The 48,282-nt window shown below is 70.4% G+C and carries 43 protein-coding genes and 4 pseudogenes; 12 read left to right on the top strand and 35 right to left on the bottom strand.

The features are described 5' to 3' along the window. Nucleotides 1-136: 136 nt before the first annotated feature. The 3 genes and pseudogenes from AB0N66_RS10010 to AB0N66_RS10000 form a co-directional block, all read right to left on the bottom strand. Nucleotides 137-1,060 carry a hypothetical protein gene (locus AB0N66_RS10010; protein WP_365430901.1) on the bottom strand — a complete coding sequence of 308 codons (924 nt, stop codon included), beginning with the start codon at nt 1,058-1,060 and terminating at the stop codon, nt 137-139. Between the two features lie 95 nt (nt 1,061-1,155). Next, nucleotides 1,156-2,169 (bottom strand): BadF/BadG/BcrA/BcrD ATPase family protein, encoded by a 1,014-nt coding sequence (locus AB0N66_RS10005; protein ID WP_365430900.1) that lies wholly within the window; start codon nt 2,167-2,169, stop codon nt 1,156-1,158. Continuing rightward, nucleotides 2,166-2,630: pseudogene (locus AB0N66_RS10000) on the bottom strand (uracil-DNA glycosylase); the annotation flags it as partial. The pseudogene AB0N66_RS10000 and the gene AB0N66_RS10005, both read right to left, overlap by 4 nt. A gap of 233 nt (nt 2,631-2,863) precedes the next feature. Here AB0N66_RS10000 and AB0N66_RS09995 point away from each other — a divergent pair. Then, entirely contained in the window at nt 2,864-3,541 is a 678-nt protein-coding gene (locus tag AB0N66_RS09995) for a uracil-DNA glycosylase (protein WP_365430897.1), read from the top strand. Between the two features lie 266 nt (nt 3,542-3,807). Here the strand turns inward: AB0N66_RS09995 and AB0N66_RS09990 are convergent, their stop codons facing one another. The 20 genes and pseudogenes from AB0N66_RS09990 to AB0N66_RS09895 all read right to left on the bottom strand — a co-directional run bounded on the left by AB0N66_RS09990 (nt 3,808) and on the right by AB0N66_RS09895 (nt 26,404). Continuing rightward, nucleotides 3,808-5,517 carry a glycoside hydrolase family 9 protein gene (locus tag AB0N66_RS09990; RefSeq protein WP_365430895.1) on the bottom strand — a complete coding sequence of 570 codons (1,710 nt, stop codon included), beginning with the start codon at nt 5,515-5,517 and terminating at the stop codon, nt 3,808-3,810. Nucleotides 5,518-5,687: 170 nt separating this feature from the next. Continuing rightward, a complete protein-coding gene (locus tag AB0N66_RS09985) occupies nt 5,688-6,215 on the bottom strand; it encodes a hypothetical protein (RefSeq protein ID WP_365430893.1) in 528 nt (175 codons plus the stop codon). A 21-nt stretch (nt 6,216-6,236) separates the two neighbouring features. Then, nucleotides 6,237-7,700: an aldehyde dehydrogenase family protein gene (locus AB0N66_RS09980; protein ID WP_365430891.1), complete on the bottom strand. Its 1,464-nt coding sequence runs from the start codon at nt 7,698-7,700 to the stop codon at nt 6,237-6,239. A 539-nt stretch (nt 7,701-8,239) separates the two neighbouring features. After that, nucleotides 8,240-9,145, bottom strand: a complete 906-nt coding sequence (locus tag AB0N66_RS09975) for a BadF/BadG/BcrA/BcrD ATPase family protein (protein ID WP_365430889.1) — start codon at nt 9,143-9,145, stop codon at nt 8,240-8,242. Further along, the gene (locus AB0N66_RS09970; protein WP_365430887.1) at nt 9,142-10,161 is read right to left on the bottom strand and encodes an SIS domain-containing protein; all 1,020 of its coding nucleotides are present in this window, start codon (nt 10,159-10,161) and stop codon (nt 9,142-9,144) included. The genes AB0N66_RS09975 and AB0N66_RS09970 overlap by 4 nt, the downstream gene beginning before the upstream one ends. After that, nucleotides 10,158-11,276 (bottom strand): Gfo/Idh/MocA family oxidoreductase, encoded by a 1,119-nt coding sequence (locus AB0N66_RS09965; RefSeq protein WP_365430885.1) that lies wholly within the window; start codon nt 11,274-11,276, stop codon nt 10,158-10,160. The genes AB0N66_RS09970 and AB0N66_RS09965 overlap by 4 nt, the downstream gene beginning before the upstream one ends. Further along, the gene (locus AB0N66_RS09960; RefSeq protein ID WP_365430883.1) at nt 11,273-12,025 is read right to left on the bottom strand and encodes a TIM barrel protein; all 753 of its coding nucleotides are present in this window, start codon (nt 12,023-12,025) and stop codon (nt 11,273-11,275) included. The genes AB0N66_RS09965 and AB0N66_RS09960 overlap by 4 nt, the downstream gene beginning before the upstream one ends. Beyond that, complete coding sequence (locus AB0N66_RS09955) at nt 12,022-14,031, bottom strand: primary-amine oxidase (RefSeq protein WP_365430881.1); 2,010 nt, start codon at nt 14,029-14,031, stop codon at nt 12,022-12,024. Before AB0N66_RS09955 ends, AB0N66_RS09960 begins: the two co-directional genes overlap by 4 nt. A 41-nt stretch (nt 14,032-14,072) precedes the next feature. Next, entirely contained in the window at nt 14,073-14,849 is a 777-nt protein-coding gene (locus AB0N66_RS09950; protein ID WP_365430879.1) for a GntR family transcriptional regulator, read from the bottom strand. 11 nt (nt 14,850-14,860) lie between these two features. Next, entirely contained in the window at nt 14,861-15,901 is a 1,041-nt protein-coding gene (locus tag AB0N66_RS09945; protein WP_365430877.1) for a Gfo/Idh/MocA family oxidoreductase, read from the bottom strand. 103 nt (nt 15,902-16,004) lie between these two features. Then, nucleotides 16,005-16,976, bottom strand: a complete 972-nt coding sequence (locus AB0N66_RS09940) for an NAD-dependent epimerase/dehydratase family protein (protein ID WP_365430875.1) — start codon at nt 16,974-16,976, stop codon at nt 16,005-16,007. Then, nucleotides 16,973-17,764 (bottom strand): sugar phosphate isomerase/epimerase, encoded by a 792-nt coding sequence (locus AB0N66_RS09935; protein WP_365430873.1) that lies wholly within the window; start codon nt 17,762-17,764, stop codon nt 16,973-16,975. Before AB0N66_RS09935 ends, AB0N66_RS09940 begins: the two co-directional genes overlap by 4 nt. Nucleotides 17,765-17,807: 43 nt before the next feature. Continuing rightward, on the bottom strand, nt 17,808-18,482 hold the full coding sequence (locus AB0N66_RS09930; protein ID WP_365430871.1) for a ThuA domain-containing protein: 675 nt from the start codon (nt 18,480-18,482) through the stop codon (nt 17,808-17,810). Nucleotides 18,483-18,540: 58 nt separating this feature from the next. Beyond that, nucleotides 18,541-20,217, bottom strand: coding sequence for an ABC transporter substrate-binding protein (locus AB0N66_RS09925; protein WP_365430869.1), 1,677 nt, complete (start codon nt 20,215-20,217; stop codon nt 18,541-18,543). A 71-nt stretch (nt 20,218-20,288) separates the two neighbouring features. Next, nucleotides 20,289-21,470 (bottom strand): ABC transporter ATP-binding protein, encoded by a 1,182-nt coding sequence (locus AB0N66_RS09920; RefSeq protein WP_365430867.1) that lies wholly within the window; start codon nt 21,468-21,470, stop codon nt 20,289-20,291. Further along, a pseudogene (locus AB0N66_RS09915) lies at nt 21,467-22,429 on the bottom strand (ABC transporter ATP-binding protein); the annotation flags it as partial. The gene AB0N66_RS09920 and the pseudogene AB0N66_RS09915, both read right to left, overlap by 4 nt. A 255-nt stretch (nt 22,430-22,684) precedes the next feature. Continuing rightward, nucleotides 22,685-23,500: pseudogene (locus AB0N66_RS09910) on the bottom strand (ABC transporter permease); the annotation flags it as partial. 77 nt (nt 23,501-23,577) lie between these two features. Beyond that, nucleotides 23,578-24,552 (bottom strand): ABC transporter permease, encoded by a 975-nt coding sequence (locus AB0N66_RS09905; protein WP_365430865.1) that lies wholly within the window; start codon nt 24,550-24,552, stop codon nt 23,578-23,580. A 3-nt stretch (nt 24,553-24,555) separates the two neighbouring features. Further along, a complete protein-coding gene (locus AB0N66_RS09900) occupies nt 24,556-25,284 on the bottom strand; it encodes a ThuA domain-containing protein (protein WP_365430863.1) in 729 nt (242 codons plus the stop codon). A 13-nt stretch (nt 25,285-25,297) separates the two neighbouring features. Then, a complete protein-coding gene (locus AB0N66_RS09895) occupies nt 25,298-26,404 on the bottom strand; it encodes a Gfo/Idh/MocA family oxidoreductase (protein ID WP_365430861.1) in 1,107 nt (368 codons plus the stop codon). Between the two features lie 254 nt (nt 26,405-26,658). On the opposite strand from AB0N66_RS09895, the gene AB0N66_RS09890 reads away from it, so the two are divergent. Next, nucleotides 26,659-27,603, top strand: a complete 945-nt coding sequence (locus AB0N66_RS09890; RefSeq protein WP_365430859.1) for an alcohol dehydrogenase catalytic domain-containing protein — start codon at nt 26,659-26,661, stop codon at nt 27,601-27,603. A 52-nt stretch (nt 27,604-27,655) separates the two neighbouring features. Here AB0N66_RS09890 and AB0N66_RS09885 read toward each other — a convergent pair whose 3' ends face one another. After that, nucleotides 27,656-28,411, bottom strand: coding sequence for a GntR family transcriptional regulator (locus AB0N66_RS09885; protein ID WP_365430857.1), 756 nt, complete (start codon nt 28,409-28,411; stop codon nt 27,656-27,658). A 441-nt stretch (nt 28,412-28,852) separates the two neighbouring features. Further along, nucleotides 28,853-29,938, bottom strand: a complete 1,086-nt coding sequence (locus AB0N66_RS09880) for an exo-alpha-sialidase (protein WP_365430855.1) — start codon at nt 29,936-29,938, stop codon at nt 28,853-28,855. 269 nt (nt 29,939-30,207) lie between these two features. On the opposite strand from AB0N66_RS09880, the gene AB0N66_RS09875 reads away from it, so the two are divergent. The 4 genes and pseudogenes from AB0N66_RS09875 to AB0N66_RS09860 form a co-directional block, all read left to right on the top strand. Further along, nucleotides 30,208-30,786, top strand: coding sequence for a DUF3592 domain-containing protein (locus tag AB0N66_RS09875; protein ID WP_365430853.1), 579 nt, complete (start codon nt 30,208-30,210; stop codon nt 30,784-30,786). 199 nt (nt 30,787-30,985) lie between these two features. Beyond that, complete coding sequence (locus tag AB0N66_RS09870) at nt 30,986-31,702, top strand: hypothetical protein (RefSeq protein WP_365430851.1); 717 nt, start codon at nt 30,986-30,988, stop codon at nt 31,700-31,702. 121 nt (nt 31,703-31,823) lie between these two features. Next, nucleotides 31,824-32,510: a sigma-70 family RNA polymerase sigma factor gene (locus AB0N66_RS09865; RefSeq protein ID WP_365430849.1), complete on the top strand. Its 687-nt coding sequence runs from the start codon at nt 31,824-31,826 to the stop codon at nt 32,508-32,510. A gap of 201 nt (nt 32,511-32,711) precedes the next feature. Further along, nucleotides 32,712-32,937 (top strand): annotated as a pseudogene (locus tag AB0N66_RS09860) (ABC transporter permease); the annotation flags it as partial. Between the two features lie 46 nt (nt 32,938-32,983). On the opposite strand, the gene AB0N66_RS09855 reads toward AB0N66_RS09860, so the two are convergent. Next, nucleotides 32,984-34,063 (bottom strand): NADH:flavin oxidoreductase/NADH oxidase, encoded by a 1,080-nt coding sequence (locus tag AB0N66_RS09855; RefSeq protein WP_365430847.1) that lies wholly within the window; start codon nt 34,061-34,063, stop codon nt 32,984-32,986. Between the two features lie 193 nt (nt 34,064-34,256). On the opposite strand from AB0N66_RS09855, the gene AB0N66_RS09850 reads away from it, so the two are divergent. Further along, nucleotides 34,257-34,616, top strand: a complete 360-nt coding sequence (locus tag AB0N66_RS09850) for a helix-turn-helix transcriptional regulator (RefSeq protein ID WP_365430845.1) — start codon at nt 34,257-34,259, stop codon at nt 34,614-34,616. Here the strand turns inward: AB0N66_RS09850 and AB0N66_RS09845 are convergent. Together AB0N66_RS09845 and AB0N66_RS09840 are read right to left on the bottom strand one after the other, a co-directional pair. Beyond that, complete coding sequence (locus AB0N66_RS09845) at nt 34,536-35,924, bottom strand: nucleobase:cation symporter-2 family protein (protein WP_365430843.1); 1,389 nt, start codon at nt 35,922-35,924, stop codon at nt 34,536-34,538. The genes AB0N66_RS09850 and AB0N66_RS09845 overlap by 81 nt on opposite strands. A 203-nt stretch (nt 35,925-36,127) precedes the next feature. Further along, a complete protein-coding gene (locus AB0N66_RS09840; RefSeq protein WP_365430841.1) occupies nt 36,128-37,495 on the bottom strand; it encodes an FAD-dependent oxidoreductase in 1,368 nt (455 codons plus the stop codon). Between the two features lie 223 nt (nt 37,496-37,718). Between AB0N66_RS09840 and AB0N66_RS09835 the strand changes: the two genes are divergently transcribed. Next, nucleotides 37,719-38,249, top strand: coding sequence for a DUF6214 family protein (locus AB0N66_RS09835; protein ID WP_365430941.1), 531 nt, complete (start codon nt 37,719-37,721; stop codon nt 38,247-38,249). 25 nt (nt 38,250-38,274) lie between these two features. Here AB0N66_RS09835 and AB0N66_RS09830 read toward each other — a convergent pair whose 3' ends face one another. Beyond that, nucleotides 38,275-38,922, bottom strand: a complete 648-nt coding sequence (locus AB0N66_RS09830) for a DUF305 domain-containing protein (RefSeq protein ID WP_365430839.1) — start codon at nt 38,920-38,922, stop codon at nt 38,275-38,277. A 194-nt stretch (nt 38,923-39,116) separates the two neighbouring features. Here AB0N66_RS09830 and AB0N66_RS09825 point away from each other — a divergent pair, with 194 nt between their 5' ends. Continuing rightward, nucleotides 39,117-40,619, top strand: a complete 1,503-nt coding sequence (locus AB0N66_RS09825) for a hypothetical protein (protein WP_365430837.1) — start codon at nt 39,117-39,119, stop codon at nt 40,617-40,619. Here the strand turns inward: AB0N66_RS09825 and AB0N66_RS09820 are convergent. Next, a complete protein-coding gene (locus AB0N66_RS09820; protein WP_365430835.1) occupies nt 40,607-41,350 on the bottom strand; it encodes a helix-turn-helix domain-containing protein in 744 nt (247 codons plus the stop codon). The two genes, AB0N66_RS09825 and AB0N66_RS09820, sit on opposite strands and share 13 nt — an antisense overlap. Nucleotides 41,351-41,533: 183 nt before the next feature. Between AB0N66_RS09820 and AB0N66_RS09815 the strand changes: the two genes are divergently transcribed. Then, complete coding sequence (locus AB0N66_RS09815) at nt 41,534-41,779, top strand: DUF2630 family protein (protein ID WP_365430833.1); 246 nt, start codon at nt 41,534-41,536, stop codon at nt 41,777-41,779. A gap of 53 nt (nt 41,780-41,832) precedes the next feature. Here the strand turns inward: AB0N66_RS09815 and AB0N66_RS09810 are convergent, their stop codons facing one another. From AB0N66_RS09810 to AB0N66_RS09795, 4 genes are all read right to left on the bottom strand, one after another. After that, complete coding sequence (locus tag AB0N66_RS09810) at nt 41,833-42,531, bottom strand: HAD-IA family hydrolase (protein ID WP_365430831.1); 699 nt, start codon at nt 42,529-42,531, stop codon at nt 41,833-41,835. Continuing rightward, a complete protein-coding gene (locus AB0N66_RS09805) occupies nt 42,528-43,247 on the bottom strand; it encodes a phosphatase PAP2 family protein (protein ID WP_365430829.1) in 720 nt (239 codons plus the stop codon). The genes AB0N66_RS09810 and AB0N66_RS09805 overlap by 4 nt, the downstream gene beginning before the upstream one ends. Before the next feature lie 80 nt (nt 43,248-43,327). Further along, nucleotides 43,328-44,263 (bottom strand): M56 family metallopeptidase, encoded by a 936-nt coding sequence (locus tag AB0N66_RS09800; protein WP_365430828.1) that lies wholly within the window; start codon nt 44,261-44,263, stop codon nt 43,328-43,330. A gap of 110 nt (nt 44,264-44,373) precedes the next feature. Then, a complete protein-coding gene (locus AB0N66_RS09795) occupies nt 44,374-44,919 on the bottom strand; it encodes a DUF5134 domain-containing protein (protein WP_365430826.1) in 546 nt (181 codons plus the stop codon). A 193-nt stretch (nt 44,920-45,112) separates the two neighbouring features. Between AB0N66_RS09795 and AB0N66_RS09790 the strand changes: the two genes are divergently transcribed. Beyond that, nucleotides 45,113-46,762 (top strand): FUSC family protein, encoded by a 1,650-nt coding sequence (locus tag AB0N66_RS09790; protein ID WP_365430824.1) that lies wholly within the window; start codon nt 45,113-45,115, stop codon nt 46,760-46,762. 128 nt (nt 46,763-46,890) lie between these two features. After that, nucleotides 46,891-47,382, top strand: a complete 492-nt coding sequence (locus AB0N66_RS09785; protein WP_365430939.1) for a MarR family transcriptional regulator — start codon at nt 46,891-46,893, stop codon at nt 47,380-47,382. Nucleotides 47,383-47,417: 35 nt separating this feature from the next. On the opposite strand, the gene AB0N66_RS09780 is transcribed toward AB0N66_RS09785, so the two are convergent. Continuing rightward, nucleotides 47,418-48,182, bottom strand: a complete 765-nt coding sequence (locus tag AB0N66_RS09780; protein WP_365430822.1) for a VOC family protein — start codon at nt 48,180-48,182, stop codon at nt 47,418-47,420. Nucleotides 48,183-48,282: the final 100 nt, after the last annotated feature.

Genomic DNA, 48,282 nt, shown 5'->3' with positions numbered 1-48,282 from the left:
AGCTTCTTTGGCCCCTGAGCAGTCCGGATCTCCCGGATCTTGAAGTCCATCGCATCCCCTGAACTGGGGTGTTGCGACGACCACTAGAACGGAAGCATGGGAGCGGGCCCTTTCGCGGTTCTCTGTGGTGCCGGGCTCAGCGCACCGGCGCCCCCTGCGGCTGCTGCGGCGCGATGCCCAGCGCCGCCGTGTACTTGGCCAGCGCCAGCTTGCCGATCGCCGGGTACGGGCCGAGCGCCTCGGCGGCGGCGCAGCCCGCCTCCTTGGCAGCCGCGTCGAGCAGACCCGCGTCGATCTCGGGACCGATCAGATACGGCGCGAGGGCCAGCTGCTGGGAGCCGGAGTTGCGCAGCTGCTCGGCGGTGGCCGCGATGGAGCCCTCCTCGTCGAGCGCCGCCGCCATGACAGGTACGGCGAGCCGCGCGGCCAGCAACATGCCGGTGATCCCGGCCGCCTGCACGGCTTCCTCGCCGCCCACGGAGGCGAGGATGATGCCGTCCGCGGCGGTCGCAACGGTGAACAGCCGGGCGCGGTCGGCGCGGGCCAGACCCGCCTCGGACAGGCGCACGTGCAGCCCCTCGGCGAGCAGCGGGTGCGGGCCGAGCACATCGCCCAGGTCCGCCGCGACGCGGCTGTCCATGACGGCCTGGCGGATCCGGCGCAGCAGCGCGTTGTCCGGCCCGGCGAGCAGGGGCACCACGACGGCCACGGGCCCGTCGGGCTTGGCCACGTCCGTACCGGCGGCACGGGACTGCTCGAAGCGGGCGGTGCGCTCCTCGGAGGCGCGGACCAGCACTGACTGCAGCGTGGGGAACTCGGCGTCGTCCCCGTCGAGGTACCCGATCCGGGCGTCGAGACCGGGGAGCTCGGAGCGCGCGATGCTCACGACCTCCTCGGTGAGGCTGCGGGTGGCCGCGCTGGGGGTGCCCGGCACCGCGAGGACGAGCGCGGGCGCGCCCTCGGGAGCCACCAGGGCTTCCGGGCGGCGGTGCCGCCCGGGCTGGCGGGGTCGCGGCATTCGTACTGGCAGGCCGGACGCGGGCCCAGTGGGGGAGCTCATGGCGCCGAATGTTACTGGTTTCTTGGGTTCCCTTGTTCGGGGAGGGTGCAGGTGAGCGGTATCCGTCCGCTTTTGTCTGATGAGTTACGTACGGATCAGAAGTGATCAGTACGACGAAAGTGTCTATTCGTCTCTTTGGTTACCACGTGCAACATCCGTTGGTCCCTGGGGAGGGTGAGTTCGTCGTTCGCCAGGTCGACGGCGATGCGGACGGCGCCGTGCAGCGGGTCACCCGCGGCCGGTACCTGCCGGGCGTGCGGCAGTTGCTCCGCGAGCTCCTTTCGCAGTGGTACGAGGAGGGGGTCGCCCATCTTGAACAGGCCGCCGGTGAGGGCGACTCGGGGCTCTCCCGTGCGCGGGCACACAGCGGCCGCCGACTCGGCGATGCTCCGCGCCGCCGCGCGCAGGATGTCCGCCGCGATCTGGTCGCTCTGGGCGCAGACGGCCACCTGGGGTGCGAAGGCGGCGAGCACGGCGGGCCGGTCGGTCCGCGGATACAGAGCGCCCGGCAGGCCCGGAATCGGACCGAACATCTCCTCGGCGTGTGCCCGTAGCGCCGCCGATCCGCCACGGCGCCCGTCGAAGGACCGGACGGCCGCGTCGAGACCGGCGCGGCCGATCCAGGCCCCGCCGCCGCAGTCGCCGAGGAGATGGCCCCAGCCGTCGGCTCTGCGCCAGCTCTCCAGGTCCGTGCCGACCGCGATCATGCCTGTGCCCGCGGCGACGACCGCACCCGTCTGCCGGCCGAGCGCGCCCACGTACGCGGTCACCGCGTCGGCGGCCAGCGCCAGCCGCGTCACGCCGAGTTCACGCTCCAGCGCCGCCGGCAGCTCGGCGCGCAGCTCGTCGCCGAGCGTTGCCAGGCCCGCGGCTCCGACGGCGACAGCGCCGAGTTCCTCGACCCCCGCGGCGGCCATCAACTGCCGGGCCATCGGCAACAACTGCTCCAGGAGATGGCCGGTGTCGATGCCGCGCGGGCCCGTGCGCACCGGTTCCTTCGAGGTCAGCGGTACCCCGTGGACCTCGCCGCCCACGGCGAGTGCCGCGCGCAGCCCCGAACCTCCCGAGTCCACCGCCAGCACACCGGGCCGCGGGCCGGCGCGCGTCACGGCAGGCGCCAGTCCACCGGTTCGGCTCCCTGCCCGGTCAGCAGGTCGTTGGCCCGGCTGAAGGGCCGGGAACCGAAGAAGCCACGGTCCGCCGACATGGGGGAGGGGTGGGCGGATTCCACCGAGGGCAGTTCGCCGAGGATCGGGCGCAGCTTGCGGGCGTCGCGGCCCCACAGGATCGACACCAGCGGGCGCCCTCGCCCGGCCAGTGCGCGTATCGCCTGCTCGGTGACCTCTTCCCAGCCCTTGCCGCGGTGCGCCGCGGGACTGCACGGAGCGGTCTTGAGCGCCCTGTTGAGCAACAGCACACCCTGCCGCGTCCAGGGCGTGCTGTCGCCGTTGGACGGCTGGGGCAAACCCAGGTCGGTGTTGAGATCCCGGAAGGTGTTGATCAGCCTGCCCGGCAGCGGGCGCACTTCGGGTGCGACCGAGAACGAGAGACTCAGCGTGTGTGCGGGAGTTCCGAGATCTGAGTATCGCAGGCGAGGAGTTGAGCAGGCGTGATGACTGTGGCGGAGTGGCTTGACCACTGGACGCAACAGGCTCCCCTCCTTCCTGGTGACCGGTTGTCCGATCCGCTGGAGCGGCTCGCGGACCTTGACGAGGAGGAAGAGTAGCGCCTGGGGGAGGGGCTCTGCGTAGGGGCTTACCTGTGTCTGCGGGGCGTCTGTGTGTGCCAGTAGAGTGACGCGGCGTGGCACCACGACCCTTGAATGAACTTGTTGAAGCGGGCTGGGCGAAGGCTCTGGAACCTGCGGCCGAACGTATCGCTGCCATGGGGGACTTCCTCCGGGCGGAGATAGCGGCTGGCCGGACCTACCTTCCGTCCGGGGCGAATGTCCTGCGGGCCTTCCAGCAGCCCTTCGATGACGTCCGTGTCCTGATCGTCGGTCAGGATCCCTACCCCACGCCGGGGATGGCGATCGGGCTGAGTTTCGCGGTGGCGCCGGAGGTGCGTTCGTTGCCGGGCAGCCTGGAGAACATCTTCCGCGAGATGCACTCCGACCTTGGACTGCCCCGGCCGTCGAACGGGGATCTGACGCCGTGGACCGAGCAGGGGGTACTGCTGCTCAACAGGGCGTTGACGACCGCTCCTCGTAAGCCTGGGGCGCATCGCGACAAGGGGTGGGAGGAGGTCACCGAGCAGGCCATCCGGGCGCTGGCCGCGCGAGGCAAACCGCTGGTGTCGATTCTGTGGGGCAGGGATGCCCGCAATGCCCGGCCGCTGCTGGGGGATCTTCCTGCGATCGAGTCCGCTCACCCGTCCCCGATGTCGGCGGACCGTGGCTTCTTCGGTTCCCGGCCCTTCAGCCGGGCCAACGACCTGCTGGTCGGGCAGGGTGCGCAGCCGGTGGAGTGGCGCCTGCCGTAGCGACGGTCTCTGCTGCGTCCGGGCCTGCCTGCGTTCGGTGCGCCGGAGAGGCCTTCCGGCCATCTCCTGGCCGGGGGGTGTGCTGAACCTGGATCCACCGAGGATCTTGGCCGGTGGGGTCTGTCTTCCCTGACAGGGGGTCGTCCTGAGATCGGTTACCTGCTCGGCACGGCCCGCGGCCCGAACTCGATCACGAGGTGGCTGCAGCCGAACTCCGTCGGACCGGCCCGCACGGCATGAGAACACCGCAGGGCGTGTGCTTCCTTTCAGCGGGCGGCGGCCACAGCGAGCAGGAACCAGCCTGTGTGCGGGATCCACTGCTCGGCCCACCGCCACGATTCGCCGTCCGGAGCGTCGCCGGGCAGGAAGGCGATGTCGTCCTCGTCCGTCCACCCGGAGGTGATGCCGTTGACGATGCCGCCGGGCAGGTTCGGGAAGTCCGACGCGTAGTCGACGTTGCCGCGCCCGCGGCCCTGAAGCATGCACGCCTGGAAGGGATTTCGTCCGGTGATCCACGCCAGCTGGTCGTCGGCGAAGTCCAGCAGTCGCTCCCGGTCGGCCGCGGACACGCCCTCCACGTCCGCGCAGAAACAGGCCGCCGCCGCGAGCGAGGCGATGGTGGCGTTCTCGCCCTGCCACCAGTAGCCGGTCTCGTTGGCGTGCGGGAAGAAGAACGCGTCGCGGTCGGCTCCGCCGGCTGGCCGGACCCGCTGGCGCGGGTAACCGAACGGGTTGGGCACTGCCGAGGTGCGTGCGAGCGTGTCGAGCATTGCCTCCACGGCCAACTCGCGTGCCGAGGCCGTCTCGGGCGCGTCCGGGAGGACCGTGGCGAACCGGAGCAGGGCTAGGACCGGCAGGCCGGCCTCCACCGCGTGGAAGAAGGGCCGTCCCTCCGCGTCGGCGGTGAACCAGCCGGGGCCGCCGTCGTCCGGGCGCACGTACCGGTCGCGCAGCAACCGCGCCCGGCGCTGTGCCGCCGCGTCCACTGGCGCGCCCGCCTTGACCAGTTCGCACGCGGCCAGCAGCGCCGCGTAGTCGTCGACCACCGACTCCGTGCGGTCGTCGAGGTACTCCAGGTTGTGGGCTTCGAGGTGAGCGAATCCGGTCAGCGCCGCCTCCAGATACTGCGGGCCGGTGAAGTCGCCGTGGTCGTCGAGGGTGGAGGCGCGGGCCAGGGCGGCGACGGCGAGGCCCCCGCCCTGCCGGTAGGCGGCCTGGTAGCGGTCGGTGCGGACGCACTCCGCGAGCGGCGCCGTGACGAACCGTTCGTCGAGCTGCTTGGTCAGGGCGTCGAAGATGCCGGTGTAGAAGTAGCCCTCCGGGGCGCGGAAGCGCATCAGGAAGTCGGCGCCCCACAGGGCCTCGTCACGCAGCCGGGTGCCGAGCGAGCGGACCAGGGCGGGGTGCCGCTCGGCGATCGCGTCGCGTGCTGCGGCCATCGCCCACGCGCACAGCGGTATCTGCTGAGGACTCATGGTGCGGGTGTAGGTGAGGTGGCTGAGGAACTTGCTGGGATCGCCGCTCGCATCGAGCCAGCCGCCGCGCGCGTCGACCTCGCGCCCGCTCTCGTCGCCCCACAGCCGTGCGTGCCGGTCCTTGCGGTCGATCTCGCCGGTGGACCGCATCGCCCGGAAGTACGCGAGCACGTCGGACATCGTCTGGCGCTGGATGCGGTCCGGGGCGATCTCGAACGGCTCAGACACAGCCTCGCGGCCGCTGCCGTCGACCACCCGCACCCTGTAGGTCCCCGGTCGCAGGTCCTGCGGGAGAGGAATCCGGGCGAAGGGGCCCACTCGCCAGCCCGGGACGTTAGCGACCGGTCCGGCGGTGAGCGGGCGTGGGCCGCCGGGGCTGACGAGTTCGCTCCTGCCCGGTGCGAGGCCGTCCGGCAGCACGGCGATCACCGCCTTGGACGCCGTGAGGCTGTGGCCCAGGTGGGCGGTCAGGATCGTGGGAGAGTCATTCGTCGAGCGCACCCTCGGGTACCGCCCTTTCCGTTGTGCCGGTGGCTGGGATCGGGCTGTCCGTGCGTCCGTGTGTTCATGCGTCCGGACGGTCCGGTGGTTCGTCGGAGCTGGGACCGGCCCGCCGGTCGCTGCCCGGGCGCTCCGAGCGACGATGGCTGTCAAGGTGGGCATCTGCGCTGTCACGCGAGCATTGCCGCCATCGCGACGACCATCGCGGCGCTGCCCGCCTCCCGGACGGCGGCTCGGCCCCCGCCCCTTGCCCCGTCGGCCGGTGTGGGCCCGGCTGATCTCACCAGCGCGATGAGGTGGACGCCCGCGCGGGCCAGCGCCCAGCAGACGACGAGGAGCAGGAAGAACCTCACGTTGTACGTCCCAGAGGCCCCGGGCATGTTCATACCGGACAGGTGGCCTGGCGCCGCATCGGGCTCGGATCGACTCGCGCCCGCAGTCAGCAGGGCCATCGTGGCGAGGTCCACGACAACTGGGCCCCGGCCGCCCGGCGGCCCGGCGAGCGCGGTCCACAGTCCGGCCGCAGCCACCGCGCAGGCCCCCGCCGCCAGAGCCGCACCGTCCACCCCACACGTCATCAGCGCCATGACAGCCAGAACGACCGCGGGCGGCCCCCAGTCGCGGGTCGGGCCGGCGAGCCGTTCCGCCAGACATGTGCCGGCCCCGAGGAGACCGACCAGTGCCGTCAGTTCGTGCATCGGTGCCACCGCTCGGCGCCACTAGTACGGATAGTGCACCGGGCTGCCGGTGACCGTCCGCCACCGTCGCTCGGTGAACTCCTCCAGGTTCGAGTCACCACCGGCCCGGCCGCCCAGGCCGGAATGGCCTGTCCCTCCGAACGGGGCGAGGGGCTCGTCCTGCGGTGTCGCGTCGTTGACGTGGACCATGGCGCAGTCCAGCCGGCGGGCGACCTCCGTGGCGCGGTGCACGTCGGTGCCGACGACCGAGGAGACCAGGCCGTAGCGCGTGTCGTTGGCGAGCGCGACGGCCTGGTCGGCGCCGTCGACGACCGCGACCGGTGCGATGGGCGCGAAGATCTCCTCCGTCCACAGCGCGGCGGCCGGGTGGACGTCCACGACGACGGTGGGCCGGAAGAACCTGCCCTCACTCGTGCCCCCGGTCAGTATCCGGGCACCGCCCGCGACAGCCTCGTCCAGGAGCCCCTTGGCACGCTTCAACTGCGCGTTGTTGATGATCGGGCCCAGGCCGGTGCCGTCCCGGAACGGATTGCCCACGGTGATGGCCGCGGCGCGGTCGGCCAGGTTGCGCAGGTAGGCCTCGGCGACCGAGCGGTCGACTATGTGCCGTCCGGCGCTGATGCAGGTCTGCCCCTGGTAGTGGAAGCTCGACCACGCGCCGATCATGGCTGCCTGGTCGATGTCCGCGTCGTTCAGCACGATCAGGGCGTTGTTGCCGCCCAGTTCCAGCGACGTCTTCTTGAGCAGGGACCCGGCGGTGCGGGCGATCTCGCGTCCGACCGTCGTCGAACCGGTGAAGTGGATCATCGCCACGTCCGGGTGCTCGACCAGTCGGCGGCCGATTTCCTCGCCCCCGGGAAGCACCTGGAAGATGCCCGCCGGTGCTCCCGCCCGCTCGAAGAGTTCGCCGATCGCCAGCCCGCCGGACACCGGAGTCTCCGGCGACGGCTTCAGCAGGACCGCGTTGCCGAGGGCGAGGGCCGGTGCGATCACCCGCATCCCCAGCACCAGCGGGAAGTTCCACGGTGTGATCACCCCGACCAGGCCGACAGGGACGCGCTCGGACACCGAGAAGCGGCCTTCGTGACCGGTCTGCAGCACCTCGCCGACCGGCCGGGAGGCCAGGGAGGCCGCCTCGGTGAGCTCACCGACCGCCGAGGCGATCTCGTAGTCCGCCTTGCCCGCGATGCTGCCGGTCTCCCGCATGATCAACTCGCGGAAGCCGTCGGCGTGTTCGAGAGCCGCCGCGACCCTGCGCAGGACCGCGGCACGCTGGGAGTGGGGGAGGGCCGCCCACGCACGCTGCGCGATGACCGATGAGGCCACGGCCGCGTCGACGTCCGCGATCCCGGCGCTGCCTGCTACCCCGAGCACCTCGTCCGAGGACTTGTCGTGGACCGCTAGGGTTCCACCTCCTGCGGCGGGCGGCCGGAACTGCCCGTCGACGAAGATGGCGTTCGACCAGGAGTGGTTGTGCTCTGCCATGCTCGGCTCCTTTCGGGATTGCTTCCGGGGGAGGGGAGGACTTTGCGGCCTGCCCCCGGGCGGGAGTCCGCAGATCGAGCTCCGGCGGGGCCGCTGCGGCCTCTCCGTGCGAAACGTTCGCCCGCGGTGCGCGGTGCGCGGTGTGCCTTGTGGTGACGCGTCAGCCTTGAGGTGACGGCCGTATGTCTTGGGCCGAAGTGCTCGCCTGCGTAGTGGCGTTCGCGCTTCGAGGGGAATGCCTGACTTGCGATGAAGGGCTCGCCCCCTGCTGCGGGGCGCGTGCCGTGCGGTGAGCTTCGCGCCTTGTACGGTTGTGTCCGCCCCTGGCGATCTGCGCGTCCTGTGGTGACGCGTCCGTTGTCTCGTGGTGACCGTGTGCTCTGCGGCGATACGCAGGTCGTGTGCCCTGGGGTGAGGCACAGATCCGGGGGCGCCGTCGTGCCTGCTCCTCAGGAAAGTCCTCGCCCCGCGCCGCGACGCCTGTCCCGCGGTGAGCGCCGGGTCCGGCGCACTGCCTGGCTCTCGCCCATGTACGAGCGCTACGCCGCCGCCCCTTCCGCTCCGTACCGGACCCGCGCCAGGGCCACCGCTCCGGCGACCGGGGGCACGTCCAGTAGCCGCAGCGTCAGGTCCAGCTGCGCGGCGGCGAGTCGGTCCCGCAGTCGGTCCGCGAGCAGCGGCTGTCCGAGCACCACACTTCCGGCGGCCACCACGGTCTGGCCGACGGCGCCGCGCGTCCGCAGCCGACTGACGAGGGCGATCAGGTGGGCCGCGGCGTCATCCACCACGGCGAGAGCCGAGGCGGAGCCCGCAGCCGCGGCCCGGAAGACGGCGGGTGCCGCCGGGCCCCAGGTGGCCGGAGTGGGCGAGTCGTTGACCGCCCTGGCCAGCTCCGGGGCGTCGGCGGCGCCGTAGTGCGCGAGCAGTTCGGACAGCAACCCATCGTCCTCGCGACCTTCGTCCTGCCTGGCCAGCGCCGCCTTTGCCGCCTCGCGTACGATCGCAGGCGCGCTGCCCTCGTCGCCGAGCACCCAGCCCCAGCCGCCGACGAAGAGCACAGTGCCCTCGGCGTCGGCGCCCACCGCGATGGAGCCGGTGCCGGCGATGACGCCGATCCCGCTGTCCAGCCCGGCGGCCGGGATCAGCAGCGCCGCGTCGTTGACCACCGCCGCCGGCACCGTCAGAGCCTCGAAGGCCGCGGTGAGGCGGGCGCAGTGCTCCTGCGTGTCGCAGCCCTGCGCGCCGACCCCGAGGGCGGCGATCTCGTCGCCCTCGGGCAGTACGGGTCCCACCCGGTCAAGCAGCCAGCGCGCGGCCTCCTTGACCGGAGCGGCCTCCCAGCCAGTGGACGGGACCTCGACGTCCACGCGCACCGCGCCGTCCGGCGCCGCCACCCGGATCGCGAGTTTCGTGCCGCCGATATCGGCGCCGACGAGGACTTTCATGCGGTCGGCCCCCCGGTCACCTTGATGTCGGAGTTGTGGAAGACGAACTCCTCGATGTCCACGCCCCGGACCTCGGCGACCGCTTCCACGAGGATCTGCGCGACCAGGATCTCCATGACGGCGCGCTGTGCCGCGGGCAGCCGCCGAACTCGTACGGGGTGCAGCAGAGGCCGTTGCGCGACCCGTTCCGCAGTGACGAGCACCACCGGGTGGCCGGCGGCGACCAGGGCGTCGGCCACCGCGTGCTCGCGCTCGTCGCCGAACAGGACATGGACCCCGCCGCTCGCCGACTCCATGGCGCCGTGCAGGTACTGGCGGGTGCTCATTCCGGTCGACGGAATGCGAACGACCTCCCGGAAGAGCAGGGCGGACGCCTCGGCCGAGCCCACAGCCGGCCCGGCGCCGACGAAGTCGGCCGAGGTGGCTGCTGCGAACAGCGGTGCCAGCGCCCGTACCTGCTCGGTCAGCTCCTTCTGCGTCGCGGCGAACAGCGCGCCGAGCCTGGCCCAGCCCTCGTCGACGGTGCCGCCGTCCCAGGCATCAGCGAGCATGCCGAGCGCGGCGACGGTCGCGGTGAAACCGATCGTGGACGCGTAGCTGTCCGGAACGCTGCCGATGTCCAGCACCCCGGTGGCGGCGTCGGCGATCGGCGAGGGCGCCATGTTGACGACGGCGTGCCGCAGCGACGGGTCGACGGACTCCAGCACGGCCAGCGTCTCCGCGCTGCGGCCGCTCTGCGACACCCCGAAGACCGGGTGCCGGCTCTTGGGGAACGGCAGCGGGTGGTCGCCGGCGCCGAGGCGCCATGAGTGCACGCCCCGGCTGCGCAGGGACCACACCGGGGCGCACGCGGCGGCCAGGCTGGCTCCTATGCCGACGAACACCGGTCCGGGACCGGCGAGCAGGCCGGCCGCGCCCATCGAGGCCACCGAGGGGCCCAGCCGGGCGATCGCGGCCTCCAGCTCTTCCGGCTGGGTCGCCCGGGCCTTCCGATAGGCGAGGTAGTCGTTGCTCATGTCTGCTCCGTTCCGTTGTAGGTGCACGTGGTCGGGTCCCACTGCGGTGGGATCGGGGGCACCTCAGGTGCGCTGCTCGCCACGCGGACGGGTGAGCCGAGGTTGACGGACTCCTCGACGGCGAGCATCACGTCAAGTACGTGGTAGGCCAACTCGCCGTCGGCGCGGGGTCGTTCACCGCAGCGCAGGGCGCGTGCCAGTTCGAGGACGCCGACCCCGCGGTTGCTGGGGACACCGACGGCGGGCACCGTGGACCAGGGGGCGTCGGGCTCGGCGGAGGTCAGCAGCCGGGTGTCGCCGTCGAACCCGCTGACCGGAACCTCCATGACCCCGTCGGTGCCGGTGATCTCGAACAGTTGACGTCGCAGCGGTGAGTCGAAGCTGTAGATGGAAGTGCCGACTGTCCCCGAGGCGAACGTCGTCACCACGCTGACGTGGGTGGGCACCTCGACCGGGAAGGCCGTCCCGGCGTCCGGCCCGGACCTGATCACCCGCTCGGCGCGCGGGCTCTGCCCGGTCGCGGACACCGACACGATCGGGCCCAGCAGCTGGACCAGGGTGGTGAGGTAGTAGGGGCCGATGTCGAAGAGCGGGCCTGCTCCCTCGGCGAAGAGGAACTGTGGCCGCGGGTGCCACAGGTCGGGCCCGGGACCCTGCATGAGGGTGAGTACCGTCCTGGGCTCGCCGATCGCGCCCTCGGCCAGCAGCCGGTGCGCGGTCTGCACGCCGGGACCGAGCACCGTGTCGGGGGCGTTGCCGACCACGACCGCGGCGGCATCCGCGGCGTCGAGTACGGCGCGGGCGCTCGCCCGGTCCAGCGCGAGCGGTTTCTCGCCCCAGACGTGCTTGCCCGCCGCGATGGCGGCCAAGGCGACCTCGGCGTGGGCGGCGGGAACGGTCAGATTCACCACCAGGTCCACGTCGTCGCGGCGCAGCACCTCCTCGGTGCTGCCCCACGCGGGTACGCCGTGCGTCTCGGCCTGCGCGCGGGCGCGGCCGGGCACCAGGTCGGCCACGGCGGTGACGGCGAGGTCCGGGTAGCCGGAAAGGGTCTTCAGATACTGGTCGGAGATGTCGCCGGCGCCGATGACCGCGACCCGCACGGGCCCGTTCACGCGGCTGCCCCGGTGAGGAAGTGGGCGGCGTTGCGCTCGACGAGCGGCCACACGTCGCTGTGGTGGGCGACGACCTCGACGACGGGCAGTTCCACGCTCGCCGCCGTCAGCGCCAGTACCTCGTCCATCCGCCCTGCCGTGTCGACGCCCAGCAGGGGACGGTCGTTGCCGGGCTCCCGTTCGTGCACCACGTGCAGGTACCGGACCCGGTCGCCCAGGCGCGGCAGCAGCTCGAACACATCGGCGCCGCCGACCCCGGCCCAGTACACGTCGACCTCCAGCACCACCGCGGGGTCGAGGCGCGCGGCGAGCAGTTCGTAGGCCGGAATCCCGTCGATGCGCTGGGCGAATTCGAAGTCGTGGTTGTGGTAGCCGATCCGGATGCCGCGGGCGGCGGCGGTCTCGGCGGCCGCGTTGAGCGTGTCGGCGAGCTGTTCCACGCCTGCCCGGTCGGCGATGGTGCCAGGGGCGACGTACGGCGTGATGACGCAGCCGATGCCGAGGGCCTGTGCCGCGTCCAGGATGTCCGTCACGTCGTGCCGGAGCACCGACGCGTGGGCGCCGGCGGCGCTCAGCCCGGCGTTTCGCAGCGCGGCTCCGAGCCGGTCGGTGTCGGAGAGGATGTCGAACGGCTCCACGTGGGTGAAGCCGAAACCCGCCAGGCGCGCGAGGGTGCGGTCGAGGTCGGCGGGTCCGATGTCCTCGCGCACGCTGTAGAGCTGGATCCCCAGCGGGGGTGCGGTCGTCATGCGCCGGTCTTTCCTTGGTCGTGGTGGTGTGCGTGGTCGTGCGGCTGTCCGTGGTCGTGGTGGTCGTGTCCGCCGGGGTGGCAGTGGGCGGTGGACGCGGGGATGTCCAGGGTCGGGTTGCGGTCGAAGAAGCCGTACGGCTTGAGCGCGAACCCGGTGGAGTCGACCGGCATCACCGGCCAGTCCTCGGGCCGTGGGAAGTGGGTGAGTCCGAAGGTGTGCCACAGCACGATGTCGGTGTTGTCGACGGACCGGTCCGCGGCGGTCCACTCGGGCAGCCCGGAGCCACCGCGGTGCATGTTGACCAGGTCGCCCGACGGGTAGTTCTCGTCGGGCGAGTAGGGCGTCACCCACAGGTGCCGGGTGGCGTACGTGGCCCTCCGGTGGATGTCGGAGTCCGCGTCGGCGAGCAGCACGGGGCGTCCCTCCGGGTGGAGTTGGTAGCCCACCGGGTTGCCCAGCCGGTTGGTGACCGACGGGTTGGTCACCAACCAGGAGCGGTTGCGGGTGTTGTCGGCGAGGCGCTGGGCGCCGGATTCGGTACGCAGCCGGGTGACGGTCTGGGTGAAACCGGTGCCGGTCGGGTTGTCCGGCCCGCGTGGCACGGCCACGGACTCCACCTCGTCGACGGCGTTGCCGGTGCCGTCGACCGCCATGTCCAGCCGGGCGCTGAAGAGGTGCTGGTGGTAGGGGGCGCCGAGGCCGGGGGCGAGTTCGGAGGCGAACGCGTAGCCGGGGCCGGGGTAGGCGGAGGTGAAGACGACTCCGGTCGCCTTGACCTCCAGCTCGATGGCGCCGTCGAGCGAGAAGTACCAGTAGAACCCGTAGTCGTAGTTGCCGACCGTGGCGAAGAAGGAGATCACCAGCCGCCTGTTGCGGCGGGACTGGGTGGAGCCGTTCCAGTTGTCGGAGTGCTTCCACAGGATGCCGGTGTCCTCCTCGTGGATGCAGATCCCCTGCGGGACGGTTCGCACCCCGCCAGAAGCGTCGGCGAGCACCGCGTCGAGGTAGGTGATGTCGCCCACGCAGTCGCAGCCCAGCTCCAGGGAGTTGGCGAAGCCGCCGAGCAGGTACTCGCCGCAGTCGAAGAAGTTCTGGAACCAACGCTGCGGGCTGGGATCGCCGTAAGGGACGACCATCTCGGCGAGGGAGGCGCGGTAGACAACCGGGCGCCTGCGGCCCGCGTCGTCGATGGCGATGTTGTGCAGCACCAGGCCCTCGCGCTGGTCGAAGCCGACCTGGAGGGACCAGCCGGCCCAGTTGAGGACGCCGTTCTCGTCGAGGGTGAAGCTCGGGCCCTGCGGCTGGCTGATCTCGATGGGCTTCAGACCGGCCCGCGGCGGCAGGTCTACCCAGGCAGGATCGTGGAAGTTGCCGTCCTCGTCGGGCACCGGCAGGTCCACGTGGTCGACGACGTCGAGGACTTCGCGGGTGACCACGTCCACGACGACGGTGACGCCGTCCACCGGGTGCGCCCAGCCGAGGTCGTCCGGCGTCTTCTGCACGAAGGTGAAGCAGCGCTGGAGACGGCGGCCGTCCTCGCCCTCGCCGGCCACTCCTGCCGACAGCGGGTTGACCCGGAGCCGGGAGATGTCCGTGAGGCCGCGCTTGCGCATCGCCGCGAGCCACCGCTCGTCGCGGTGCACGATCTCCTCGACGAGGGCGAACTCGGCGAGGACCACGGGGACATGGCCGTCGATGGCGACGTCCAGGGCGCGGGCCGAGACGATCCGGTCCTCGGCGGGGCAGGCGGTCACGTCGTGCGAGAGCCCGGTGTGCAGGTCGATCAGCATGACGCGGAAGCGGCGCGGGTCGATCACACCGGCGAGCAGTTCGCGCTTGTCCTGCTCGGCCAGGCCGAAGTAGGAGACATGGGTGTCCGGGCCGAGCAGTCCCTCCCGCTGGAGGAGGGCCGTGCACGCCGTGATCTCTTCGGGGCGTGGTGAGGCGAGCGCGCGTGCCAGGGCCGTTGTGTCGTGGGCGGGTGATGGTGTTGCTGTGGTCATGGTGGCTCCGCTTCTGCGAAGGAGGTTCGGGGGGCGCCGGCTCAAAGCCCTGCTTTCCGCATGAAGGAGGTGCGCAGGCGGTAACGGTCGCCTGCGTAGCGGATCGACGAGGAGAGCAACGGGCGCTGGGTGCGGTCGCGGACGATCTGCCGCATTTCGAGGACGGGGGTACCTGCCGCGATGGCGAGGTGACCGGCGAGCGCCGCGTCGGCGGGGCGCGCCTCGATGGTGGTGTCGGCCTGCGCGAGCTCGAAGCCCGCGCCGGCGATCGTGTCGTAGAGGGAACGGACGGTGAAGTCGACCTCGTCGAAGCCGACGGCGATGTCGGCGGGGATCAGCGAGTGGTCGACCGCGATCGGCACTCCGTCGAGCATGCGAACCCGCTCAAGGCGGTACAGCGGGGCGCCGGGGGCGATCTGGAACGCCTCCGCCTCGTCGAAGCTGGCCGGGCCGCTCTCGCGCCGCAGCACCTGGGACGTGGCCAGGAGCCCCATCCGGTCGGCGGTCTCGGAGAACGACTCCAGGGTGTTGGGCCACTCCTTGCGCTCCGCGGCCGCGACGTACCAGCCGCGGCCCTGGGCGGCGCGCAGCACGCCCTCCTCGACCAGGGCGGTCAGTGCCTTGCGCAGGGTGACCCGGGAGATGCCGAGCATCCCGCACAGTTCGCGCTCGGGCGGCAGGCGGGAGCCGGGTTTGACCTCGCCGACGGCGATCCGGCTCACCAGAGAGGCTCTGGCCTGCATCCACAGCGGCTCCGGATACGTGCCGTTCAGTGCCGCCGATGCGGGCGCGGCCGGGTCCGGCCGCGGTGCGCTCATGTGATCCGTACTCATGCCGGGGCCTGGACCTTCTCCCACGTACCGGAGCGCATCGAGGTGTAGCAGGCGTCCAGTACGTGGTTGACGACGACGCCGTCCTCGAAGGTCTCGCGAGGCGTGTCGCCTCGGGCGAAACAGTCGACGAAGTGCCGCATCTGCTGGCTGAAACCGTAGGCACGGGCCTCTTCCGGCACCGGGTACACCCAGCCGGTGTCGGCGTCGGCCTTCTCCACGAGGTAGCCGGCCGGGCGTTCGATGAAGCCCCACACCGGGGTCGCCGAGGTGTCGGTGACCAGGCGGCCGGCGCTGCCGACGAGTTCGTGCCGCAACTGCATGCCGCCCTTCTCGATCCACGACGACTCGACGGTGGCCATCTGGCCGCCGTCGAACTTCAGCAGTGCGATGGCGGTGTCCTCGCCGGTGGTCCGGTCCGCGTGGGCGAGGGTCGCGCCCCACGCGAAGACTTCGGTGATCGGGTTGTCCTTGCCGAAGAAGTGCCGGGCGGACTCCACGGTGTGGCACCCCATGTCGAGCAGCGCGCCGCCGCCCGCGGTCTCCGCGTCCCAGAAGTGCGGGGCGTGCGGCCCGGAGTGGGCCTCGCGCGCCCGCATGGTCAGCAGGTCGCCGATCGCGCCCGCGGCGACCATGTCGTGCGCCTTGGCGATGTTGGGCGAGAAGACCGAACTCTCCGCATAGCCGTGCCAGATACCGGCCTTGCGGACGACGTCCAGGATCTGAGTGGCCTCGGCGCCGCTGCGGGCCAGCGGCTTGGTGCACACCACGCCCTTGCCGGCCCCGGCGACCGTCCGCACCGCTTCAAGGTGCGCCTCGTTGGGCACCGCGACGACCACCAGGTCGACGGCCGGATCGGAGCACAGGGCGGCCATGTCGTCGTAACCGTGTGCGTCCGGAGCCCACTTGGCGGCCAGCGCGGTGGCACGTGCGAGGTCGCGCGAGCAGGTGGCGACCAGCGTCGCGTTCCGTACGTCCTGAAGCGCGTCCGCGTATGTGTCGCCGATGAATCCGGAACCTATGAGACCGACGCCGATCACGCGTTCCCCTTCTCTCACTTTGGTCTACCTGTGGCATGCTGTGGTCTTCTAAATATAGACCACTAAAGACCACTCGTGCACGGAGCCCTCCATCAGCTCTCCATCAGCCCTCCAACAGTGCGTCGAAGGCCCGGGACAATTCCTCGTCGACCGACCGCAGTTCCGGGTGGGCGTCGTAGTACGCCAGTACCTCCCGGGCGCCCTGCGCGAAGGACACCTCGGGCGCGAACCCCGGTACCAGCGCACGCAGTTTGGAGGTGTCGAAGAGCATCGAGTGCCGGAAGTCGTGCTCCAGCACCTCGCCCCAGCCGGGCACCCGCACGGCTATCGACTCGCTGGCGCGGTGCCGCAGCTCGGGACTGCGCACCCCGGCGGCCGTCGCCAGGGTCAGATGGATCTGGTCCCAGGTGAGGATGTCGCCGCTGACCACGTTGACGCTCTCGCCGACCGCGTGGTCCAGTCCCAGCAGCGCCACGAAGGCCCGCGCGAAGTCCCGCGCGTGGGTGAGGGACCACAGCGACGTGCCGTCACCATGCACCACCACAGGCCGGCCGGCCCGCATCCGCTCGATCGCCGTCCACCCGGCCAGCACCGGGATCACGGTGCGGTCGTAGGTGTGGAAAGGGCGCACGATCGTCAGCGGGAAGTCGCGGGAGCGGTAGGCGTCCTCCAGCAGCAGCTCGCAGGCGATCTTGTCCCGCGCGTAGCCGAACACCGGCTGGCGGCGCGGACTCGACTCCGTGATCGGCAGGTTCGGAACCGGCCGGCCGAAGACCGAGCAGGTGCTGATGAACACGTATTGCCCTGTCCGGCCGGTGAACAGCTCCGGGTGCGCGCGCACGTCGTCGGGCGTGAAGCCGACCCAGTTGACGACCGTGTCGAACTCGTCGTCGCCCAGCACCGCCCGCAGCGCCGCGGGATCGCGGACGTCCGCCCGCAGCTGCCGCACCCCGTCGGCGACCGCACGGGCCGGCTCGGAACGCGTCACGATCGTCACATCGAAGCCGGTGGCGGCGGCCCTGGCCGCCACCGCGGAACCGATCATCCCGGCACCGCCGAGGAACAGCACCCTCATGCTCGCTCCTTGGTCGCCGCCGGGAAGTGCGCGCCACGGGAGAGCCCGCGGCCGACCAGGTGGTCGTAGGAGCGCCGCAGTGCCTCGAACGTGTCGATGTGCAGCCGCTCCAGCTCGACGATGTGCCACCGCAGACCGGATGGCGTGCTCAGCGTGCGGGCCCAGTCGATGCGGCCCTCGCCGATCGGCACCATCACGTCGTCCTCGTAGCTGATCGCCGGACCGTCCTTGACATGCACGAAGCGCGCCCGCTCACCCAGTTTGGCCAGCACTGCCGCCGGGTCCGCGCCGCCCATCACCGCCCAGTAGGCGTCGAGCTCCACCAGTACCCGGCTGTCGAGCAGCTCCAGCAGCAGGTCGTACGCCTGTCGGCCGGCGAACTCCTGCGAGAACTCGGCGAAGTGGTTGTGGTACGCGATGCGCATGCCGCGGCCGGCCGCGCGTTCCGCGGCTTCGTTGACCCGCTCCACGCCACGCCGTACCGCCTCGGGCGAGTCGAACTCCTCGCGCTCCATGCTCCACACCAGGACCTCGGCACCCAACTCCTCGTTCGTGTCGAGCAGTTCCTCGGCGTCCGGGCCCGCGGGGAAGGGCGTGTGCGCGCTGGTCAGGGTGAGCCCGGCCGAGGCGATCGCATCCCTGACCCGGCGCGGTCCGAAGTGCTCCACCAGGCCGTAGGTCTCGACCCCCAGGTAGCCCAGGTTCGCCAACCGGGCCAGGGTTCCCTCCAGATCGGCTCGTGCCTGGTCGAGCACGGTGTACGTCATGACACCGATGCCGGCTGCCATGTCTCCTCCTCCGGCCGGCCCCGAGGGGCCGGCGCTCGTTGTCTCAGTCACGGCCGGACGCCCACAGCAGGGCCTGGCGGACCAGGGCGCGCACCGGGGGCTCGCCCCAGGAGCGCATGTCGTGGCCGAGCGCGAGGTAGACCACCCGGCCTTCCCCGAACTCCCGTGCGTACAGAACGGGAATGACCTCGCCGTCCGCCCGGTGCCGCTGCGCGAGCACCGTCACGTCGTCGTCCGCCAGCTCGAACTCGTAGTACTCGTCGAAGAGTTCGAAGTCGGTGACCCCCTTGGTGACGGGATGGTCGGCGACGATCTCGATCCGGTGCCGGCCCTCGTGGTGGCCGGGGCCGTGCGAGAGGTAGCGGTTGCCGAGCAGCTTGAACAGCGGGCGGTCGGCGGGGTCGAGGCCGTCGCCCTGCCAGCCCATGATGTTCGCGCCGTGCACCCCGACCAGTCCCTTGCCGGACCGCACCGCATCGGCCAGCGCCTGCTGCTGGGCCGTCGCGAAGTGTCCGCCCGCGGTGTAGAAGAGGTAGACGTCCGACTCGGCCGTCTCCGGCCGCGGATCGACGAAGCGTCCGGTGCCTATGGCCTTGCGGGTGGCGAACCCGGCCTCGACACCGAGCTGCTGGAAGACTCCGGCGGCGCTGAGCAGGTCGTGATGGATGTCGTCGCCGTTCACGACGACCATGGCTCTCGGCGTCGAGAGATGGGACATGGTTCTCCTCGCGGGGTGAGGCAGGGGACTGGTTCGGGGGCGCGCGACGCGCGGCGGCTCAGACCGGCTTCAGCCGCAGGGCGACCACCGGGTTGGGCACAGGGGTGAAGTAGGGGTCCTGCTCGGACGGGAAACCGGTCGCCTTCGCGGTGCTCCAGTTGCCGTAGCTGCCCCAATAGAACATCGGTATCCAGGGCAGGTTGTCGACGAAGATCCTCTCGATCCCGTTCAGGATCTGCTGCCGCTGGGCGTCCGTGGTGGCCTTCGGGAACTGCTTGAACAGGGCCGCGGCCTCGGCGTCGCGGAACCGCTCGATGTTCTGGAAGGTCGGTGTCGCCTTTCCGATCGGGTAGTACAGGTTGGGGTTGATCGTGTCGTTGTAGTACGAGAAGGCACGCGGCGCGGAGTTGACCGGGTAGCCCATCGTGGAGTCGAAGTCGCCTTTGCCGGTACGGGTGTTGATGTCCGTGACCGTGGTGGTGTCGATGCTGAGCTTGATGCCGATGTCCTTGAGCTGGGACACCAGTACCTGCACCCGGGAGGCGATGTCGGTGTACGCCGACGGGAAGGTGATCGAGAACTCGACCCGCTTGCCGCCTTTGCTGTAGTAGCCGTCGCCGCCCTTGGTGTACCCGGCGTCGGTCAGGGTCTTGTGCGCCTTGTCGACGTCCTGGATGAAATCGACACCCTTGTACTGCGGTGCGATCGACGAGGTGTACGCCGGCATCGGCAGTCCGGTGACGCTGGTGGCCGGCGGCGAGGCGGTGGCCGCGCCGACCTGCTTGCGGTTCACGCCGTAACTGATGGCCCGGCGGACCGCGATGTCGCTCAGCGGCCACCGCTCCAGGTTGGGGATCAGGCCGTCGGTGCCGGCCAGCGGCGCCCAGTAGTTGTTGTCCTTGCTGCGGCTGAGATAGGTCTTGTCGGCGTTGGCGATGTACGTGCCGCCCCAGTCCGCCTGGCCCTGGACGAGCGCGTTGGTCATGCTCTCGTTGTCCTTGTACGCGACGAACCGCAGCGCCTTGATCAGTGCCTTCGGTTGCCAGTAGTCCTCGTTGCGGACCAGCGTGAAGCTTTGTGGGGAGAACTCATCGAGCTTGAACGGCCCGGTGCCGACCGGGCTGTCGTCGGTGTACTTGGTCGGGTCCTTGACCTTCGACCAGATGTGCTGGGAGACGATCGGCGCCGACACCATGTTGGTGAAGAACTGCTCGGACGGCTGCGGGAAGGTGAAGACGACCTGGCTGGGCGTGGGCGCGGTGACCGAGGTGATGTCCACACCGAGCAGGTTCAGGCCGGGGTTCTCCTTCAGCATGGTGTACGTGAACACCACGTCGTCGGCGGAGAACGGGGTGCCGTCCGTCCACTTCACGCCGGACCGGAGGTCCAACGTGAGTGTCTTGTTGCCGTCCGACCAGCGCCAGGTCTTGGCCAGCCAGGGGATGTCCTTGCCGATGTCGACGGTGTTGATCTGCACCAGCGGTTCATAGATGAAGCCGCCCGAGCCCTGCGAGGTGTATGTCAGCCCCTGTGCGGTGTTGGCCAGGAACGGGTTGAAGACCTTGGTGAGGTTGTCGGACTGGCCGGCCACGGTGAGGGTGGCGTCGCCGCCGGTACTGCCGCCTCCGGACGGCTGACAGGCGGACAGGGCGACGGCGCCCGCGCCTGCGAGCGCTCCGGCGAGAAGGCCGCGTCTCGTCATACCGGACGCGATCGGAGACTGTGAAGTGGTCACGTGCGTCTGCTCCTTGAACGTAGGGACAACGGATGGAGCCCCGTGCGGGCCGGCGGGGCGGCCCCCTCGGTTCATGACGTGGGGGAGACGGGAGAGTCAGGGGTGTCCGGGGGCGCGGGGAGGGCCCCGGAGGAATCGGGCTCGTCCGGGGAGACCGGAGCGGTCAGGCTCGCGACGGCCTCGGCGTTCTCGGCCCGCCGGGCCTGGGCCTCGCTGTCGTCGGCGTACAGCCAGCACCGGGCGGATTGGCCGGGGGAAATAGCGAACGACGGGGGAGCGTCGGCCCCGCACCGCTCCATGGCGTACGGGCAGCGTGGGTGGAACCGGCAGCCGGTCGGCGGGTCGATGAGGCTCGGCGGCTGCCCGATGTCCCGCACCCGGTCGGCACCGACCCGCGAGGGATCCGGCGCGGACGCGATCAGCAGCTGCGTGTACGGGTGCGCGGGGTGCTGTGTCACCTCCTCCGACGGCCCGCTCTCGACCATCTGGCCCGCGTACATCACCGCGGTGTCGGTGGCGAAGTAGCGGGCGGAGGCGATGTCGTGGGTGACGTAGAGCATCGCCGCGTTGCGCTCCTCGGTGAGGCGGCGCAGCAGGTTGAGGACGCCCAGCCGGATGGAGACGTCGAGGCTGGAGACCGGCTCGTCGGCGAGGAACACCTCCGGGTCGGCCGCGAGCGCGCGGGCGATCGAGATGCGCTGGAGCTGCCCGCCGGACAGTTCGTGCGGGTACTTCGTGGTGAACTGCCGCGGCGGCACCAGGTTGATCTGGGTGAGGAGGTCGTCGATGACGGCCGCCCGCTCCTTGCCCCGCTTTCCGGGGTGGTGCAGGGCGACGGCCCGCTTGAGCGTGCCCGCGATGGTCGCCACCGGGTTGAAGGATGCGAAGGGGTCCTGGAGGATCAGCTGGACCTGGCGGACGTGGTCGCGGAAGGCGCGTCCGCGCATCGCCCGGACGGGTTCGCCGTGCAGCCGTACCTCTCCGCCGGTGAGCGGGTGGAGCTGGGCGAGCAGCCGGGCGAGGGTGGACTTGCCGGAGCCCGACTCGCCGACCAGCGCGGTGATCCGTCCCGCGTACAGGCTCAGGCTCACGTCCTCGACGGCGTGCACGACCTTGCGGGGGGTCCCGCGCCGCGGCATGCCGCCCCGCACCGGGAAGTGCTTGGTCACATGGACGGCCTCAAGGACGGGTGCCTCGGCTGCGCCGCCGGTGTCAGTGCCGCTGTCGGCCAATGACGTCGTTTCACCACTCATCGTGTCTCACCTGTCGCCAGTTCGTTCATGGTGATCTGGGCGTCGCGCGGGCCGGTGGGCTCCGCCGCCGTCGCATCCGTCTCCGCTGCCTGGTCCTGCTCGCCGTCCCTGTGCAGCAGACAGGCCGCCAGCGAACTGCCGCCGCCGGGGCCGGTGACCTGGTAGAGCTGCGGTACCTGTGCGGCGCAGGCGTCGAAGGCGTGCGGGCAGCGGGGCCGGAAGGCACAGCCGGAGGGGAGCCGGCGCAGGTCGGGCGGGGAGCCGGGGACGCCGGTCAGCTCCCGCTTCGGGCCGCCGAGGGTGGGGAAGGACGCGAGCAGTCCGCGGCTGTAGGGGTGCTGCGGGCGGCGGTAGAAATCGTCGGCCGACGCCATCTCGACGATCTTGCCGCCGTACATCACGGCGATGGTGTCGGAGAGTTCGATCAGCAGCGAGAGGTCGTGGGTGATGAACACGACCGAGAAGCCGAGCCGGTCCTTCAACTCCATGATCTTCTCGATGATCTGCCGCTGGATGACCACGTCGAGCGCGGTGGTCGGCTCGTCCATCACGATGATCTCGGGGTCCAGGGCCAGCCCGATGGCGATCATCGCGCGTTGCCGCATACCGCCCGACAACTCGTGCGGGTAGGAGTTGGCGCGGTCCGACGGAATCCCGACGGTGCCTAGCAGCTCGATCACCCGGGCGGCGCGTTCCTGCGCGTTCATTCCCGGCCGGTGGGCGACGATGACGTCCTCGATCTGGGCCCCGATCCGCAGCACGGGGTTGAGCGCGTGCATCGCCGACTGGAAGACGATGGACAGTTCCTCCCAGCGGAACCCCCGCAGTTCGGCCTCGTCCATGGCCAGCGCGTCGACGCCCTCGCCGTCCGGCTTGGTGTAGTGGATCTCGCCCTGGGAGATCTCGGCCGGTGGCTTGTGCAGCCTGGTGATGGCGTACGCCAGGGTGGACTTGCCGGAGCCGGACTCGCCCGCGATGCCGAGCACCTCGCCGCGCCGCAGAGTGAACGACACGTCGCTGACCGCCGGGGTGCGGCCGCCCTCGCCGACGTACTCCACCCGCAGGTTGCGCACATCCAGTACGACGTCGGTGCTGTCCTGGGTGAAGGGCGTCGGGGCCGTCCGGGCCACCGTCGGGCTCTGGCGCCTCACGCGGCGCGTCCGCTTCGCCGACACCTGGCCGCGCTGGGCCTTCTTGGTACCGATGCCGGCCTGCCGCAGCCGCGGGTTGATGAACTCGTCGATGCCGAAGTTGACCAGGGACAGCGCGGTGCCGAGCACCGCGATCGCCAGTCCGGCCGGCACGAACCACCACCAGGCGCCGGTCAGCAGCGCGCTGCCGGTCTGCGCCCAGTACAGGATCGTCCCCCAGGACCACTGCGTGACGTCGGCGAGACCGAGGAACGCCAGGCTGGCCTGGGTGAGGATGGCGGCGGTCACCGTGCCGAGGAAGGCGGCGGCGATCACCGCCAACTGGTTGGGCAGGATGTCCTTGAGGATGATCCGCCAGGTGGGTTCACCGGTGGCGCGGGCTGCCTCCACGAAGTCCCGCTTGCGCAGCGACAGGGTCTGCGCGCGCAGCACCCGGGCGCCCCACGCCCATCCGGTGACGGTGATCACCAGGATGATGCCGAGAGAGCCGCTGTGCGGCAGGTACGCGGCGAGAATGATGGTCAGCGGCAGACTTGGCAGCACCAGGAACACGTTGGCCAGCAGCGACAGCGCCTCGTCGCCGATCCCGCCGACGTATCCGGCGGTCACACCGACCACCACCGACAGGACCGTGGTGAGGACCGCGGAGCCGATGCCGACCAGCATCGAGGCGCGGGCGCCGTAGAGCATCTGTGACAGGACGTCCTGGCCGTTCTGCGTCGTGCCCAGCCAGTGCGAGGCGGATGGTCCGACGAGCGTGGTGTCGCTGACCGCCGACGGGTCGTACGGTGAGATCCACGGCGCGACCACGGCCAGTACCAGAAAGATCAGCACGATCACCAGGCCGCTGAGCGTGAGCGGTGAGCGCAGCAGGCGCAGCCAGAGGCGGTTCGGTCCGCCGGAGGACTCGCCGGCGGCTTCTGCCTCGGCCAGGACAATGGGTTGCAGGGCCATGATCAGCTCTCCCTTGTCCGCGGGTCGAGGAAGACGTACGCGATGTCGGCGAGGAGGTTGGCGACGAGCACCAGCACCGTGATGAGCAGGAAGATCGCCGACATCAGCGGGTAGTCGGCCGCCTGCGCGGCCTTGAAGAGCACCGACCCGATGCCGGGGTAGTTGAAGACGACCTCGGTGACGATGGAGCCGCCGATGACGAACCCCAGGGACATCGCGAAGCCGGACAGCGACGGCAGCATCGCGTTGCGTGCCGCGTAGGTGTACATCACCCGGCGCCGGGACAGGCCCTTGGCCTCGGCGAGCCGGACGTAGTCCTCGCTGAGCGTGGTGACCATCATGTTGCGCATGCCGATCAGCCAGCCGCCGATCGACGCGACGGTGATGGTCACGGCCGGCAGGACGGCGTAGTTGATCGCGCTGCCGAGGAAGCCGGTATTCAGACCGATGTGCTGGTCCAGCGCGTAACCGCCGGACAGCGGGAACCATTTGAAGGTGATCGCGAAGAGGTAGACCATGATGATCGCGAACCAGAAGTACGGGATGGACGACAGGAACGTCGTGACCGGCACCAGCGAGTCGAGCCAGCTGCCGCGCCTCCAGCCCGCCAGCATCCCCAGGGTGGTGCCTATGACGAAGCCGAGCACCGTGCAGATGGTGACCAGGATCAGCGTCCAGTACATGCTCTGTCCCAGGACCGTGCTGACCTTCGACGGGTAGTACGCGTAGGAGATGCCGAAGTCGCCGGTGAAGACGCTGTGCCAGTAACTGACGTACTGCTGCCAGAGGTTCTGGTCCGACTGGCCGAACAGCACCCGCAAGGCATGCACCGCGGACGGGCTCAGCTTGCCGTGGAACTGGTTGATCAGGTTGTCGGCCGGGTTGCCCGGCATGATCCTCGGGATGAGGAAGTTGATGCTGATCGCAGCCCAGGCGGTAAGCAGATAGAAGGCGGCCTTCCGCAGCAGTGTGCGCACCGGTCACTCCCCGTTCTGAGCGGGCTGATCGGGCCGACAGGCCCAGCGGGCCGCGCTCCGGACCAGCCGGCGCATTCCGGGCTCGCCCCAGATCCGCATGTCGTGGCCGAGTTGGATGTAGGCGACCCGGCCGTCCCCGTACCGGCGGGTGTGGACCAGCGGTTCGGTCCCGGCGCCGGTCTCCCGCCAGGCGACCACCCGCACGTCGGGCCGCGTGGCGAGCCGGTAGTGCTCGTGGGTCACCTCGAACGGTTCGATGCCCGAGGTGAGTTCGTGGTCCGGGTCGAGCCGCACCTCGAACCGGCTCTCGTGCGGCAGCGGACCGTGCGAGAGGTAGCGGCTGCCGATCAGCTCGGCGAGCAGCCGGTCGCCCTCGTCCAGTCGGTCGGGCGAGGAGGAGACGACCGTCGTGGAGTGCAGCGCGACCAGACCGCAACCGCCGCGCACCGCCTGTGCCAGCGCCGCCCGTTGCCCGGTCGTGAAGCGGCCCAGCGCCGTGTACAGGATGATCACGTCCGCATCGGCTGCGTCGGCCAGCGGTGCGGTGCCCAGACCGGTCCGGATCGCGAACCCCTCCTCGGTCAGCGCGCTCTGTAGCGCGAAGGCTGCGGTGAACAGGTCCTCGTACACGTCGTCGCCGCTGATCACGGCGAGAGCGGTGGGCCCTGCGGCGCGCGCGGCGGGCGTGCCCGCGCGGGCGGCCGGGACAGGGCGGGGCCGGGATATCTGCATGCGGAGGCTCGATTCAGTAGGTGGAGCGCAATTCACCGGTAGGGCTCCAGAAGCCCTCTGCACGCCCGCTGGTCAGGGCGTTGTCCATCTGGTCCAGGGGCAGCGGTACGCGCCGCCGGGACCTGCTGCTCTCATAAGTGGCGAAGATCAGTTCGGCGCCGCGCAGGGCGTGCTCCGCGTGCAGAGCCGGTCGCCGGCCGGTTCGCAGCGACTCGACCAGATCGCGGATCGCGTCGGCCGTTCCGGCGACGATCGCCGGGTCGACTCCGCGGTCCCAGTTGCGGGCATCGGTGTCGAACGGCGACTCCAGTACCAGGTCGTCCTTGCCGAAGCGTTGGACCAGGGTGCGGGCGCCGCGGATGTCGGCCCGCCCCCGGGTGCCCTGGACGATCAGTCCGAGGTCGTTCTCCAGATTGAGGACGGAGGTGTGCGGTTCGCGTCCGGTGGAGACCACCGCCCGTACCCCGTCCGCCCAGCCCACCTGCGTCAGTGAGGCGGTCTCGGTGAAGACGCCGTAGACGTAGCGGTCGACGGTGACGTCGATCTGGCCGAGCACCCACTCCGGGGCGGTGTCCTGCCGGTGGAAGAGAACGAGGTCGAGGATGTGGGTGCCCCAGTCGAAGAGGTTGGGGCAGTAGCCCTCGATGGTCACCACATCGCCGATCTCGCCCTGCGCGATCCACTCCCGTGCCTGCACCTGTACGGGCTCGAACCGCCGCTGGAGGTTGAAGGTCAGGGTCACCCCGGCGTCGGCGGCTTCGGTCGCCATGGCTACGGCGTCGCCGTAGCTGAGGGCGATCGGTTTCTCGCAGTGGACCGCCCGGGCTCCCGCAGCGATCGCCGCCCGCACCACGTCGAGGTGGTAGGCCGGTGGTGTGCAGACGCTGACGATGTCCGGCCGTACCTCCGCGAGCAGTTCGCGGAAGTCGCGGTGGACGTGGGGTATGCCGAGTGCGGCGGCCAGTGCTTCGGCGGCTGTCGTGTCGACGTCCACGAGGCCGGCCAGCGTCACTCCGGGGGCGGCGAGATAACCGAGGCCGTGCACCCTGCCCTGCGAACCCGCCCCGACGACCACCGCCGAGAGCTCCTGATCCGTCGTGGTTCGTGTGGAGCCGTCCATGACCGTACCTTCTCCGATGGCATCTGATGGTGTGCCAAATGCATACCTCTTGCCAACACCTTAATACGAAGAGCGATCCTGTCTAGAGGTAGAGCGAGAGGTAATACGGCGGAAACTCGCCTTAATAATTGGCTGTTTGGCGACAAACATTAATAAAACGGACTGCTAATTCGGCCATGAGCACCCTGTGCCAGTGCTTACCACTTAGAACCACGTGGCTACACTGACTGACACCACTCGGACAGGAGACCTGTATGAAGTTCAGTCAACTCGTCGGCCCCCGCACCTCCGAGGTCGCCACCGCCGACGACCCGGTCCCCACACACGACCAGGTCTTGGTGGAAGTCCTGGCCTGCGGGGTCTGTACCTCCGACATCGGGCCCTGGCTGACCCACGACCCGGCCGGAGCCCCCGTCCGGCTCGGCCACGAGATAGTCGGCAGGGTGGTCGCAGTCGGGCGCGACGCGACCCGGTGGCAGCCGGGAGACGTGGTGACCGGCCTGGGCGGAAACGGGTTCGCCACCTTGGCCGTGATGGACGCGGGCGCCATACTGCCCGTGCCGCCGGGCATCGAACCGGCGCACGCGATCGGCGAACCCGTCGCAGACCTGGAGGAGGCGCTCTCCCGCACCGGCATTCGCCCCGGCGCCCGGGTGGCCGTCGTGGGCCTGGGCTTCATGGGCCTCGGCCTCGTACAACTCGCCAAGCGACACGCGCCCGGTCTGCTCATCGGCGTCGACCCCGACCCGGCCCGCCGCCACCGGGCGCTCGGTCTCGGCGCCGACCTCGTCTTCGCCCCCGACGAACTGCCCGAGGAATACCGCATGCAGACCAGTCGAGCCACCGACGCCCGACCGGAGATCGTCCTGGAAGTGACCGGCACCACCGGCGGGCTGAAGACGGCCGGCAGCATGGTCCGGCAGTTCGGCACCCTATGCGTGGTCGGCTACCACCACACCGGCGACGCCATGCTGGACATGGACCTCTGGTACAAGGCCGTCACCGTCGTCAACGGCTTCTGCCCCGACCGCACCCGCCTGATCGCCGCGATGCGGGATGCCCTCTGCCTGATAGGCGAGCGGCGCTTCAGCTACGCGCCGCTGATCACCCACCGGTTCGGCCTTGACGACATCGACGAGGCGTTCGGCGCGATGGAGGATGCCGCGCCCGACTTCGTCAAGGGCGTCGTCCTGTTCTGACCGTTCCAGCTGTGTTGACCGTTTCGCCGGGACCGGCCGGATCCGGCACCGGCTACGACCGCGCGAACGACATACGAAGCCGGTAGCGGTCGCCCGCATACTGAATCGTCGAGGCGAACAACGGCTCCTGCTGCGCGCTCATCGCGAGCTGCTGCATCACGAGCACCGGGTCGCCCGGCGTCAGATCCAGGTGCTCGGCCGCCCGTTCGTCGGCCTTCGTCGCCTCGATGGTGCTGTCCGCACGCACCGGTTCCACGCCCGCCGCGGAGAGTGTCGAGTACAGCGACCGGTCCTGGAAGTCGAGCCGCTCGATCTCCGGCGCCAGCGCGTGCCGCAGACGCGTCAGGTCGAGCGCTATCGGCACGCCCTCCAGAAGGCGTACCCGCTCCAGCCGGAACAGCGCGGTGCCCGGTGCGATCTTCAACTGCTCCGCCTCGTCGATGCTCGCCGGGCTCGTCTCCGCCCGCAGCACCTTCGAGTGCGGCCTCAGACCCATCCGGGTCGCCGTTTCGCTGAACGACTCCAGACTGTTCGGCCACTCCTTCTTCTGCGCGCTCTGCGCGACGTACCAGCCTCGCCCGTGCGACGGGTTGAGCACACCCGCCTCAACCAGGCTGCCCAGCGCCTTGCGCAAGGTCACCCGACTGATGCTCAACTGCTGGCACAACTCGCGCTCAGGCGGCAACCGACTACCGGGCTGAAGCACCCCACGGTCGATCTCGCCACGGATCACGTTGACCGCCTGGATCCACAACGGCTCCGGATAACCGGGCAGCACCGTGCCGGAGACCTCAGATGAGTCGTTCATACGATGAAGCCTCCATAGTGATCCGCTCCGGTGGACAAGCGCGGATCACCTTAACTTCACCGGCGACTCTCTGGCCAAAAGCCGCCACGAAGGGTGTTCGAACCCGCGCCGAACCCATGCGGCGGCCGGGCATTTCACTCGTGGCCGCCACGGACAAGGCAGGGTCGACCCACTCGACACGAGTGTCAGTGGAGAGCAAAGGGGAGTAGTCCCCATGCGAGCTGTGGGCCGTACCCTCCGAATGGCCCACGGTACGCAGCGCAGCCCATCGCCGTGCGGCGGCTGCGCCGACGCGTGGCTGGGGTCACCGTTGGCGCGTACGTCCCGGAGGCCGACAGGGCGCGTGGTCCACTCTGCTCGTGGTGACGTCCAGGGTGGTGCGCGTCCCGGACATGGTGCGTGTGTTCATGGTTGTGCGGGACCTCCGGGGTCTCAGTAGTCTCAGTCGATGACCGCGGCGCGTACGCAGAGGACATCCGGCAGGTGCGAGGACAACTGCTGCCAGCTGTCCCCGTCGTCCGCCGACGCGTACACCTCGCCGTTGCGATTGCCGAAGTACACGCCCGCCGGGTCCGCGCCGTCCGTGCACAGGGCGTCGCGCAGCACTGTGCCGTAGTGGTCCTCCGTCGGGAGTCCGGCGGTCAGTGGCTCCCAGCTCTTGCCCGCGTCGGCCGTGCGGAAGACCCGACATCGGTGCTCCGCCGGGACGCGGTCAGCGTCCGCGGTGATCGGGAAGACGTACGCCGTGTCACCGCGGTGCGGATGCGTGGCCGCGGCGAACCCGAAAGTGGAGGGCAGGCCCTCGCCGATGTCGGTCCACTGTCCGCCCGCGTCGTCGCTGCGGTACACACCCCAGTGGTTCTGGAGATACAGGCGGTCCGGAGTCACCGAGTCCTGTGCGATCTTGTGCACGCACTGGCCGAACTCCGGGTTCGGATCGGGCAGGAACACCGCCGAGACACCGGAGTTGGACGGCGTCCAGCTCGCGCCGCCGTCGGTCGTGCGGAACACCCCGGCCGTGGAGACGGCGACTGTCACGGCACGCGGGTCGCGCTTGTCGGTGAGGATGGTGTGCAGCCCCTCCCCGCCGCCGCCCGGCACCCACCGCGAGCGCGTGGGGTGCTCCCACAGCGGACGCACGAGCTCGAAGGACTCGCCCCGGTCCTCCGAGCGGTACAGCGCGGCCGGCTCCGTGCCCGCGTACACCACGTCCGGCTCCGCCGCGGCCGGGTGCAGCTGCCACACCCGCTCCAGCGATGTCCCCGTGTCCTTGGGGAACTTGACGGCGGGCTGCGCCGGCTCCGTCCACGTACGTCCCAGGTCGTCGGAGTGGAAGACGGACGGGCCCCAGTGCGCGCTGTCGCCTCCGGCCAGAAGTCGCGGTGTCTCACCCCGGGTGTCGATCGCGACCGAGTACACGGCCTGCGCGTTGAAGTACGGACTCTCGTCGAACTCCCAGGCGCCGGCGCGCCGTCGGCCGATGAAGAGCCCCTTGCGGGTGCCCACGGTGAGCAGTACGTCGGTCATGCCGACCACCTCCGTGACGTCGTTGTCTCAGTTACGGGCCAGTCTGCACCCCGGCACTGACAGTCACCTCTGGACTCGGCGTTTCCGCAGTTCAGCGCAGATCTTCGGCGGTGGTGGGCCGCTCTCGACGGTCCCCACCGAGCGCGGACAGGAGCAGGGGAGATCCTGAAACGGACGAGTCGACGGAGTCGGCGTGAGCATCGTGGGGACCGGTCGCGTATGGGAGGTGGATGTGGCATGTCCGTACGGTCGTGAAGAGGATGCCAGCCATGGCGGCATTCCGTGTTCCGAAGGTGTTGCTGTGGCGATGGCGGCGCAATCCGCTGCGGCGTCGCAGCGACGCGCTGGAGGCGTGGGTCGTACTCGTCGCCTGGGCGCTCACGGTGTTCGGCGGGGTGTTCATCGGCCTGGCGGCCGCACAGTCCGTGGAGCACGGTCTTGCCCAGCAGCGCGCCGAGTGGCACTCCGTCCCGGCGCGGCTCGCCGCGGACGCGCCCGAGTCGACCCCCACGGAAAGCGGCGCCGACCGGGTCTGGGCGAAGGTCCGCTGGACCGCGCCGGACGGCTCCGCCCGGACCGGCCAGGCGCGGGTGCCCGCAGGCACCACCGAGGGCACCCCGGTCACCGTCTGGACAGACCCCGACGGCCGCCTAGTCACCAAGCCCACCACGGCGTCCCAGGCCCAGCTGCGGGCCTCCCTGGTGGGGGTCCTGATCGGCATGAGCGTCGCGGCCGTGCCCTTCGTCTGCGGGCGGCTCGTCAGTGGCCGTCTGGAACGGCGGCGCATGGACCAGTGGGACGAGGAGTGGGAGCGGTTCGGGCCGATCTGGGGGCGGAAGACGAGCTGACCCGACCGGGCGGCGGCCACCAGCAGGACCTGGTACGCCAATTGGATGCGACCCAGGAGTGGTTGATCGACGAGCCGCTTGTCGACATCGTCACCGGTGATGTGTTCTGGATCACCCACACCGAGTTGAGGGTGGAACGGGGGTTATTCCCGTACTGCACCATGACGCACGAGCCCCGGATGCAAGGATGAGCCCCGTCATGATTGCTGGGTGGTGTTCTCGCACGGTACGGGCCGCGATGTTCGCGGCTGTCTGTGTGCTGCTCGCCGCCCTGGGGCACGTGTTGATGTCCGGGTCCCCGGTGCCCTGGTGGGCGATGAGTGCCGCGGCCGTGGTGACGGGCGGTGTGGGCTGGTGCCTGGCCCGCCGTGAACGCGGGCTTCCGCTCATCATGACCGTGGTGGTGGTCACCCAGGGTGTACTCCACTCGGCGTTCTCGCTCGCGCAGTCGGCCGGGGAGTCGGTGACGCCGGTCAGGGCCTCCGGTACGACCTCCGGCTCGGTCGTCATGGACGCCATGGGGCACGACATGGGTTCCATGCACTTGGACGTCACGCACATGGGCTCGATGCACATGGACCCCATGGACATGGGGAACATGACCGCGGATCCCACGGCGCACATGGGTCATGGCATGGCCGGCATGTCCTCGTTCGGCATGATCGCCGCCCACCTGGTGGCCGCGTTGCTGTGCGGCCTGTGGCTCGGGTACGGCGAACGCGCCGCGTTCCGCATCCTGCGGGCGCTGGGCGGCCGACTGGCCGCACCGCTGCGGCTGTTGCACGCGCTGCCCACTCCGCCGCACCGGCCGCGCGTGCGCGCGGGCCGAGCCTCCTCGGACCGGGCGCCGACGCGTCTCCTTCTCGTTCACGCGATCACTTCTCGGGGCCCGCCGACGGGGACCGCTGTCGTTTGAGACAGCCGGTTCCCCGAGGCGGCGCTGTCGCGCACCTCGGATCTCGGCCGTACCTCCCGTGGTCGTACGGCCTCACCCCATACCGGATCCGGCGCGCCCGGCGCGCCGGTCCGGATCGCGGATGACCCGAGAAGGACACCTGGTGATCACTTCTGCCCTGCCCATTCCGCTCGACGACTCGGCGTCGGCCGACGAGTCGATAACTGCCTGGGCGCTGGCCGCCCGCGGCGGTGACCCGGACGCCGTCGAGCGTTTCGTACGGGCCCTGCACCGCGACGTCGTGCGGTATGTCGCTCATCTCAGCTCGGACCCCCAGGCCGCCGACGACCTGGCCCAGGACACGTTTCTGCGGGCGCTCGGCAGCCTGCACCGGTTCGAGGGCCGTTCCTCGGCCCGCGCGTGGCTGCTGTCCATCGCACGCCGCGCGGTGATCGACAGCTTCCGGCACGCCGCTGCCCGGCCGCGGCTGAGCGACACCCGCGACTGGCAGCTGGCGATGGAACTCGCCCAGCCGTGCGACCTGCCCGGCTTCGACGAGGGCGTCGCGCTCCTCGATCTGCTGGCCGCCCTGCCTGACGAGCGCCGCGAGGCCTTCGTCCTCACCCAGCTGATGGGGCTGCCCTACGCGGAGGCGGCCGAGCTCAGCGACTGCCCGATCGGCACGGTCCGCTCCCGGGTGGCGCGCGCCCGGGCCACCCTGGTCGCGCTGCTCGCCGAGGCCGACGAGCCGACGAGGGAGTCGGGTGCTTCACCGGTCGCTTCACCGGCCGCTTCACCGGTCGTGGAGCTGGCCGCACTGGCGGCCTGATCACGGTCGCCTGACGGAACGGGTGCCGGTGGCTGTCGAACAGGCAGCACACCGACACCCGTTCGGCCGTTGTGCGCGGGAACTGACGTGATGTCCGGGCCGACCACTGGACCGGGTGGCAGAGGCCGGCGACTCCGTGACCATCTCCGCGCGACAGGCCCAGCCACTGCGAGGAGAGAGCTGACCCCGGGCGGTGAGTAAACCGCGGCCCTCCTCCGCCAGGAACGCGCCACCAAGCACCTGCTCGCCACCCGAGTTCTCGGCGCCGGCCGACTCCAGCTCCTGCGCCACGAACTCCTCACCGCCGTCCAAGCCACCCGTGGCCCGCGACACCCTGCTCCGCCTCCCCGCCATCGCCCTCGCGGCCCTGGGCTTCCTCGGCCTGGGCGCCCAACCCTCATCGCCCGAGTGGGGCCTGCTTCTCGCCGGGTCAACCTGCCTGTACAGCAACGTCTTCGCCCGCGAGGGAGTCGTCAGACGGAGCGGTGGTACTGGTCCGGGACATGCACCTCGGCGCCGAGTTCACGGGCCGCGAGGCGGGCGAAGGACGGGTTGCGGAGCAGCTCGCGGCCCAACAGCACTGCGTCCGCCTCGTTGTTGGCGAGAATCTTCTCGGCCTGCTCGACGTCGGTGATGAGTCCGACGGCGGCGACAGGCAGGGGAGTCTCGGCTTTCACCCGGGCGGCGAAGGGGACTTGGTAGCCGGGCCCGACCGGAATGCGTACGCCGGAGGCGTTGCCGCCCGTCGAGACGTTCAGCAGATCCACGCCGTGCTCCTTGAGCTGCGCGGCGAAGCGGACGGTGTCGTCCGCCGTCCAACCGTCCTCCTCCAGCCAGTCGGTGGCGGAGATACGGAAGAAGAGCGGCTTGTCCTCGGGCCACACCTCACGTACGGCGTCGACGACTTCGAGGGCGAGGCGCGTGCGGTTCTCGTACGAGCCGCCGTAGGCGTCGGTGCGATGGTTGGAGTGCGGGGAGAGGAACTCGTTGACGAGGTAGCCGTGGGCGCCGTGGATCTCGGCGATCTCGAATCCGGCGTCCAGAGCGCGCCGGGCCGCGTCGGTGAACTGCCCGACGATCTCCCGGATTTCGGCGACGGACAGCTCGGTCGGCGCCGGGTGGCCGACGTCGAAGGGGAGCGGGCTCGGTCCGAGCGGTTGCCAGCCGTACGCCTCCGGGCCGACCGGCGCGCCGCCCTTCCAGGGCTGGTCGGTCGACGCCTTGCGGCCGGCGTGGGCGAGCTGGATCGCGGCAACGGTGCCCTGGCTCTTGAAGAAGCGCGTGATGCGGCGGAACGCCTCGACCTGGGTGTCGTTCCAGATGCCGAGGTCGTACGGGCTGATGCGGCCCTTGGGGGAGACGGCCGTGGCCTCGACGATGATCAGGCCGGTGCCGCCGGCGGAACGGGCCGCGTAGTGCGCGAAGTGCCAGTCGTTCGGGGCACCCGTCGACGGACCCTCCGGCGCGGCCGAGTACTGACACATCGGGGGCATCCACACCCGGTTCGGGATGGTGACATCGCGCAGGGTGAAGGGCTGGAAGAGCGCGCTCACGGCGGACTCCATTCGTCGCGGGGCCGGTGTACGCCTCGTACGATAGGCATCGTAGTACGGCGAATGTCAAACTACGAAAGGTCTCGTACAATGAGGGCAAGGAGATTCGCCGACGAGGTTTCCCTGTCGCTGATTCCCGCCACCCTTGCCCCGCCACTCTTTCCCGACGCTGTTCCCTGACGATGGAGTCGCCGTGACGACCGCAGCCCCCGCCCCCAGCAGTCGTGATCTGCCGCACCCCGCGCGCGAGGAGATCCGGCTGGAGGCCGTGCTGCACGCGCTCTCCGACCCCCTGCGGCTCCAGGTCGTGCGAGAGCTCGCCGCCGACGGCGACGAGCTCTCCTGTTCGCACTTCGACCTGCCTGTCACCAAGTCCACGACCACGCACCACTTCCGGGTGCTCCGCGAGAGCGGGGTGATCCGGCAGATCTACCGTGGCACGGCCAAGATGAACGGCCTGCGCCGGGATGACCTAGACGACCTCTTCCCGGGGCTTTTCGACAGCGTCCTCGCTGCCGCCGTCGGCCAGGTCCGCAGGCTCGGGGGCAGCTGAACCGCCCTTGGCGGGAAGGTGGTTGAAGAGCAGGTTGAGTGCGATCGCAGCCAGGCAGCCCGCGCTGATCCCGCTGTTCATCACCGTCTGGAACCAGTCCGGGAACTTCTCGTACACCGTCGGCACCCCGACAGGCAGCATGCCGATGGCCACCGAGACGGCCACGACGGTCAGGTTGTGGTTGTCCTTGAAGTCCACCTGGGCCAGTGTCCGCAGCCCGCTCGCGGCGACCGTCCCGAACATCACCAGACCCGCGCCGCCCAGGACGGGCGCCGGTATCGCCGCGACCACCGCGCCCAGCTTGGGCAGCAGGCCGAGCAGGACGAGGATGCCGCCCGCGGCGGCGACGACCCAGCGGCTGCGGACGCGAGTCATGCCGACGAGGCCCACGTTCTGCGCGTATGCCGTGTAGGGGAAGGTGTTGAACACGCCGCCGAGGACGGTCGAGAGGCCGTCGGCCCGCAGCCCGTCGGCGAGCGACCGCGGCTCGATCTTCCGGTCGGTCATCTCGCCGACCGCGATGAGGTCACCGGTCGTCTCGGTCATCGTCACCAGCGCCACGACCAGCATCGAGATGATCGCCGACGCGTGGAAGGTGGGCGCCCCGAAGTGGAACGGCGTGCTGATCCCGACCCAGTCGGAGTCGCCGACCCCGCCGAAGTCCGTGAATCCGAACGGCACCGCGACCGCGAGGCCCACCGCGATACCGATCAGCACCGCGATCCTGCTCAGGAAGGCCGGCGCGAACCGCTGCACACCCAGCACCACGGCCAGTACGAAGCCCGCGAGCGCCAGGTTCTTCGGCTCACCGAAGTCCGCCGCGCCCGCGCCGCCGGCCGCCCAGTTGCCCGCGACCGGCAGCAGCGAGACCCCGATGATCAGGATCACCGTGCCCGTGACGAGCGGCGGGAAGAAGCGGAGCAGCCTTCCGAAGACCGGTGCCAGCAGGACGATGGCGAGACCCGCGACGATCACCGAACCGTAGATCGCGGGCAGTCCGCCGCCCGTCGTCCCGATGAGCACCATCGGCGAGACCGCCGCGAAGGTGCAGCCCTGCATGATCGGCAGCCGCACCCCGAAGCGCCAGAAACCCACGCACTGGATCAGTGTCGCGATCCCGCACACCAGCAGATCCGCGGTGATCAGATACGCCAGGTCCACGGGCGACAACTTCATCGCCCCGCCCACGATCAACGGCACCGCCACTGCTCCCGCGTACATCGCGAGCACGTGCTGGAGCCCGAAGGCGGCCAGCTGGCGTACGGGTGGGACCTCGTCTACGGGATGCACGGGTGTGGTGGTTGCCATGGACACTCCAGGAGCGGCGGGGATGCGGGGACGCGGAGTTTCGGGGGGCAGCACCAGACCGTAGGCGACTTGAACAGTTTGTTGATTTCTGACTTGTTGCCGATGTGTGTCCTACCCACGGAGTTGCCGCGGGTCTATCCACGGGTTGTCGCCGGCCCCGCCGGAGACCCGCGACGCACCCATTGCAACCCGCCGCGGCCCCGCTACGCCCTTGTCGTCCGCGCCGCCGCGGCCAGCAGCGCTGCCCAGTCCGGAAGCTTGACGACACCCCGTCCGAGCGAGGCGCCCAGCTCCGCCTCGGCCCGCTCGATCGCCTGCCAGCCGGCCCACTCGACCGGCGTCAGCCCCTCCGCCCGCAGCGCCACGAGCGGATCGCCGGGCACTTCCCGTCGTGCGAGCAGGTCGGCGTCCTGGAGCAGCGAAGTCACCGTCTCCTTGGCGCACGGCCGGTTGGTGCCGATGACGCCGGTCGGACCCCGCTTGATCCAGCCCGCCACGTACTCGCCCGGTGCGACGGCGCCGTCCCGCATGACGCGTCCCGCGAGATGCGGCACCGTGCCGAGCCGCGCGTCGAACGGCAGCCCGTCCAGCGGTACTCCGCGATAGCCCACCGAGCGCAGTACCAGCTGCGCGTCGATGTCCTCGTACCGGCCTGTGCCCGTGACGCCTCCACTCCCGTCCGGCACCGTCCGTTCGAAGCGCACCGAGCCCACGCGCCCGCCCTCGCCCACTTGGTCGGCGAGCAGTTCGACGGGGCGCAGGAAGAAGCGCAGCCGGATCCTGCGCGGGGCGGCACCTCGAGGCGACGCGGAGGCCCAGCCCCGCAGCACCTCCACGTTCCGGCGGTTGGCGGCCGGCAGCCCGGCGGGGTCGATGTACGCCGGATCGAGCTCCAACTCCCGCGGGTCCACGATGACTTCGGTGTCGGGCAGTGCGCCCAGCTCGCGCAGCTCCTTGGTGGTGAAGCGGGCCTGGGAGGGGCCGCGCCGCCCCACCATGCTGATCTCCGTCACCCGGCTCGCGGCCAGTGCGGTGAGCGCCGACTGCGGCATGTCGGTGGGGCTCAGCTCGGCCGCGCCGCGGGCCAGGATGCGGGTCACGTCGACGGCCACGTTCCCGACGCCGATGACCACGGCGGATCGTGCGCCGAGCACGAATCCCTCGGCCGCGGAGTCGGGGTGCGCGCTGTACCAGGACACGAACTCGGTCGCCGACCAACTGCCGGGCAGTTCCTCGCCCGGCACCCCGAGATGGCGGTCGGTGGCGGCGCCCACGCAGTAGACGACCGCGTGGTAGAGCTCGCGCAGCCGGGACGCCGGCAGGGCGTCCGGGCCGATCCGGACGCCGCCCAGGAACCGCACCCGCTCGTCCTCCAGGACCATCCGCAGATTGTTCTGGAGGGACTTGATCTTCTCGTGGTCGGGCGCCACGCCGTAGCGCACCAGACCGTACGGGCAGGGCAGGCGGTCCAGTACGTCCACCCGCACCCCGGGTACCTGGCTCTGCTGGACGAGACCCTGGGCGGTATAGACCCCGCTGGGACCCGAACCGACGACGGCGACACGCAGCACGCGGAACTCCTTGTCCGAAACCTGAACAGTCCGAGGAGATCGCTGATGGATCCAGGATCGCACCACTGGTGCTCCGCTGACAGGGTCGGCGCACGGCTCGTGCGAGCGTGTCCGTTCGTATGGAGTGTGATCATGCGGTTACGTTCCGTATGTGCTAGAAGCATCCTCTCTTAATCTGTCCGATCGGCTGGGCGTCTCCGACCACTGTGGTCCCGACGGTGCCGTGTCGGTGTCGCCGGCGTGGGAAGTGCGTGAGCGCGAAGGGGTGACCTCCTGGTTCGACGTCCGGCTGGCCTTCGCCGACGGCGCCCGGGTCGACCTGCTCGCCGTGGTGTGCGAGGGCGACGTCTCGATCGAGGACGTACGGGCGCAGCCCCCGCTCTCCCTCGACGACCTCGACCTGCTCGCCGACTGGATCGAGGAACCGCTGGCCGAAGCGTGTGGCGTGCGAACCGCGCCGGCATGCGACGCGTCGTGCGGGGAAGGGCTCGCGCACGACGGTTCGTGCGAGGAAGGGCTCGCTCACGGCGCGTCGTGTCAGGCAGGGGCCTCGCGTCGCGCCCGGCCTGCGTTTCCGCGCGGTGTCGAAGGCCGCCGGCTCGTCGCCGAGAAGTACCTCGCGGCTCAGAGTGAAGGCCGAGACCCCGTGCTCGCGGTGATGAGCGCGACCGGGCACAGCCGCCGCAGGTCGCTCAAGCTGATCGCCGGGGCACGCGACGCGGGACTCCTGACGCCACGTCACACACGTCGCTAGGAGGAGCAGTTGGGCGCGGCAGTTACTACATGTCCTGCATCCTGCCGATCTCGCTCGTCTGCTGTGCGATCACGTCGTCGGCCATTTCCTCGATCTGGATGTTGTTGCCCTGGCCCTTCACATCCGTCGCCATCGTGATCGCGCCCTCGTGATGCGTGATCATCAGCGTCAGGAAGAGCTGGTCGAACGCCTTGCCCTTGGCCGCGCGCAAATTCTTCAGCTGCGCCTCCGTCGCCATGCCGGGCATCGCCTCGTGCGTGTGCTCCGTGCCGGTGCTCTCCCCGTCGTGCGCCGTGAGCCAGCTCTCCATGGTGCTGATCTCCGGCCCCTGCGAGGCCGCGATCCGTTCGGCGAGCGCCTTCACCGAGCTCGACTCGGCCTGCTTCGGGGCGAGTTCGGTCATCTCCAGCGCCTGCGTGTGATGCTCGATCATCATCCGCGCATACGAGAGGTCCGCCGAGTTGGGGGTGTCGTCGTCCGTCCGCTGTTTCGCGGCGTCCTCGGCGGAGAGAGTCTCAGCCACCTCGCCGGGCTTGCCGGGCACGATCACCGAAGGACCGCTCGTTGCGGCGGACTTGGTCTCGGAACCGGAGTCACAGCCTCCCAGCGCGAGTACGACGACCGCCAGCGACGCTGTGACCAGGGACGCGTGGGACGGACGACGGAAGAGCACAGCGACCTCCTGAGGCACACGAATGAGCGGACACCTCAAGGGTGTTGATGACTTTCCTAGCACGCCGGTGAACCTGAATGATCAGAAACTTTCATTACGACTGCGTTACCGTCTGTTGATCTGTGCATGGTGAAGACGATACTTCGGGTTGTGCGTGAACCGTTCGACTGCGAACGGCTACAAGGGAGGATGCAGTGACCCTGTTGAAAGACCCCCGAACGCGGCGCAGACGCCTGGGAGTTGCCGCAGCCGCGGCCGGACTCCTGGCCACGCTGCTCACGGCCGGCCCGGCGGCCGCCACCCCCGACCCCGGGGACAGTCCCGCCGCGCAGGAGAAGGTCTCCCAGAGCGACGAGGCCATCGCCGAGGCGGCCATAACGAGCGGTGAGATACCCGGGCAGGACGAGATCGTCCACTCGGACAACATCGAGCCCCTCGCGAACATCCCCAAGGATGCTCTGCCCAACTTCAATTCGGACCTTGCCTTCCAGGGCAACTACGCCTTCGCCGGCAACTACGACGGCTTCCGTATCTTCGACATCAGGAACCCGAAGGCGCCCAAGACGGTCGCGCAGGTGCTCTGCCCGGGCTCGCAGAACGACATCACCGTCTCGGGCAACCTGCTCTTCCTGTCCACCGACTCCTCGCGCAGCGACAACTCGTGTGCCAGCACGACGCAGCCCGTGACGGAGAAGTCGTCGTGGGAGGGCATGAAGGTCTTCGACATCACCGACAAGGCGAACCCGAAGTACGTGGCCGCTGTCGAGACCGCCTGCGGCTCGCACACCCACACGCTGGTGCCGGAGAAGAAGAACGTCTACATCTACGTCTCTTCGTACTCACCGAACGCCACCTACCCCGACTGCCAGCCGCCGCACGACGGCATCTCGGTCATCAAGGTGCCGCGCAACGCCCCTGAGAAGGCGGCAGTGGTGGGCTTCCCCGTCCTCTTCCCCGGTGAGGGACCTGACGGCGGCGGCAACCCGGGCTCGCCCACCAACCCGGGCGTCTCCAAGACCACCGGCTGCCACGACATCACGGTTCTGCCGTCGAAGGACCTGGCTGCGGGCGCCTGCATGGGCGACGGCATCCTCTTCTCCATCAAGGATCCGGCGAACCCCAAGGTCATCGACAGGGTCCAGGACAACGTGAACTTCGCGTTCTGGCACTCGGCGACCTTCAACCAGGATGCCGACAAGGTGGTGTTCACCGATGAGCTGGGCGGCGGTGGCGCGGCCACCTGCAACGCGGCGATCGGTCCGAACCGTGGCGCCGACGGCATCTACGACATCGTTGGCAAGGGTGACAAGCGCAAGCTCGTCTTCAAGAGCTATTACAAGATCCCCCGCTACCAGGGCGACACCGAGAACTGTGTCGCCCACAACGGCTCGATCATCCCCGTCGAGGGCAAGGACATCATGGTCCAGGCCTGGTACCAGGGTGGCGTGTCCGTCTGGGACTTCACCAACTCGGCCAAGCCGAAGGAGATCGCCTTCTTCGAGCGCGGTCCGCTGTCCACCGAGACGCTCTCGGTCGGCGGCTCCTGGTCGGCGTACTACTACAACGGCTACATCTACTCGAACGACATCGTGAAGGGCTTCGATGTACTGAAGCTCAGCGACCGGCGCACCGACCCGGCAAAGCGGATCAGGCTGCCCGAGCTCAACGTCCAGACGCAGCCGGACTACTTCGACTGACCGTCCAGCCGATCGGACCGGTCGTCGGGCGCACTACCGGAATCACCACCGGACCGACCACCGGGCTGATCGGCCGGCTGTCGGCCGGTCGCGAAGAACCGTGACAGGTCTGTGTCGCACGTCCCGCCGGGCACCCCGGTGTCCGGCGGGGCACCCAACTCCCGTTCCAGGCCGTACCGTTTGAACAGTTCGCCCCGCAGCGTCGGGATCGACATCGGGACGCCCGGCACCACGGCCGCGTACACCGCGCCCATGAGCAGCGCGCGCAGCATCGGGTAGTCGGTGGCCGTGTCCGGTGAGCCGAAGCGGGCGACGGTGTCGCCGAGCAGCTGAGCGAGACGCTGCTGATCCGGACACTCCACGAATCCTTCGGGCTGCAGGATCCCGGCCATGTGCTGGCGCATCAGCACCGGCTGATCCCGGGCGAGTCCCAGAATCGCGTCGATGGCCCGCGCCATCCGCTCCCGGCCGTCCTGGGTGTGCGGCTCGCGCTCCAGCGCCTCTTCCAGCGTGCGGTGCATCAGCCGGTGTACGGCGGACTGCACGAGCTGGCGCTTGCCGGGGAAGTAGTACGAGACCAGTCCGCGCGCCGATCCCGCGCGATCCGCGATGTCGCCGAGCGTCGTCGCCTCGTAACCCTGCTCGCTCACCAGTTCCACCGCGGCCTGCAGGAGCCGCTCCCGGGAACGCCGCCGCAACTCTTCGTTGACGGATCGGCTGCGCGGGGACATTCTGAAACTCCTGCGTTGACTGGCTGTCAGCCAACTATACTCAGCTTGTCCGGACCAAGCCTCTCAGTGGGCCGTTTCGGGCTGCCGTCCGCCTCGGGTGACGCGGGGGATCACCCGAGGCGGACGTGCGGGGCGGGGGCGGCCTCCTTAGAGTGGGCTGGAGTGCCGAGGAGGCGGGTCGACATGGATCAAGACCAGATCCTGGCCAGGATCACGGCGATGGTGGACGACGAACGACGCCTGCGCGACGCCCTCGCGTCCGGGCAGATCGACAGCTCGACCGAGCACGAACGGCTCGGAGAGCTGGAGCGCGACCTCGACCAGTGCTGGGACCTGCTGCGCCAGCGACGCGCGAAGTCCGAGTTCGGCGAGAACCCGGACGAGGCCCGGACCCGTCCTTCCTCGCAGGTCGAGGGCTATCAGGGCTGAGGCGGGCAGCGTTCGAAGGAGCGACCGAGAGGGCGGGCCGCGGCGCCGGGACGTCAGCCGGTCAGATCGAGGACCGGCCGCAGTGCGTCCGGGCGTTCGGTCACCGGCAGGTGGTCCACGAATTGCACGGCGCAGCCCAGGGCCGCCGCGCCCCCGTCGGCCTCGCGGCTGTCCCCGACCATCAGCGTGTCCTCGGGCGCGACTCCCAGCGCGTCGCAGGCGATCGCGAACAGCCGCGGATCCGGCTTCTGGATACCGTGTTCGTACGACAGGACGTACGCACCGACGTACTGGTCGAGCCCGTACGCGCGGAAGACGGGCCGCAGATCCCAGCCGATGTTGCTGACCACACCGACGGCGATCCCGCGCTCGCGCAGCGCGCCCAGCACCTCCGCCGCGTCCGGGTAGGGCCGCCAGGCGTCCGGGAGCATGTGGCGTTCGTACAGCGCGTCATGCAGCCCGGGATCGGGCAGCGCCACCCGCCGGGAGAGCGCGGTGTACGCGGCCCGGTGCGACTGAGCGCTCTCGTCCCGGATCGCCCACACATCGGCGAGGTCGTCCGGCAGCGGCTCTGCCGGGGAAGCCCCGCCGGGAAGCGCGCCCGCCGACTCCAGGTCCTGGGCGGCGCGGGTCAACTCGGCCTCGGGCAGCGGGATGTCGGCCTCCGCGAGCACCGCCCGTAGCCAGGACTCGGCCGATTCGACGCGGAAGAGTGTTCCGGAGAAGTCGAAGAGAACGCCTTTGATCGTCATGAGGGAGATCCTTCGCGGCGCGGCCCGCACCGGTCAAGGCTGCCTGCGCCGGCCCATCGCTCGTACGAGGCCACCGCCAGCGCGACCATCAGCGCCCCGAGAAGCCAGCCGCCCACGACGTCCGACGGCCAGTGGACGCCGAGCCAGACACGGGTCAGGCCGACGCCCACGACGGAGACGACAGCCAGGGCGAGTGCCGTACGTCGCAGGGTGTCTCCGGCGTCGTACAGGTGCAGCAGCCACAGCAGCAGCCCGCACACCACCGTGGCCGTCATGGCGTGGCCGGAGGGGAAGGCCGCGTAGTGGGCGGAGTCGACGGGATCGGGCCAGACGGGGCGTTCGCGGCCGATCGCCGCCTTCAGCCCCTGCTGCACCACTGTGCCCAGCGCACATGTGGCCCCCACCCATAGGGCCAGCCACCATGCGCGGTGTCTCCAGACCAGCCAGACCACGGCGGCGGCACACAGTGCGCGCATGGTCCAGGGGTCCCACACCCAGTCCGTCAGGATGCGGAACGCATGGGTGAGGCCGGGTTCGTCGACCGCCCAAGGGTGCGTGGTGCGGGCGATGTCTCCGTCGAGAGTGAGCAGCGGCTGCCAGGAGAACGTGACCAGCAGGAGAAGCAGCACGGAGGGCAGGGCGAGAGCCGCCGCCGTGAGCGCCGCGGTCCGCGGGCCTGGCGTGTGGGGAGGTGCGTCGACAGGCGAGGAGTGCATGGAGTGATCCTCGCCGATGCGCGGGGCTGGAAACCAACCCCGGGGCGCCCGGGGAGCTCGTGGGTCGCGCCGGTGCCCGGTTATCCCAGCGCCCGCAGCCCCGGTACGAACGTCACCAGGAGCGGGATCACCGGCACCAGCGCGGCCGCCGCCGTCAGCCGCAGACGCCGTGCCGCCGTGAGCCGGTCCGGGGGAGTGAGGAGGCGGTGGACACGGTGCGGGACATGGGCCTGCGGGGTGGGGCAGGGACCGAACACGCCCCGGTCCTCGTTGAGTTCCACCAGGGCCAGGGCGATCGTGAGGCGGCCGAAGCGGCGCGAGGCCATGTCGTCGGCGGAGAGTTCGACCAGCCGGTGCATCTCGTCGCGGAACGCGGCGAACACCGGAACCTGCGGAAACCCGTTGGCCAGGGCGCCCGAGCAGTGCAGCAGCCAGTCGTGCCGCGCCCGCGCGTGCCCCTGCTCGTGGGCGAGCACGGCATCCAGTTGCCGTCCCTTGAGGCGGCGCAGCGCGCCCGTGGTGACGACCAGCCGGGGCGCCGCTCCGGGCAGCCACCAGGCGTCCGGGCGCACCCCCTCCAGGACCACCAGACGGTCGGCGGCGGGCTCCTCACCGGGCAACAGCGGGGCGCGCAGCAGGAGTTCGGTCCGGCTCTGCCGGCGACGAGACCGGGCCCCCGCGATCTCGCGGACCAGCATGGCCGCGGTCCACGCGCCACCGCACGCGAGCGCCACGGCGGTCGTCGCGGCCCAGGGACTCCCGGTGCTCAGCGCGTAGGCGTTCACGACCGAGTGCGGCGCCGGACCGAACACCTGGCCCCGAACCGCCACCGAGGCGGCGGCCGCGCTCAGCGTCATCGACAGTGCGCAGCACAGCAGAACGGCCGCGACCACGCACTGCCACGCCCACAGGGCCACCACCGGTTCGCGGTCCACCCAGTCCGCCCTGGCGAGCAGTCGCGGAGCGACCACGGCGGCCAGGGCGCCGAGCAGCAACAGTGCCGCGGGGACCATCATGGCCGAAGCCTATGAGCGGGGTGTCGCCGGAGGATATGGGCCACGACGGCAAAGTGACGTACGCCACGGTCTCGTCGCGGCAGCTTCCCCCGGTCCGGGAGGAATCGGTCTCAGAGCGTGACCAGCATGGCCAGCATCGCGATCCCCATGGACAGCCGGCACGCCTGTGACAGTTCGGGACGGTCGGCCCAGCCGACGGCCTCGGTGCCGCCGGCCACGCTGCCCATCGGCAGGAGGCGCAGGCCCGAGCGCAGCACGTACCCGGTGAAGTAGAGCAGGAGCGTGCCGGTGAGCAGCGGCACCCCCGAGGCGCCGTGGGCGTGGTGGCCGGGAGCGGAGGCCATCACTCCCGCCATGTAGACCATCGCGCAGGCGCCCACCAGATGGTGCGCATGGTGCGGGCTCGTACGGGTCGCCCACAGGGCGCGTACCGCTGCCGCGCCGAACACGGCCGCGTAGGCGAGCCAGGCCCAGCGCGGCGGCGCGGCCACCGCCGCGGGTACGGCCATCGCGGCCATACCGAAGCCCATGAGCGCCTCACCGCCCGCGGTACGGCGCTGCTCCTCGACGGAACTGCGCATGCGTAAGAGGCAGTAGGCCCCGGTCGCCGCGCACAGCGCGACGAGCAGCCAGCCGGGCGAAGCCGGTCCATGCATCGGGCACCTCCCCGCTCGACGGCGTCGGGCATCAGACATCTGGCCTTGGACGGTCGGTCAGGGCATGCCCGGCCCGGGCGGGGCGCAAGCGAGCGCAAGGGTGTACACGGGGGAGCGTTCTGAGCGCATTGCAAATGAGGTGGCGAAAGCCCGTATATCTTTCACGAGTAAAACACCTGCTAATCTTATCGTCATGAGTAGTACGACTCCCAGGTCACGGGCCCGGCGCCTCCCGCTGGCCGGTTTCCTGCGCGTCGGCCGACCCTCCGACATCTGGTTCAAGTCCGCGCTGAGCGTCGTCGCCGCGGTCGCCCCGCTGAATCTGCCGCTCCTGGCGCTCGGCCGACTGGACCTGGCGATGTACACGATGGCCGGGTCGCTCTGCGCCCTCTACGCCCACAACCGTCCGTACGCCGCGCGGGCCCGTGCCCTCGCCTGGGTGGTGCTCGGCATGCTCGGCGGGATGGCCGTCGCCCTCGTCACGGCCTCGCTGACCACCGACGCCGTCGTGCTGGTCACCGTCGGCGCACTGCTCGCCGCCGTACAGAAGGTACTCAGCGACGCCACCCGCATCGGTCCGCCCGGACACCTGATCCTCACCTTCATCAGCTCCGCGTGCCTCTTCACACCGCAGACCCTGGGCCAGGTCCCCGGCCATCTCGCCCTCGCCGCCGTCGCGGGTGTCTGGGCCTGGATCGTCGGCATGGCCCCGGGGCTGGTCCGTCCGCACGGGCCGGAGCGCCGCGCCACCGCGCACGCGCTGAACGCCGTGGCCGGGTACGCGCAGACGCGGGGGAGCGGAGAGGGGGCCGCCCGTGCCCGCGCCGCCGCGGTCGCCGCCGTGCACGGAGTCTGGCAGTCGCTGCGCTCCACCGGTACCCGCTCCACTCCCCGGCGCGCCCTCGAACGGCTCGTCGTGCGCGCCGAGATAGCCCTGGCCTCGCCGGCCGGTACCGAGCCCGAGCGGCTGCGCGCCTGGGCCCGCGAACTTCGCGGCAACGGGCCGGTTCCGCGTCCGGGCGACCTCACGGAGACCGCGGACGAGCTCTTGGGCGTGGATGCCGAACTCGCCTTCGGAGAGCGGCCGTTGCTGCGCCGCCTCGGCCCACTCGCACCCATCGCTCTGCGGACCGCCCTCGGCTGCGCCCTCGCCGGATACCTCTCGCTCGCACTCGGGGTCGGCCGCCCCTACTGGGCTCTGGTCACCGCCGCGTCTCTCTACCAGGCCAACGTCACCCTGACCTGGAGCCGGAGTGTGCAGCGCGTTGTCGGCAACCTGGCGGGGGTGCCGGCCTTCGTGGCGATCGTCCCGCTCGCCCACCTGGGGAAGCCTGTCCTGCTGCTCTGCGTCCTCGCCTGTGCTTTCGGTGCCGAAGCGCTCATCAGCCGCAACTACTGGCTCGGCAGCGTCTGCGTGACCCCCATGGCACTGCTGATCACCGAGTTCGCGCGCTCCCAGCACCCCGGCGAGCTGATCACCGACCGAGTCGTGGACACCCTCGTCGGTGCGCTCGTCGGCTTCGCCGCCGCGGTCGTCGTCACCAACCGGCGGGCCGGCGACAGCATCGAACACGCGCTTTCCGCGGTGGAACGCGCCCGCGAGCACGCCGCGCGGGTCCTCGCCTGCGACCACCCCCGGCCCGGCGCACTGGAGTCCGCCCGCCGCGGCCTCGCCGCCACCGTCGTCGACCTCCGCGCCACCGCCGACACGGCAGCCGGCGAATGGTGGCAGCGCGCCGTGCCGGAGGACCGGGTGATGCCGGTCGAAGACGCCGCACACCGTACGCTCGCGGCGACGGTACGACGGCAGGGACTGCACTCCTTGGAGGGCGCACGGGCATGACGGCTGCGAACGGGCGTACGACGGACGGGGACGCCCACGGGGGACGGAGAGAGGGGGCGGACACCGGTGCTGGGCGTGTGGAGAGCGCGGACACCGGCTCCGCACCGGTGGTGGGACCCGACGACACCATGGCCGCCGTCGTACGGCAGTGGCAGGCGGTGCGGCCCGACCTCGACACCGGGCCCATGGAGATCATCGGACGCATCAACCGCTGCGCCGCCCTGCTTCAGCAGGCGGAGGACGCTCCACTGCGCCGTGCCGGGCTCACCCGCCCCGAGTTCGACGTCCTCGGCACACTGCGGCGGACCGGACACGAGCTGACCCCGAGCGAGATCGCCCGCGAGACCTTCTCCTCCGGCGCTGCCGTCACCAAGCGCCTGAAGCAGCTGACCGAGCGAGGCCTGGTCGAACGGCGCGGTGACACCCGTGACCGCCGCGTCGCGCACGTCCGGCTGACCGACGAGGGACGCGACCTCGTGGACGGCATCCTCCCCGAACAGCTCTCCTACGAGACGACAGTCCTGTCGGGCACCGACCTCGGCCGGCAACGCGAACTGGCCGACCTGCTGGCCGAGTTGCTCGGCCAACTGGAGGGCCGGCTCGGAATGCCGCGCGCCTGAGTCTCCGGGAACGGGCTTCGGGAACGGGCTCCGGGCTAGCCCTCCTCGCTCGCCACATGGATGCCGAAGGCCGCCCCCTGCACGTCCCGTACGACGGCGAGCCGTGGGCCGTGCGGCACGGACATGGGCTCCATGAGGAGGTGGCCCCCCGCCAGGAGGGCGGCGTCCGCGGTGGCGTCCACGTTCTCGACGGTGAAGTAGGGCAGCCAGTGCGAGGGCACCTCGTGCGGGAACTTGTCGTCCATCGTCACCATGCCGCCGAAGTCGGCGCCGTCGACACCCCACCGCGTGTAGTGCTCCGAGGCGTTCACCGTCCAGCCGAACACCGTCGTGTAGAAATCCGTGACCCGGTCGGGGGCGCGGGTGAGCAGCTCCACCCAGCCGAGGGCGCCCGGGGCGTTGAACAGCCCCGCGCCGGGGAAGGACCGCGCCTGCCACAGCTGGAAGGCCGCGCCGCCCGGGTCGAAGGCGACCGCGAAACGGCCCTGGTCGAACACGTCCAGTGGGCCGACGATCACGGTGCCGCCGGCCGCCTCCACCGCTGCCACGGCGGCGTCCGCGTCGGCCACGGCGAACGAGACGTTCCAGGCGACGGGCTGCGACTCCTGGAACAGCGGCGCCAGCCCGGCGACCGCGGCGTCACCGAGGTGCGCCACGGTGTAGCAGCCCGCTTCCTGGCGCGCGTCCGTCTCCGGACGCCAGCCGAACAGGTCGGCGTAGAAGCGTTTGGCCGCCTCCAGATCGCTGGTCCCCAACTCCGACCAGCAGGGTCCGCCTGTCACCGGCCTGTCGAGCTTCATGAGGTTCCTTCCGCGGCGAGCCCCCTGAAAACGCTAGACCCGGGCAGTGGCGGCGGCCATCCGGGCCTGCGCCAGGACGGACGGAAGTGCGGCCTTGCTA

Origin of the sequence: Streptomyces sp. NPDC093544 (assembly GCF_040683495.1) — a bacterium.
GTDB lineage: Bacteria > Actinomycetota > Actinomycetes > Streptomycetales > Streptomycetaceae > Streptomyces.
This window is presented reverse-complemented; position numbering and strand designations above follow the sequence as displayed.

Bases quoted from the DNA above. Each gene is read 5' to 3' on its own strand.
- AB0N66_RS10010 (WP_365430901.1), bottom strand. From the start codon at position 1,060: ATGAGCTCCCCCACTGGGCCCGCGTCCGGCCTGCCAGTACGAATGCCG.
- AB0N66_RS09985 (WP_365430893.1), bottom strand. From the start codon at position 6,215: ATGCACGAACTGACGGCACTGGTCGGTCTCCTCGGGGCCGGCACATGT.
- AB0N66_RS09980 (WP_365430891.1), bottom strand. From the start codon at position 7,700: ATGGCAGAGCACAACCACTCCTGGTCGAACGCCATCTTCGTCGACGGG.
- AB0N66_RS09975 (WP_365430889.1), bottom strand. From the start codon at position 9,145: ATGAAAGTCCTCGTCGGCGCCGATATCGGCGGCACGAAACTCGCGATC.
- AB0N66_RS09970 (WP_365430887.1), bottom strand. From the start codon at position 10,161: ATGAGCAACGACTACCTCGCCTATCGGAAGGCCCGGGCGACCCAGCCG.
- AB0N66_RS09960 (WP_365430883.1), bottom strand. From the start codon at position 12,025: ATGACGACCGCACCCCCGCTGGGGATCCAGCTCTACAGCGTGCGCGAG.
- AB0N66_RS09955 (WP_365430881.1), bottom strand. From the start codon at position 14,031: ATGACCACAGCAACACCATCACCCGCCCACGACACAACGGCCCTGGCA.
- AB0N66_RS09950 (WP_365430879.1), bottom strand. From the start codon at position 14,849: ATGAGCGCACCGCGGCCGGACCCGGCCGCGCCCGCATCGGCGGCACTG.
- AB0N66_RS09940 (WP_365430875.1), bottom strand. From the start codon at position 16,976: ATGAGGGTGCTGTTCCTCGGCGGTGCCGGGATGATCGGTTCCGCGGTG.
- AB0N66_RS09935 (WP_365430873.1), bottom strand. From the start codon at position 17,764: ATGGCAGCCGGCATCGGTGTCATGACGTACACCGTGCTCGACCAGGCA.
- AB0N66_RS09930 (WP_365430871.1), bottom strand. From the start codon at position 18,482: ATGTCCCATCTCTCGACGCCGAGAGCCATGGTCGTCGTGAACGGCGAC.
- AB0N66_RS09920 (WP_365430867.1), bottom strand. From the start codon at position 21,470: ATGAGTGGTGAAACGACGTCATTGGCCGACAGCGGCACTGACACCGGC.
- AB0N66_RS09900 (WP_365430863.1), bottom strand. From the start codon at position 25,284: ATGCAGATATCCCGGCCCCGCCCTGTCCCGGCCGCCCGCGCGGGCACG.
- AB0N66_RS09895 (WP_365430861.1), bottom strand. From the start codon at position 26,404: ATGGACGGCTCCACACGAACCACGACGGATCAGGAGCTCTCGGCGGTG.
- AB0N66_RS09890 (WP_365430859.1), top strand. From the start codon at position 26,659: ATGAAGTTCAGTCAACTCGTCGGCCCCCGCACCTCCGAGGTCGCCACC.
- AB0N66_RS09885 (WP_365430857.1), bottom strand. From the start codon at position 28,411: ATGAACGACTCATCTGAGGTCTCCGGCACGGTGCTGCCCGGTTATCCG.
- AB0N66_RS09880 (WP_365430855.1), bottom strand. From the start codon at position 29,938: ATGACCGACGTACTGCTCACCGTGGGCACCCGCAAGGGGCTCTTCATC.
- AB0N66_RS09875 (WP_365430853.1), top strand. From the start codon at position 30,208: ATGGCGGCATTCCGTGTTCCGAAGGTGTTGCTGTGGCGATGGCGGCGC.
- AB0N66_RS09870 (WP_365430851.1), top strand. From the start codon at position 30,986: ATGATTGCTGGGTGGTGTTCTCGCACGGTACGGGCCGCGATGTTCGCG.
- AB0N66_RS09865 (WP_365430849.1), top strand. From the start codon at position 31,824: ATGACCCGAGAAGGACACCTGGTGATCACTTCTGCCCTGCCCATTCCG.
- AB0N66_RS09845 (WP_365430843.1), bottom strand. From the start codon at position 35,924: ATGGCAACCACCACACCCGTGCATCCCGTAGACGAGGTCCCACCCGTA.
- AB0N66_RS09820 (WP_365430835.1), bottom strand. From the start codon at position 41,350: ATGTCCCCGCGCAGCCGATCCGTCAACGAAGAGTTGCGGCGGCGTTCC.
- AB0N66_RS09815 (WP_365430833.1), top strand. From the start codon at position 41,534: ATGGATCAAGACCAGATCCTGGCCAGGATCACGGCGATGGTGGACGAC.
- AB0N66_RS09810 (WP_365430831.1), bottom strand. From the start codon at position 42,531: ATGACGATCAAAGGCGTTCTCTTCGACTTCTCCGGAACACTCTTCCGC.
- AB0N66_RS09805 (WP_365430829.1), bottom strand. From the start codon at position 43,247: ATGCACTCCTCGCCTGTCGACGCACCTCCCCACACGCCAGGCCCGCGG.
- AB0N66_RS09800 (WP_365430828.1), bottom strand. From the start codon at position 44,263: ATGATGGTCCCCGCGGCACTGTTGCTGCTCGGCGCCCTGGCCGCCGTG.
- AB0N66_RS09795 (WP_365430826.1), bottom strand. From the start codon at position 44,919: ATGCATGGACCGGCTTCGCCCGGCTGGCTGCTCGTCGCGCTGTGCGCG.
- AB0N66_RS09790 (WP_365430824.1), top strand. From the start codon at position 45,113: ATGAGTAGTACGACTCCCAGGTCACGGGCCCGGCGCCTCCCGCTGGCC.
- AB0N66_RS09785 (WP_365430939.1), top strand. From the start codon at position 46,891: ATGGCCGCCGTCGTACGGCAGTGGCAGGCGGTGCGGCCCGACCTCGAC.
- AB0N66_RS09780 (WP_365430822.1), bottom strand. From the start codon at position 48,182: ATGAAGCTCGACAGGCCGGTGACAGGCGGACCCTGCTGGTCGGAGTTG.